Annotated in this window: 47 protein-coding genes and 1 riboswitch (2 of these 48 running past the window's edge); of the genes, 17 read left to right on the forward strand and 30 right to left on the reverse strand. The window is 61.4% G+C overall.

The annotated features are described in order from the left end of the window. Together ccoN and PH603_RS16060 are read right to left on the reverse strand one after the other, a co-directional pair. Positions 1 to 824, reverse strand: the 5' portion of a protein-coding gene (gene ccoN, locus PH603_RS16055) for a cytochrome-c oxidase, cbb3-type subunit I (RefSeq protein WP_289503773.1). It extends 817 nt beyond the left edge of the window; the window shows 824 of its 1,641 coding nt (coding positions 1–824); it begins with the start codon at positions 822 to 824; its stop codon lies off the left edge, out of view. Positions 825 to 1,046: 222 nt separating this feature from the next. Continuing rightward, complete coding sequence (locus PH603_RS16060) at positions 1,047 to 2,441, reverse strand: pyridoxal phosphate-dependent decarboxylase family protein (protein ID WP_289505657.1); 1,395 nt, start codon at positions 2,439 to 2,441, stop codon at positions 1,047 to 1,049. Positions 2,442 to 2,548: 107 nt separating this feature from the next. Here PH603_RS16060 and rimO point away from each other — a divergent pair, with 107 nt between their 5' ends. The 3 genes from rimO to PH603_RS16075 all read left to right on the forward strand — a co-directional run bounded on the left by rimO (position 2,549) and on the right by PH603_RS16075 (position 5,728). Next, on the forward strand, positions 2,549 to 3,892 hold the full coding sequence (gene rimO / locus PH603_RS16065; protein WP_289503774.1) for a 30S ribosomal protein S12 methylthiotransferase RimO: 1,344 nt from the start codon (positions 2,549 to 2,551) through the stop codon (positions 3,890 to 3,892). 114 nt (positions 3,893 to 4,006) lie between these two features. Next, positions 4,007 to 4,807, forward strand: coding sequence for a hypothetical protein (locus PH603_RS16070; protein WP_289503775.1), 801 nt, complete (start codon positions 4,007 to 4,009; stop codon positions 4,805 to 4,807). A 138-nt stretch (positions 4,808 to 4,945) separates the two neighbouring features. Continuing rightward, a complete protein-coding gene (locus PH603_RS16075; RefSeq protein ID WP_289503776.1) occupies positions 4,946 to 5,728 on the forward strand; it encodes a type 2 periplasmic-binding domain-containing protein in 783 nt (260 codons plus the stop codon). Positions 5,729 to 5,731: 3 nt separating this feature from the next. On the opposite strand, the gene PH603_RS16080 is transcribed toward PH603_RS16075, so the two are convergent. The 8 genes from PH603_RS16080 to gor form a co-directional block, all read right to left on the reverse strand. Further along, a complete protein-coding gene (locus PH603_RS16080) occupies positions 5,732 to 7,222 on the reverse strand; it encodes a PQQ-dependent sugar dehydrogenase (protein ID WP_289503777.1) in 1,491 nt (496 codons plus the stop codon). A 49-nt stretch (positions 7,223 to 7,271) separates the two neighbouring features. Then, positions 7,272 to 8,174, reverse strand: a complete 903-nt coding sequence (locus PH603_RS16085; RefSeq protein WP_289503778.1) for an ABC transporter substrate-binding protein — start codon at positions 8,172 to 8,174, stop codon at positions 7,272 to 7,274. Positions 8,175 to 8,184: 10 nt separating this feature from the next. Further along, positions 8,185 to 8,691, reverse strand: coding sequence for a DUF6580 family putative transport protein (locus tag PH603_RS16090; RefSeq protein WP_289503779.1), 507 nt, complete (start codon positions 8,689 to 8,691; stop codon positions 8,185 to 8,187). A 17-nt stretch (positions 8,692 to 8,708) separates the two neighbouring features. After that, positions 8,709 to 10,613: a TonB-dependent receptor plug domain-containing protein gene (locus tag PH603_RS16095; protein ID WP_289503780.1), complete on the reverse strand. Its 1,905-nt coding sequence runs from the start codon at positions 10,611 to 10,613 to the stop codon at positions 8,709 to 8,711. A gap of 169 nt (positions 10,614 to 10,782) precedes the next feature. After that, a riboswitch (cobalamin riboswitch) is annotated at positions 10,783 to 10,968 on the reverse strand. A gap of 115 nt (positions 10,969 to 11,083) precedes the next feature. After that, complete coding sequence (locus tag PH603_RS16100) at positions 11,084 to 11,767, reverse strand: hypothetical protein (protein WP_289503781.1); 684 nt, start codon at positions 11,765 to 11,767, stop codon at positions 11,084 to 11,086. A gap of 144 nt (positions 11,768 to 11,911) precedes the next feature. Further along, a complete protein-coding gene (locus PH603_RS16105; RefSeq protein WP_289503782.1) occupies positions 11,912 to 12,940 on the reverse strand; it encodes a 2-oxoacid:ferredoxin oxidoreductase subunit beta in 1,029 nt (342 codons plus the stop codon). Positions 12,941 to 12,956: 16 nt separating this feature from the next. Then, positions 12,957 to 14,804, reverse strand: a complete 1,848-nt coding sequence (locus PH603_RS16110) for a 2-oxoacid:acceptor oxidoreductase subunit alpha (RefSeq protein WP_289503783.1) — start codon at positions 14,802 to 14,804, stop codon at positions 12,957 to 12,959. A gap of 165 nt (positions 14,805 to 14,969) precedes the next feature. After that, positions 14,970 to 16,328 carry a glutathione-disulfide reductase gene (gor, locus tag PH603_RS16115; protein ID WP_289503784.1) on the reverse strand — a complete coding sequence of 453 codons (1,359 nt, stop codon included), beginning with the start codon at positions 16,326 to 16,328 and terminating at the stop codon, positions 14,970 to 14,972. Between the two features lie 192 nt (positions 16,329 to 16,520). Here gor and PH603_RS16120 point away from each other — a divergent pair, with 192 nt between their 5' ends. Next, the gene (locus tag PH603_RS16120; RefSeq protein WP_289503785.1) at positions 16,521 to 17,990 is read left to right on the forward strand and encodes a M20/M25/M40 family metallo-hydrolase; all 1,470 of its coding nucleotides are present in this window, start codon (positions 16,521 to 16,523) and stop codon (positions 17,988 to 17,990) included. Here PH603_RS16120 and PH603_RS16125 read toward each other — a convergent pair. From PH603_RS16125 to zwf, 6 genes are all read right to left on the reverse strand, one after another. Continuing rightward, the gene (locus tag PH603_RS16125) at positions 17,987 to 19,483 is read right to left on the reverse strand and encodes a sodium:solute symporter family transporter (protein WP_289503786.1); all 1,497 of its coding nucleotides are present in this window, start codon (positions 19,481 to 19,483) and stop codon (positions 17,987 to 17,989) included. The genes PH603_RS16120 and PH603_RS16125 overlap by 4 nt on opposite strands. Further along, positions 19,483 to 20,016, reverse strand: coding sequence for a hypothetical protein (locus PH603_RS16130; protein WP_289503787.1), 534 nt, complete (start codon positions 20,014 to 20,016; stop codon positions 19,483 to 19,485). The genes PH603_RS16125 and PH603_RS16130 overlap by 1 nt, the downstream gene beginning before the upstream one ends. 100 nt (positions 20,017 to 20,116) lie before the next feature. Next, complete coding sequence (gene eda, locus PH603_RS16135) at positions 20,117 to 20,746, reverse strand: bifunctional 4-hydroxy-2-oxoglutarate aldolase/2-dehydro-3-deoxy-phosphogluconate aldolase (RefSeq protein WP_289503788.1); 630 nt, start codon at positions 20,744 to 20,746, stop codon at positions 20,117 to 20,119. 12 nt (positions 20,747 to 20,758) lie between these two features. After that, positions 20,759 to 22,573 (reverse strand): phosphogluconate dehydratase, encoded by a 1,815-nt coding sequence (edd, locus tag PH603_RS16140; RefSeq protein WP_289503789.1) that lies wholly within the window; start codon positions 22,571 to 22,573, stop codon positions 20,759 to 20,761. A 29-nt stretch (positions 22,574 to 22,602) separates the two neighbouring features. Next, entirely contained in the window at positions 22,603 to 23,304 is a 702-nt protein-coding gene (pgl, locus tag PH603_RS16145) for a 6-phosphogluconolactonase (protein WP_289503790.1), read from the reverse strand. A 5-nt stretch (positions 23,305 to 23,309) separates the two neighbouring features. Next, positions 23,310 to 24,779: a glucose-6-phosphate dehydrogenase gene (gene zwf / locus PH603_RS16150; protein ID WP_289503791.1), complete on the reverse strand. Its 1,470-nt coding sequence runs from the start codon at positions 24,777 to 24,779 to the stop codon at positions 23,310 to 23,312. A gap of 177 nt (positions 24,780 to 24,956) precedes the next feature. Here zwf and PH603_RS16155 point away from each other — a divergent pair, with 177 nt between their 5' ends. The 4 genes from PH603_RS16155 (at position 24,957) to PH603_RS16170 (ending at position 29,207) form a co-directional block, all read left to right on the forward strand. Beyond that, positions 24,957 to 25,691 (forward strand): GntR family transcriptional regulator, encoded by a 735-nt coding sequence (locus tag PH603_RS16155; protein ID WP_289503792.1) that lies wholly within the window; start codon positions 24,957 to 24,959, stop codon positions 25,689 to 25,691. 59 nt (positions 25,692 to 25,750) lie between these two features. Next, on the forward strand, positions 25,751 to 26,803 hold the full coding sequence (locus PH603_RS16160; RefSeq protein ID WP_434783313.1) for an SIS domain-containing protein: 1,053 nt from the start codon (positions 25,751 to 25,753) through the stop codon (positions 26,801 to 26,803). Further along, the gene (gene nagA, locus PH603_RS16165; protein WP_289503794.1) at positions 26,803 to 27,966 is read left to right on the forward strand and encodes an N-acetylglucosamine-6-phosphate deacetylase; all 1,164 of its coding nucleotides are present in this window, start codon (positions 26,803 to 26,805) and stop codon (positions 27,964 to 27,966) included. The genes PH603_RS16160 and nagA overlap by 1 nt, the downstream gene beginning before the upstream one ends. Positions 27,967 to 28,127: 161 nt before the next feature. Then, positions 28,128 to 29,207, forward strand: a complete 1,080-nt coding sequence (locus PH603_RS16170; protein WP_289503795.1) for a methyl-accepting chemotaxis protein — start codon at positions 28,128 to 28,130, stop codon at positions 29,205 to 29,207. Positions 29,208 to 29,298: 91 nt separating this feature from the next. Here PH603_RS16170 and PH603_RS16175 read toward each other — a convergent pair whose 3' ends face one another. Next, positions 29,299 to 31,155, reverse strand: a complete 1,857-nt coding sequence (locus PH603_RS16175) for an ABC transporter ATP-binding protein (RefSeq protein WP_289503796.1) — start codon at positions 31,153 to 31,155, stop codon at positions 29,299 to 29,301. A 118-nt stretch (positions 31,156 to 31,273) separates the two neighbouring features. After that, positions 31,274 to 32,083, reverse strand: coding sequence for a PEPxxWA-CTERM sorting domain-containing protein (locus tag PH603_RS16180; RefSeq protein ID WP_289503797.1), 810 nt, complete (start codon positions 32,081 to 32,083; stop codon positions 31,274 to 31,276). Positions 32,084 to 32,300: 217 nt separating this feature from the next. On the opposite strand from PH603_RS16180, the gene PH603_RS16185 reads away from it, so the two are divergent. After that, positions 32,301 to 34,031 carry a sodium:solute symporter family protein gene (locus PH603_RS16185; protein ID WP_289503798.1) on the forward strand — a complete coding sequence of 577 codons (1,731 nt, stop codon included), beginning with the start codon at positions 32,301 to 32,303 and terminating at the stop codon, positions 34,029 to 34,031. Between the two features lie 124 nt (positions 34,032 to 34,155). Here the strand turns inward: PH603_RS16185 and PH603_RS16190 are convergent, their stop codons facing one another. From PH603_RS16190 to glk, 9 genes are all read right to left on the reverse strand, one after another. Then, positions 34,156 to 34,626, reverse strand: a complete 471-nt coding sequence (locus PH603_RS16190; protein ID WP_289503799.1) for a hypothetical protein — start codon at positions 34,624 to 34,626, stop codon at positions 34,156 to 34,158. A 27-nt stretch (positions 34,627 to 34,653) separates the two neighbouring features. After that, a complete protein-coding gene (locus tag PH603_RS16195) occupies positions 34,654 to 35,106 on the reverse strand; it encodes a PH domain-containing protein (RefSeq protein ID WP_289503800.1) in 453 nt (150 codons plus the stop codon). A 114-nt stretch (positions 35,107 to 35,220) separates the two neighbouring features. Next, positions 35,221 to 35,832, reverse strand: a complete 612-nt coding sequence (locus tag PH603_RS16200; RefSeq protein ID WP_289503801.1) for a DUF3916 domain-containing protein — start codon at positions 35,830 to 35,832, stop codon at positions 35,221 to 35,223. 94 nt (positions 35,833 to 35,926) lie between these two features. Then, entirely contained in the window at positions 35,927 to 38,251 is a 2,325-nt protein-coding gene (locus PH603_RS16205) for a beta-N-acetylhexosaminidase (RefSeq protein WP_289503802.1), read from the reverse strand. Between the two features lie 125 nt (positions 38,252 to 38,376). After that, positions 38,377 to 39,888 carry a tryptophan halogenase family protein gene (locus tag PH603_RS16210; protein WP_289503803.1) on the reverse strand — a complete coding sequence of 504 codons (1,512 nt, stop codon included), beginning with the start codon at positions 39,886 to 39,888 and terminating at the stop codon, positions 38,377 to 38,379. A gap of 9 nt (positions 39,889 to 39,897) precedes the next feature. Beyond that, positions 39,898 to 41,469 (reverse strand): tryptophan halogenase family protein, encoded by a 1,572-nt coding sequence (locus PH603_RS16215; RefSeq protein WP_289503804.1) that lies wholly within the window; start codon positions 41,467 to 41,469, stop codon positions 39,898 to 39,900. Beyond that, positions 41,459 to 42,163 carry a SapC family protein gene (locus PH603_RS16220; protein ID WP_289503805.1) on the reverse strand — a complete coding sequence of 235 codons (705 nt, stop codon included), beginning with the start codon at positions 42,161 to 42,163 and terminating at the stop codon, positions 41,459 to 41,461. Before PH603_RS16220 ends, PH603_RS16215 begins: the two co-directional genes overlap by 11 nt. A 103-nt stretch (positions 42,164 to 42,266) precedes the next feature. Then, positions 42,267 to 44,801, reverse strand: coding sequence for a TonB-dependent receptor (locus PH603_RS16225; RefSeq protein WP_289503806.1), 2,535 nt, complete (start codon positions 44,799 to 44,801; stop codon positions 42,267 to 42,269). 151 nt (positions 44,802 to 44,952) lie between these two features. Further along, positions 44,953 to 45,990: a glucokinase gene (glk, locus tag PH603_RS16230; RefSeq protein ID WP_289503807.1), complete on the reverse strand. Its 1,038-nt coding sequence runs from the start codon at positions 45,988 to 45,990 to the stop codon at positions 44,953 to 44,955. 358 nt (positions 45,991 to 46,348) lie between these two features. Between glk and PH603_RS16235 the strand changes: the two genes are divergently transcribed. Continuing rightward, positions 46,349 to 47,389 (forward strand): LacI family DNA-binding transcriptional regulator, encoded by a 1,041-nt coding sequence (locus PH603_RS16235; RefSeq protein ID WP_289503808.1) that lies wholly within the window; start codon positions 46,349 to 46,351, stop codon positions 47,387 to 47,389. Between the two features lie 85 nt (positions 47,390 to 47,474). Here the strand turns inward: PH603_RS16235 and PH603_RS16240 are convergent, their stop codons facing one another. Then, positions 47,475 to 48,509: a PEP-CTERM sorting domain-containing protein gene (locus PH603_RS16240; protein ID WP_289503809.1), complete on the reverse strand. Its 1,035-nt coding sequence runs from the start codon at positions 48,507 to 48,509 to the stop codon at positions 47,475 to 47,477. Positions 48,510 to 48,955: 446 nt separating this feature from the next. Between PH603_RS16240 and PH603_RS16245 the strand changes: the two genes are divergently transcribed. From PH603_RS16245 to PH603_RS16260, 4 genes are all read left to right on the forward strand, one after another. Continuing rightward, positions 48,956 to 49,096 carry a hypothetical protein gene (locus PH603_RS16245; protein WP_289503810.1) on the forward strand — a complete coding sequence of 47 codons (141 nt, stop codon included), beginning with the start codon at positions 48,956 to 48,958 and terminating at the stop codon, positions 49,094 to 49,096. Further along, positions 49,093 to 49,686 carry a 2OG-Fe(II) oxygenase family protein gene (locus tag PH603_RS16250; protein ID WP_289503811.1) on the forward strand — a complete coding sequence of 198 codons (594 nt, stop codon included), beginning with the start codon at positions 49,093 to 49,095 and terminating at the stop codon, positions 49,684 to 49,686. The genes PH603_RS16245 and PH603_RS16250 overlap by 4 nt, the downstream gene beginning before the upstream one ends. A 127-nt stretch (positions 49,687 to 49,813) precedes the next feature. Then, the gene (locus PH603_RS16255; protein ID WP_289503812.1) at positions 49,814 to 51,274 is read left to right on the forward strand and encodes an NAD-dependent succinate-semialdehyde dehydrogenase; all 1,461 of its coding nucleotides are present in this window, start codon (positions 49,814 to 49,816) and stop codon (positions 51,272 to 51,274) included. A gap of 68 nt (positions 51,275 to 51,342) precedes the next feature. Beyond that, positions 51,343 to 51,900, forward strand: a complete 558-nt coding sequence (locus tag PH603_RS16260; protein ID WP_289503813.1) for a hypothetical protein — start codon at positions 51,343 to 51,345, stop codon at positions 51,898 to 51,900. On the opposite strand, the gene PH603_RS16265 is transcribed toward PH603_RS16260, so the two are convergent. Next, positions 51,897 to 53,273: an aminotransferase family protein gene (locus tag PH603_RS16265; RefSeq protein ID WP_289503814.1), complete on the reverse strand. Its 1,377-nt coding sequence runs from the start codon at positions 53,271 to 53,273 to the stop codon at positions 51,897 to 51,899. The two genes, PH603_RS16260 and PH603_RS16265, sit on opposite strands and share 4 nt — an antisense overlap. Positions 53,274 to 53,418: 145 nt before the next feature. Then, complete coding sequence (locus tag PH603_RS16270; protein WP_289503815.1) at positions 53,419 to 54,273, reverse strand: D-amino-acid transaminase; 855 nt, start codon at positions 54,271 to 54,273, stop codon at positions 53,419 to 53,421. A gap of 178 nt (positions 54,274 to 54,451) precedes the next feature. Here PH603_RS16270 and PH603_RS16275 point away from each other — a divergent pair, with 178 nt between their 5' ends. The 3 genes from PH603_RS16275 to PH603_RS16285 all read left to right on the forward strand — a co-directional run. Beyond that, the gene (locus tag PH603_RS16275) at positions 54,452 to 54,967 is read left to right on the forward strand and encodes a hypothetical protein (protein WP_289503816.1); all 516 of its coding nucleotides are present in this window, start codon (positions 54,452 to 54,454) and stop codon (positions 54,965 to 54,967) included. A gap of 118 nt (positions 54,968 to 55,085) precedes the next feature. Further along, the gene (locus tag PH603_RS16280; RefSeq protein ID WP_289503817.1) at positions 55,086 to 56,882 is read left to right on the forward strand and encodes an acyl-CoA dehydrogenase; all 1,797 of its coding nucleotides are present in this window, start codon (positions 55,086 to 55,088) and stop codon (positions 56,880 to 56,882) included. Between the two features lie 9 nt (positions 56,883 to 56,891). Further along, positions 56,892 to 57,671, forward strand: partial view of a glycosyltransferase family 2 protein gene (locus tag PH603_RS16285; protein WP_289503818.1) — the 5' portion only. It continues 201 nt past the right edge of the window; only the first 780 of its 981 coding nucleotides appear in the window; its start codon is at positions 56,892 to 56,894; the stop codon falls past the right edge of the window.

The following is a 57,671-nucleotide window of genomic DNA, read 5'->3' on the forward strand; positions in this document are numbered from 1 at the left end:
TGGCCGTACCACCACTGAATGAGCGCATCCTGCACGCCCGAGAAAACAGCAACCGAACGGCTCGAGAAGGGGCTGATCGGCACCGCCAGGTTGTTGCCGATATGCAGCATGGCGATGGTGACGATGAAGCCGAGATAGAACCAGTTGGCCACATAGATATGCGGCTCCTTGCGCTTCATCAGCGTGCCGAGGAAGACAACGAGATAGCAGACCCAGACGACGGTCAGCCACAGGTCCACGTGCCATTCGGGTTCGGCATATTCACGGCCCTGTGTCGCACCCATCAGGTACGAGGTCGCGGCCAGCACGATGAACAGCTGGTAGCCCCAGAAGACAAACCACGAAAGGCCGTTGCCGAAAAGGCTGGCACGGCTTGTTTTCTGGACGACATAGAAGCTTGTCGCGATCAGCACGTTACCGCCGAAGGCAAAGATCACGGCACTGGTGTGCAGTGGCCGCAGGCGCCCGAAGTTCGTGAAGGACGTATCCAGATTGAGGGCCGGGAAGGCCAGCTGCAGGGCGATCACAAGCCCCACAACGAAGCCGACCACGCCCCAGAAGGTGGACGCAATCACGCCCGCGCGGACAACCCGCTCGCGGTAGGCGCCTTCCGGCGTGTTAAGCGTATCGCTGCCGAGAAAGACCACGGCGCCCACGCAGAAGGCGGCAAAAAGAAGCGCATGCAGCTGCATTACGCTGTCCCAGGCCCCCGCCGAGACAACCACGCCGCCAAGCGCCAAGGCTGAAAAAAGAATGGTGAAAATCAGGGCCGAGGCTGTCTTGCCCCGCCCGGTTCCCACCTCGGTTGCTCCATCGCATCCCATTGTTTGTCCCCTAGCTCAAGTGTGAAGGGCAGGCCGCACCCAACGGGGAGCAGCCTGTTGATGCTCCCTTGTCGCCTTATTTGCGCGACAGTCTATTGATCAGGATCAAACTTTCTCTGCGGCAGGCTGTCGCAGAGACGGAACGTCGCACCACATGTCGCACTTGGGAAAAAGTACAACGGATTGAAGAGGATGGAAATTGAAGGTTGTATGAAGGGGCGGTCAGCCGAGGCCAGCCGCCAGTTCCTTAACCCGCGCCCAAGCGGCCAGCACATCGTCCCGCGTGGTGCGGACGGCCCCGACCGAGATACGGATCACCGGGCGCCCCTTCACTTTGGTGCGGGTCAGATAGGTGAATCCGTCGTTATTCACGGCATCAAGCAGCGCTTCGGTGCGCGCGTCAGCGTCCTTGCCGGCAAGGCGGAAGGTGAGAAGCGCAAGGCTCGGGCCGGTCACCAGCTCAAAATCCTTGTCAGCCCTGATGAGCCCGGCAAGCTCCGCCGCCCAGGCCACATGGTTCCGCACCATCTGCGCGATGGCTTCGGTGCCGTAGCTGCGAAGCACGAACCACAGTTTGAGCGCCCGGTTGCGGCGCCCGAGCTGGATACCCCAGTCGCGGTAATCGGTGACGCCCTCGGTGGATTTCAGATACTCCGGCAAGATCGTCAGCGTGCGGATCAGGGTTTCCTTGTCGCGCACGAAATGGGCCGAACAATCGAAGCCGACCCCCATCCATTTGTGCGGGTTGAAGGCATAGCTGTCTGCGGCCTCGAGCCCGTCCATCAGATACCGGAATTCGGGCGCGATCATCGCCGTGCCCGCCCATGCGGCATCAACGTGATAATAGCAGCCATGCGCCCGCGCGATGATGCCGATGGCCTTTAAGGGGTCACACGCGCCAACGCCCGTGGTGCCCACACTTGCCACCACCATCGCCGGCTGGATACCCGCCGCCTTGTCTTCATCAATCATCCGCGACAGGGCCGCCGGATGCATGGCGAAATTGTCGTCTGTCGGCACGATCCGAAGGCTCGCCTTGCCAAGGCCCGCCATCTTCACTGCCTTTTCAAGGCTCGAATGGGTTTCGGCAGAGGTATAGATGCCAAGCTTTGGCCCCTCATAGAGGCCCTCGGCATTGACCTTCCAGCCCGTCGCCCGCTCACGCGCGGCAAGCACTGCACAGAAAACGGCTGAGGAGGCGGTATCCTGAATGACGCCCTGCCAGCTCGCCGGCAGGTCCATCGCCTGTTTCAGCCAGTCCATCATCCGTTCTTCCAGCTCGGTCGCCGCCGGGCTCGTTTCCCAGATCATGGCATTCACGCTCATGGCTGCCGTCAGCATGTCAGCGAGGATCGAGGGCGGCGTCACGTTCGACGGGAAATAGGCCAGGAAGCGCGGATGCTGCCAGTGGGTCGAACCCGGCACAATGATATCCTTGAAATCCTCGAAGATGGCGCTGAAAGCCTCGCCTTCAGCCGGCACCTGCTTGCCGAGCTTCGCCGCAATTTCGCCGGGGGCAACCTGCGCCCGCACCGGATAATCGCGCACACCTTCAAAATAGTCGGCGATCCAGTCAACAAGGGCATGGCCCTGACGTTTGAACTCTTCGGCGTCCATCACGCCCTCCCCCTTAACCGCTTTCTCACACATTTCTGCTAGCACTGGCGCGGCCCGGCGCTTTCGGTTATAAGCCGCGCGCCTGACCGTAGAATAGAAAGCACACGATGAACAAGCCTTCCAAAGTGGGTTTCGTTTCCCTTGGCTGTCCCAAAGCCCTTGTCGACAGCGAGCGCATCCTGACGCAGCTTCGCTCCGAGGGCTATGAGATTGCCGCCGACTATGACGGGGCCGATGTGGTGGTCGTCAACACCTGCGGCTTTATCGACAGCGCCAAGGAAGAAAGCCTTTCAGCGATCCGCGAGGCGATGGAAGAAAACGGCCGGGTGATCGTCACCGGTTGCCTCGGCCCCGAGGAAGAGAAAATCCGCGAAGTGGCGCCGGGTGTGCTCGCCGTTACCGGCCCGCACCAGTATGAGGCCGTGGTCAACGAGGTGCACAAGGCCGCCCCGCAGCCGCACGACCCCTTCACCCATCTGGTGCCGCCGCAAGGCCTGCGCCTGACGCCGCGCCACTATGCCTATCTGAAGATTTCGGAAGGCTGCAATCACCGCTGCAAATTCTGCATCATCCCGTCTTTCCGCGGTGACCTTGTATCGCGCCCGGTGCGCGCGGTGCTGCGCGAAGCCGAAAAGCTGGTGGAAGCGGGCGTGCAGGAAATCCTCGTCATCAGCCAGGACACCTCGGCTTACGGCGTCGACAAGAAGCACGCTGCCGAAAAGTGGAAAGACAAGGACGTCCGCGCCCACATGACCGACCTTTGCGCCGCGCTTGGCGAAATGGATGTCTGGGTGCGCCTCCATTATGTGTATCCTTATCCGCATGTGGATGACGTGATCCCGCTGATGGCGGAGGGCAAGATCCTGCCGTATCTGGATATCCCCTTCCAACACGCCTCCCCGAAGGTGCTGAAGGCCATGAAGCGCCCGGCGAACGAGCAGAAGGTGCTGGAGCGTATCCACAAGTGGCGCGATATCTGCCCCGAGATCGTCATCCGCTCCACCTTCATCGTCGGCTTCCCCGGCGAAACCGAAGAAGACTTCCAGTATCTTCTGGACTGGCTGAAAGAAGCCCGGCTCGACCGCGTGGGTTGCTTCAAATATGAGCCCGTTGAAGGGGCAGCCGCCAACGAGCTGCCGGATCAGGTGCCCGAGGAAGTGAAACAGGACCGCTGGAACCGCTTCATGGAAGTGGCGCAGGCGATTTCCGCTGAAAAGCTGCAGGAACGCGTCGGCCTTGAAATGGCTGTACTGATCGATGATGTGGACGAGGACGGCGCCGTTGGCCGCACCTATGCGGACGCGCCGGAAATCGACGGCAAGGTCTATCTGCCGAGCGCGACCGACCTCATTCCTGGGACCATGGTGATGGCCTATATCACCGAAGCAACCGACTATGACCTGATCGGTGAAGTTGTATTCGACGACGAAGATGAAGATGACGACTGGTAAACTTTAAGCCATTGATTCTTCGAACGGTTGACAGTCGCATGCCCGGCGCGTTCTAGTATGGTCGGGGTAGGTAATCAGGCAGGCAGTATTGTGGCACGCAAGCGTCGCCCTATCTTGGCAGCATCCGGGCTCGGCCTTGTGGCCCTGCTCGCCGCACCGGTGATTGCGGATGACAGCGCCTGCACGCCCATGACCATAGCCGTGCCCGAAGCACTGGCCGCGTCCCCCCTCAATTCGGTGATCGAACGCGCCTACGGGACTGCGGGAATCGCTGCCGAATTCCGCATATTGCCCAACCGGCGCACCGCCGCGAGCCAATCGGTCGCGGAAGTTGACGCGATCCTCGTTTCCGCCGAGCCACGCATCGAGGACGCAGCCAATTTCCTGCCCGTGCCGGTGCCTGTGGCGCGGGTCACCTATTATCTCGCGAGCTATTCGCTTGGGCCTGATGATGTGAAAACGCTTGGTGACATCACCCGCTACCGGCTGGTGCTACCCTCTGGCTTCACCCATCTCGCCAACCTTCTGGGGCACCGACGCTGGGTCGAAATGGGCAATTATGACGCCATCCTGAAACTGCTGACGCACGAGCGCGCCAACCTTGCCCTCGGCACCCTCAGCTTCGCGCGATATGCGGAAGCCCGGAATATGGGGCTCAATATCTTCCCCGCCCCCATCACGCCGCGCCTCGGCTATCACATGGTTCGCCCGGCATGCGGCGATGCCTTTGCAAAGCTCCGTACCGTCCTTCGCGCCCTTGTCGAAAGCGGCGAGATGGCCGCGATGTATGACGCACAGAAGGCGCCTGAATCCGCCATCACGCCTGACATGCTGGACGCGCTTGGCCCCACCGGAGGGCTGGAGCCCGGCCTTGCAGCCGAGACCGAAAAAATACAGCTCTCGCCAACACCCTAAAAACCGCAATCGCGCCCATCCTACAAGCTCTTGATTTTCATACGAATCTCATGAGAGGATCGCGGTGAGATATTCGCTGTTCGTCAATAACGACAGAAAAGACACTCAAGCATGCGCTTTTGCGGGATTGCAGTTTCCTTGGCGTTTGCAATCTTCTCGACCGGGGCAACCTTGCCCGTCGTCGCGGAGCAGCCTGTCATTCGCCTGGCCGTATCCCAACTGACAAATGATGCACCTGTCATCCGCGTCCTTGACCGCGCTTACGAGAAACTCGGGATCAAGCTGGAAATTACCAGCCTGCCCCGGAAGCGCGGGCCCGTACTGGCAAACGAAGGCCTATACGACGGGCTGCCGGTTGCCCTGGGCATGGGGGCGGTGGCCTTTGAAAACCTGATGCCGGTGCCCACCCCCTTATGCAAAATCGGCTTCACTCTATATTCGAAGCAGCCTTTGCCGATAACGCAGCCGACCCTTGCAGACCTGAGGGGATTTGACATCGGCACCATCCGGGGTGTCCGGCTTCTTGAACTGCGGTTGGAAGGCCTGAACCTGATCGAAGCCCCGACTTTTGACCATCTGTTCGGACTGTTGAAGCGGGACCGGGTTGACGTTGTGGTGTCGCCGTCCGACTTGCAGATTCTGGAACAGCATGTCCCCGGTAGCTTCACGAGCCAGCCGGCACCACTGAAGCCCGCCTTCTGCTATCATGTCCTGCACAAGGCTCATGAAGCCTTGTTACCCAAAGTGGCGGAAAGCCTGCGCGAGATGATCCGGTCCGGCGAACTGGCGGCAATCTACACGGCAGTCGATGCTCCGAATGCGGCGATCACCATGGATGATCTTGACATGCTCGGGCCGTCCGGCGGCCTTGACCAGATCAGGGAAGACTGGCGCACCGAAAACGATACGCCAGACGATTGATGATCAGCCCGCGTCCTTGAGCAGATAGATCGCCAGCGCCTCGCGCTCGGCATCCGTCAGCTCAAAAGTCGGCATGGGGCCCGGCGGGTTGGCGAGAAGCGCCTTGAGGCCGGCGATATCGAACCGCGCTTTCAGATCCTTCAGTTCCTTCACGGCAACACCTTCAGGCGCTGCTTCTGGCACATGGCAGGAGGCGCAATCATTACCGATGAACAGGAGCCTGCCAAGGCCGGCGCGTTCCTCAAGCCGGGCGGGATCGATACCGGCCAGCGGGTCGGCTGCATCCGCCGCCGCGCGGTCCATGCTGCCGGCCTTCATGCCGCCCCAGGTGACGCGGTAAATGGTGCCGGAATAATCGTCCGACACATAGATGGCGCCGTCTGGCCCCTGCACCACATCGACCGGGCGACCGATGACGTCTTCGTTCTTTTCAAAGCCGGTCAGGAAATCGCGTTCGGTGACCTTGCCGTCTACGCCCCAATGCAGGCTGACGACCTTGTAGCCAACGAGGACCGAGCTGTTCCACGAACCATGCTCGGCGACAAGGGCGGCGCCTTCATAGCCCGCAGGCTCCTGCCCCGGCGTCAGGAAACGCATGCCAAGCGGCGCGCGGTGGCCGCCGAAGCCATGAACCGGTGCGATCGAGCGGGCAACATCCGCCTCATGCCCCTTGCCCATGTCGGGGTCGATTTCCTTGTTGTTGTTGGCAAACGGCCAGCCATAGAAACCGCCATCGACAACCTCGTTCAGCTCGCAGTCCGGATAAGTGTCGCCGAGCAGGTCGCGGCCATTGTCGGTTGCGAACAGCTTGCCGGTTTCCGGCTGCCAGTCGAACCCGACCGAATTCCGGAGCCCCGTTGCATAGGTGCGCGCCTCCGAACCATCGCGGTTCATGACGATCATCTCGGCGCGGTAAAGCTCGGTCTCGATACACACATTGCAGGTGGACCCCACCGTCACATAGATGCGCCCGTCGGGGCCGATGCCCAGCGTGCGGGTGCGGTGATTGCCGTCCTCGGGCATGCCGGTGAAGATGGTTTCCATCTCGCCCATCGTGCGGGTTGCGGCGTCAAACGGCGCGCGGCTCACCTGCGTTTCTTCGGCGATATAAAGATACTGGTCATCCAGATCGATGCCCGATGGCAGATCGAGCCCGCCCGCCAGCTGCGTGCGGCCATCGGCGCGGCCATCGCCGTCCTTGTCGGCATGCAGCAGCACGACCTTGCCGTCGCGGTGCGTGGCAACGATCATGTCGCCCGCTGCGGTGAAGCGCATCATGCGCGCTTTTTCAACGCCGTCCGCATAGATGCCGATCTCGAACCCTTCGGGCACCTGCAGGCGGTTGCTGGCGGTATTCGCATCAACCGCCTTGGCTTCCTTGCCCGTCAGGAAATCAAGGAAAGGCCCGTTGATCGTCGGCGCCATCCACCAGACACCGGCAACAGCCGCACCAACAACGGCACCAAGGCCGATAATCCATTTCTTTTTCGACATATCTTTTCCCCCGGCGAATCGTGGGGGCGAGACTATCGCCGTGGGGCCCTTATCGCAAGAAAAGGCGGCGTGAGGGCGGCGATTCATCAGGTAGCGGATGTATGATCGATGCCAGCAGTTCAAGGCTGTCGACCAGCCGCGGCCCCGGCCGGTTAAAGAGGCCGTTACCATCCACGATCCGGACCCTCGTGCCCGCACGCTCAAGCGCCGCGAGCGCTGTGGCCGTTTCACCAAGTTCTGCGTCAGCGCGGGTACGGGCGGGTTCGAACCCGCACATGGCAAGGATCAGATAGTCGGGCTTCAGAGCCGCCACCTCGTCCCAATCCGTGCGGCGGGACGGCGCGCCTGAAAGGCCGGACACATCCAGTCCGCCCGCCAGCGTGACAAGGTCGGCAATCCAGTGGCCACCCATGAAGGGCGGGTCCAGCCAATCAAGCAGCAGCACGCGCGGCCTGAGCGGATGGCGAACAACGCGGGAGACAACCTTGTCGATCCGGGCATTCAGCCTGAGGACAAGCTGTTCGCCGCGCTCGCGCACCCCGGCGGCGACCGCCACGCCGTGGATGGTTTTCAGCACATCGGCAAGGGTGACGGGTTCAAGATTCACAAGGCGGGGCTGTGAGCTGATGGCGCCAAGGGCTGCCTCCACATCCTCGCCAGACACAGCACACACATCGCACAGCGCCTGCGTGACGATCAGGTCCGGCTGCAGCTTTTCCAGAAGGTCGGTATCAAGTGCATAAAGGGCGGCGTTGCCCGCCAGATGCTCGCGCACGATCCGGTCGATCTCGGCCTGCGGGGCCACCTTGTCGACAATGCTTGAGGTCAGCACCGGCAGGTCTTCAACGCCTGCCGGATAGTCGCAGCAGTGCGACACGCCAACCAGATTATCCTTCAGCCCGAGGGCCGCGATGATTTCGGTGGCGCTGGCAAGGAGCGAGGCGATCCGCATGGCGCTCTCCTCAAACCGCGTGGCCGCCTTCGTCCCGTCGGTTTTCCTTCATCTGCGCCACCATGGCCTCCCCGCCAAACAGCAGGGTCGCATAGACCGCATCCCCGGCGATTGACGCCAGCAGCATCGGCAAGCCGGCCACATAGCAGGCCATCAGGTCCGTGAAAGTCGGCGGATAGAAAGCGATCCAGTTGCCGATGTTGGAAATGAGATAGAAGGCGATGGCATTGACGAGCACGGCAGAGGCCACCGGCACCATGCCCCGCCGGGCGCGCAGCATCGCCCGCCCAATCAGGGGCCCGGCCAGAAAGCCGATGTAAACGGCCATCAGCACACGGGCGTCATAGAAGCCCGTGATGATATTGCCGACAAGAAGCGCGATGACCGGCAGTGCCAGCGCCTGCAGGAGCGGCATCCGTGCCCCGGCAAAAAGCCCGAAAGCACCGATCGGTGTGAAGTTCATCGGGTGCGGCAACAGCCGCGCCACCACTGCAAACAGGATCAGGAACCGGGTCATCGCGCTTCTCCCTTCGCTTAAAGGGCGATGCGGAGGCCAGCGTAAGCCGCAGCCCCCGGCGTCGCGAAGCCAACGATATTCTCGTACTGCTCGTCGAACGCATTCTCGACCCGCGCCGTGATGCTGACATGGTCGTTGATGCGGTAGGCGCCGGTTACCCGGGCCAGCACATAGGACTTCAGCGTCAGAGTTTCAGAGGCGAGCGGCCACGGCGGGAAGAAGGTATCAAGCGCTTCGCCCGTGTAGGCCGCACTCGCCGTCAGGGTCAGGGCGCTGGTTGCTTCCCAGGTCGCGACGATGCTGCCGCTATGCTTCGGGCGGCGCAGTTCGCGCTTGTAACCATCCGCACCATCGGGCTCTTTCGCATTCACAAAGGCATAGCTCGCCGACAGGCTGAAGCCATCCACCGGGCGCGCGTCGGCGGTCAACTCAAAGCCATCCCGCTTTGATTTGCCGTCCACATTGCCGGCGGTATAAAGCCCGCTTGCGGGGTCGAACACGAAGCCGTTGATTTCGTCCTTCAGGCGGGTGCGATAGACGGCGGCACCAAGCGTCAGTTTCTCGGGCAGCACATCATAGGAACCGCCAACCTCGACCGAAACACTGCGTTCTGGCGTCAGGTCCGGGTTGCCGACAAACTGGTCGGAATAGAAGCCGAAACGTTCCACAAAGGTCGGAGCCTTCTGGGCGCGGGCCGCACTCGCATAAACCTTGCCGCGACCGTCCATCAGGTCCTGCGACAGGGCGAAGCGCCAGCTGGTGAAATTCTTGAAGTCGCTGTTGTCATCATGGCGGACGCTGGCATTGAGCGTCAGGCCCTCCAGAACATCACCCTGATAGGCGGCCACAAAGCCCGTTACATCCATCGACCGTTTCTGGTTCGGATCACCCCACGGCTGGGCGATGCCTTCCTGCGTGAAATCGGTGTTTTCATGATCAACGGCGAGCGTCAGCGTGTGGCCTTCGCTGAGCGTGAAGGCGGCATCGGCATAAAGGCCGAGGCGCTGGGCGCTCGTGGCGCCGTCTGCCGCTTCACCCACATAATTGTCGATGGATGTATCAAGGAAAGTGACCCGCAGGCCCTGCTGCCAGCGGCCATCCAGAAGGCTCATGCGCGCGGCAGCACCCAGCGTGGTGGAGTGATTTTCCGTGCGGTTGTCGCTATCCGCCGGCAGGCCGGTCGCGAAATCGGTGCCGTCGAACTCGCTTTCAGCGTCGGTGTGGCGCATCGTCAGGTCCAGCCGGAAATCCTCGCTTGGGGTCACGCCGATAGCGCCCGAAACGGTGAGGTTTTCGTAACCGTCATCCTCGTCACCCGTGCGGGAAACATTGGTGCCGTCCGATTTGCCGTAGCCGACAGCAAGGCGGCTCGTGAAGGTTTCGCTGCCGGTGCCCACGGCGCCGTACAGGCGTTTCGTATCAAACGCGCCATATTCGCCGCCCACGTGGCCTTGCACGCCTTCCTCGGCGCGTTTGGTGATGATGTTGATCACCCCGGCAACGGCATCCGAACCCCAGACGGCAGAGAGGGGCGCGCGCGCCACTTCGATCCGTTCGATATCAAGGCCGGTCAGGTGTTCGAACTGGACTTCATCGCCAGCAGCGGGATCGTTGAGTTCCACGCCGTCCACCAGCACCAGAAGCTGGTTGGCTTCGGCGCCGCGCAGACGAAGCTGCGTCTGCCCGCCGACAGAACCGGCGGTGGCGGCTGCCATGCCCGGCACTTCGGCCAGCACATCGGCAAGGCGGTAGACCTGCCGGTTTTCAAGCGCGGTGCCTTCGATCACACTGAGGCTGACACCGGCGCGGGCGAGATCACCCGTGCGGGCGGCGGTCACTTCGATGGTTTCCACCTCGCCGGACGCGATGGCGGCGGGGGTGAGAAGGGTGGAAAGAAGCAGGAAAGAGGTCAGTTTCGTCATCGTCAAATAGCCTTGTTCCCGGCGAATGCAGCCGGATGGACCCAAAGCCGTGGCGGAAAAGACTGGCGCTGATGACGAAGCAAAGGTCGTCTCGGCGGGCCCGACGCACACGGCAACACACAAAGTGTCGCCGGTACGGATACCCGCTCCCTTGGACTGACCCGGTCCCGGGATCGACGACGTGACGGCAGGCTTCCTGACTATGCGGGTCTCGGCTTCGGTCCGCCTTCCCGGTTTGCACCAGTGGCATTTCGGACCATCGCTCGCCGCTTACAGTTGCGGGTACAGTCGGGGATTTCCACCCCGTTTCCTTTTATCCCCTCTCCCGAGGGGCACCGTCACGCATTGGTATAGGGGGGAATATGGGCGGGGGCAAGTGATAGGTTCTTCCATCCTGCGAGAAACAAATCTCACCAAGACTAAATATTTTAGAATTATAAAAATAATATTATGTATTGAAATTTTTTAATTTATGACGCCATCACCAATACTCCAGAAATAATTACAGAAACAATACCCACTAAATTTGGAATCCAATAATCGATTGCTGCACTAATTTTATTTCCAAAAGTTTTTTCCAAAGACGCCTTAGTTCCATCAACTCCAAAAATATCCTGTAACTGTCCAGTAACATGATTATGAGTTACAGAAAGCCAGAATGACGATAAAGAGAAACCAAAATAAAAAAACGTTGCCGGTAGAGCATAGGCGCCAAACTGCATTACAAGTTGACCCTCTTGCTTCTGTGTAGAAAAATTTGCAGCTAAAACGGTGATAAATATTATAAGAATGTTTCTTTTGTTAACATTCAATCTCGCCCTTAGCTCTCCAGAAAAATGTGTCGCCAAATCTACGTTTTTAATTTTTGGAACAGCAGATCGTTTCCTAACTTCTGTAGGAATAAAAAGAGCTAACGTGCAAAAAACAAAAATCACAAATGCTATATAGACCTTCTCCGTACCCGATGAACTACCCGAACTAATCCTCTCTACGGGGTCGAATACATCACCAATGGATAAGGATATAGTACGCACGCATAAAACTATGAAAGAAATAGTAAACATCAAAATCATGGACAACAGGCGTCCTCTAGCCCTATCCATGTCTATTTTAGAAACATTATTGTCAGGGTGTGATTTCCCAATCTCTGGCATCAATCGTTCTTCTTTGTAAACAGAGGCCCATCTACAGAATTTCTGCAGGGTGGTATCCGAATGACGATACACAAATCACCAACGTGCTGACCGGAAGGCGGCCAGAGATAGGCTCAATTGCTTATGCAATGAAGCCGTGTTGTCCTACTCCACCACCCAGGTCTCGCCCGCTTTCATGATGTCCTGCAAGGACCGGCGGCCTTTGGCGCTCGCGACGCGGCCGAGGACGGCTTCGGTGTAGGTTTCACCGCGCGGGGCAGCGTAAAGCACACCCATGGCGACCGGCTCGCCGTCCTTGTGGCCAAGGCGGGCGACCATCTGGGCGAGTGGCAGGCTGGTTTCGTCATGCACCTGGATATGCTCAAGGTCGACACCGTTTCCAAGCGTGACAACCTCAAGGCTGAAGGTCGCCGGGTTGAAGCGGATGCCCTTCTCGTTGTCCTTGCCAAAGAGCATCGGCTTGCCGTGCTCCAGATGCAGCTGATTGTCGGCTGCCGAGGCCTTGTCGGTCACCTTCGCCCAGACATCATCGTTATAAACGATGCAGTTCTGCAGGATTTCGACGAACGCCGTGCCCTTGAACTGGTGGGCGCGGGTGAAGACGATGGGCATATGCTTCTGTGCGGTGTCCACCGTGCGGGCCACGAAGGGCGCGTTGGCGCCGAGCGCGAAACTGATCGGGTCAAGCGACGGGTCGATCGAGCCATCGGGGGTAGAGGGCGACCGGGTGCCGATATCCGAGGTCGGGCTATATTGCCCCTTGGTGAGGCCGTAAATCTTGTTGTTAAAGAGCAGTATCTTCAGGTCAACGTTGCGGCGCAGGGCATGCATCAGATGGTTGCCGCCGATCGAAAGCCCGTCGCCGTCCCCCGTGACGACCCAGACATCGAGGTCGTTATTGGCGAGCTTCAGCCCCGTCGCAATCGCCGGCGCGCGACCGTGGATCGTGTGGAAGCCGTAGGTATTCATATAATAGGGGAAGCGGCTGGAGCAGCCGATCCCTGAGACAAACACGGTGTTTTCGCGCGTCACGCCGAGGTCCGGCAGGGTGCGCTGCATGCATTTCAGGATCGCATAGTCCCCGCAGCCGGGGCACCAGCGCACTTCCTGATCGGTTGCGAAATCGGCAGGCTTCAGCGGTTCATTCATCTTGGCGGCGCTCATGTCGTTCATGGCTTCGCTCCTTCGATTATGCGCCGAGCATGGCGCGAATGCCATCCAGGATTTCGGCAATCTTGAACGGCTGGCCGGATACCTTGGTGAAGGGCTTTGCGTCGACGAGATAGGTGTCGCGCAGCACCGTCTTCAGCTGGCCATGGTTCATTTCCGGCACCATGATCTGTTTGAACCCCTTCATCAGGTCTCCGAGGTTCGCCGGGAAGGGATTGAGATAGCGGATATGGGCGTGGGAAACCTTCAACCCCTCGGCCCGCGCACACCGCACGGCTTCCGAAATCGGACCATAGGTGGAGCCCCAGCCGACAATCAGCAGGTCACCCGTTTCCTCGCCCTGATCCACAGTCTGCGCCGGAATGTCATTGGCGATCCCGGCGATCTTGTTGGCGCGGGTGTCGGTCATCTTCTGATGGTTGGCGGGATCATAGGAGATATGCCCCGTCGCGAAGCTTTTCTCGATGCCGCCGATCCGGTGTTCGCAGCCCGGCGTGCCGGGGATCGCCCAGTTGCGGGCAAGGGTCGTCTCGTCCCGCTTGAAGGGATTGAAGCCCGCCTCGCCCGGCTCGGTCACGAATTGCACCTTGAAGGGCGCATAAGTGGAAAGATCGGGAATTTTCCAAGGCTCGGCGGCGTTTGCGATGAAGCCGTCCGTCAGCAGCATCACGGGGGTCATATATTTCACCGCCAGCCGGCAGGCCTCGATGGCGGCATCGAAACAGTCACCGGGCGACGAAGTGGCAATCACCGGCACGGGTGCGTCCCCGTTGCGGCCATAGACGGCCTGATACAGGTCGGACTGTTCGGTTTTGGTCGGCAGGCCTGTCGAGGGCCCGCCCCGCTGGCTGTTGATGATGAGAAGCGGCAGCTCGGTCGAGATGGCAAGCCCGATGGCTTCCCCTTTGAGCGCGATGCCGGGGCCGGACGATGACGTGACGCCGAGCGCCCCGCCATAGGAGGCGCCGAGGGCCGCGCACACCGCCGCGATCTCGTCTTCCGCCTGGAAGGTGACAACCCCCAGTTCCTTGAGCCCCGAAAGCGTGTGCAACACCGGCGAGGCCGGGGTGATGGGGTAGGAGCCGAACATGACATTCAGCCCGGCAAGTTCCGCCCCCGCGACAATGCCCCACGAAATCGCCTGGCTGCCGGTGACGGTGCGATAAAGGCCGGGTTCGGACTTGACCGCATCGATCTGGTAACGCTTCAGGGTGGCCGAAAGCTCGGCCGTTTCTCCAAAAGCGTGGCCGGCGTTGAGCGCGGCAATGTTGGCGTCGGCGAGCGTCGGCGCCTTCGAGAATTTCTTCTGCAGCCAGTTTGTCACCGGCTCGCGCTTGCGGCTGAACATCCAGAGCATCAGGCCGAGCGTCCACATATTCTTGCAGCGCAGGGCTTCCTTGTTGCCAAGGCCGAAATCCTTCACGGCTTCAAGGGTGAGCTTCGAGATATCGATCTCGATCAGCTGGTAATCTTTCAGGGAGCCCGCCTCGATCGGGTCGGCCTCGTAGCCGGCCTTTTGCAGGTTGCGCGGATTGAAGGTGCCGGTATCCACCACCAGCACGCCGCCCGAGCGCAAGTCGCCAAGATTGGTCTTCAGGGCTGCGGGGTTCATGGCCACCAGCACATCGGGGCGGTCGCCCACCGTCATGATCGCCTTGGCACCGAAATTGATCTGGAAAGCAGACACGCCGAAAGTGGTGCCAACGGGCGCCCTGATCTCGGCGGGGAAGTCGGGGAAGGTCGCAAGGTCGTTCCCCGAGAGGGCAGTCGTGGCGGTGAAACGGCCGCCCGTCAACTGCATGCCGTCACCACTATCACCTGCGAAGCGAACCACGGCGGATTCTAGATGCTGGGTCTCTGCACTCATATGGATCGTCCTTGTTTTTTACTACGGCACAAATACTAAAGCCGGGCCCCTCCCTTCCGTCGTACCTTGAATATGGTTAAAAGGCGACGGAGAAAAACTAATACCATTCGCCATATGCGCTTGTCGCGGGCGATATTGCCGCACCCCCATGCTGCGGCAACCGGCTTAATTGCTGCGCGGCGTACGCATCAGGACAAATTCTTCCGCTGCCGACGGATGCACCGCCACGGTGCGGTCGAAATCGGCCTTGGTGAGGCCGGCCTTCACCGCAATCCCGATGCCCTGAATGATTTCTGCCGCGTCCGCGCCGATCATATGGGCGCCCAGCACCTTGTCGGTTTTTTTGTCCACAACAAGCTTCATGAAAGCGCGTTCGCTGCCGCCGGCGAGCGTCTGTTTCATCGGGCGGAAGTCGGAAACATAGACTGCAACATCATGGCCCTTTGCTGCCGCGTCTTCTTCCGACAGGCCGACGGTGCCGATGGGCGGCTGCGAGAAGACGGCGGTCGGCACCGCGTCATGCTCGGGCGCCGTCGGCGCATTCCCATAAAGCGTCAGCGCGAAGGCATGACCTTCCTTGATCGCAACGGGCGTCAGCGCAATCCGGTTCGTCACATCCCCCACCGCATAAATAGCGGGGTTGGTGGTGCGACCATATTTGTCGACAATCACACCGCCTGCATCGTCAAGCGCTACACCCGCTTTCCTGAGGCCCAGATTATCCGTGTGCGGCTTGCGGCCGGTTGCGAACATCACAGCGCCCGCATCAAGGGTGGAGCCATCCGTCAGCGTCAGGCGCACGCCGGTGGCGGTTTTCTCGATGGCGGTGACATTGGTATTCAGGCGGAGGTCGATCCCCTTGCCGGTCATTTCAGTGGCAAGGCGGCTGCGGATGTCGCCGTCGAACCCGCGCAGGATCTGGTCGCCGCGATAGAGCTGCGTGACCTTGGCGCCCATGCCATTGAAGATGCCGGCGAACTCGACCGCGATATAGCCGCCGCCCACGACCACTACATGGTCCGGCAGGTCCGGCAGGTGGAAAGCCTCGTTCGAGGTGATGGCATGCTCGGCGCCCGGGATATCCGGCTTGGTCGGGGTGCCGCCGGTGGCAATGAGGATCGTCTTGGCGGTGACCACCTTGTCACCCAGCGTCACTTCATGCGGGCCGGTGATGACCGCGCGGCCCATCATGATCTCCACCTTCGCATTGTTCAGCGTGTTGATATAGGCGCCGTTCAGCCGGTCGATCTCTTTGTCCTTGGCCTTGATGAAAGCCGGCCAGTCGAAGCTTGTTTCACCGACCGTCCAGCCGAAGCCCTTGGCCATTTCGAACTCTTCCGCGAAGTGCGAGGCATAGACCATCAGCTTCTTCGGCACGCAGCCGCGGATGACGCAGGTGCCGCCAACGCGATATTCCTCGGCCACCGCCACGCGGGCGCCAAAGCCCGAAGCGATCCGTGCAGCCCGCACGCCGCCCGAGCCCGCACCGATGACGAAAAGGTCGTAATCAAAACTGTCGGCCATGTCTCATATCCTTCTCAAATCCGGCTTCAGCCTATACGGCAGCACGCCCCTTTTGCAAACGCACGGGCGTTCACGAACCGGCGAGGCACCCGGATATACCCGATACGTTATGGCAGCTGCGGCATTTGCGCCTTGTTAGCATGGCTAACTGTTCCTAATGTGACGCCAGTTCAGGAATTTGGAGATACGGGAATGGTACGTCGGCTGATTCTGTCTGTTGTGGCACTTATCGCGGTTCTCGCCGCTGTCATGGTCGGTCGTACGCTGATGGCGCCAGGCATGCCCGCGCCAGTCGCTGCGCCCGAAGCCTTCCCGGTGAACGAGGAAGAAGCCGTCGCCAAGCTCGCCAAGGCGCTGACGTTTGAAACCATCTCCCGCGCCCCCGGTGCGCCCTATGACACCGAAGCCTTCGATGCTTTCCATGCCTGGCTTGGCGAGGCTTTCCCGAACGTTTTCTCGCAGCTCAAGGTCACCCGCATCGCGGGCCATAGCCTCCTCGTCGAATGGCCGGGCAAGGACGCCAGCCTGCAGCCCGCCATGTTCCTCGCGCACATGGATGTGGTGCCGGTGGACCCCGCGACGCTCGGTGAATGGACCCACCCGCCTTTCGCCGGCATTGTGGCCGACGGCATGGTCTGGGGCCGCGGCGCGCTTGATATGAAAGGCCCGATGATCACGCTTCTGGAGGCCACCGAGACGCTGCTTGCCCGTGGCTATATCCCTGCCCGCACTATCCTTCTGGGCCTTGGCCATGACGAGGAAGTCGGTGGCTCGGGCGCTGTCGCCATCGCCGCGCACCTGAAGGAGACCGGCGTGCGCCCGGCCTTCGTCCTTGATGAAGGCGGTGCCGTTGCGACCGACGGGCTTTTTGGCGGCACCAGCGAACCTGTTGCCCTGATCGGCGTTGCCGAAAAAGGCTATATGAGCGTGAAACTGACATCGCGCGGTCAGGGCGGTCACTCGTCGCGCCCCGGCAAGGATACGGCGATCAGCCGCCTCGCGAAGGCGATCCAGCGGCTCGAAGCCTACGAGTTCCCGAACGATGCGCGCTTCCTGCGCTCGACCCTTGAGCCCGCGATGCCGCTGTTGCCGTTCGGGCAGCGGCTGGCGGTCGCCAACCTGTGGCTGACCGAACCGCTTGTGGTGGCGCTGATGAAGGAAGCGCCCGACATGGCGGCGAGCCTGCATACCACCAAGGTGCCGACGATCCTTTCGGCCGGCATCAAGGATAACGTGATCCCGACCGTGGCCGAGGCCACCGTCAACCTGCGCCTTTTCCCCGGCGACGCGCCCGAGGCTGTCCTTGCCACCCTGCGCGAGGTGATCGCGGATGACATGATCAGCGTGGAGCCTGCAAGCAGCGTGATGACGCCGGCCTCACCCGTCAGCCCTACCGATAGCGACGCCTACCGGCTGATCAGCGACACGATCAAGGGCATGACCCCCGATGCGCCGCCGCCGGTTGCCACCATGCTCGTGCTGATGGCCACCGATGTGCGCCATTATGCGGGTGTCAGCGATGCGCAGTACCGCTTCAACTATGTGCCGATGACCCCGGCGCTGATCAGAACGCTGCATGCCGAAGACGAGCGTGTGCCGGTTTCGGCGATCCCCGACATGGTCCGCTTCTTTGGCCGGATGATGCTGGGCGCCGGGGGTTAAAGGTCCAGCACCCGGTCAATATCCTTCGGCAGGCTTTTCGGCTTGTCGAGCAGCGACACGATGATGAAAAGCGTGAGGGACACAAGAAGGGCCACAAAACCCGGATCCATCCCGTGGGGCGGACGCACACCGGCGAGATAGAAACCGATATTGATGGCGAGTGCGGCAACGATGGCCGCCACCGCCGCCCTCGCCGACGCCCGCTTCCAGTTCAGCCCGAACATCACGACAGGCAGCAGCGCCGAGGCAAACGTGCCCCAGCCGAACACGCCAAGGAAGCCGATCAGCGCGCCGTTTTCATAGAAGCTATAGAGCGCGAAAAGCGTCGCGAAGATGCTGAGCCCGATGGTCGCCACCCGCGCCCAGAAAAGCTCGGCCCCGAGCGACCGTCCCCGGATCGCCTTCGGGATATCATGGATGATCGCCGCCGCCCCTATATTGAGGAAGCTGTCTGCCGTCGACATGATCGCCGCGAAGAGCCCGGCAAACACGATGCCCGCGAGGATCGGGTTGGCAAACTCGCGCAGGAACACCGGGGCCGCCTCATCGGGCGCGCCGAGCGGGGCATGCATGTCGCCGATCACCAACGCGCGCATCACCATGCCGATTGAAACCCACAGAAGCGCCGCGAGCACATAGCCGATCACCGTGATGGGCACGACGATGCGATTGTCCGAAAGCCGGCGGTTCATCATCATCTTGGTCGTCACATGCGGCTGGCCGGACAGCCCGAAGCCAAAGAGGAAGAACCATGAAAGCGCCGCCATCGGTCCCATAGTGCCGAAGGGCAGCGCCGATTCCGGGTCCGTGTCCATCAGCATCTGGCTCGCCTCACCCAGCCCGCCATCGAACACGCCGATGGCCGCCACAACGACAAGCACCCCCGCCACCATCATCACGAAGCCCTGGATGAGATCAGTGTAAACGGAGGCGATGATGCCACCCGTGACGCAATAGAAGATCAAGACGGCGGACGAGATGGCCGCACAGGCCGCCAGGCTGATACCGGCGAACATGGCGGTATCGGCGAGCAGCGACTGCAGCACCATCGCCATCGCCAGAATTTGCGTCGCCAGATAGCCGATGACGCCCAGAAGGATCGTTAGCGCCGATAGGCCCCGCGCCCAGTTGCTTTCGTAGCGCGCCATCACAAGATCCGGCAGGCTGACGGTATCGCGCAGCTCCGCGATCATGCGGATACGCTTGGCGATCAGATAATAGCCGATCCCGAAGCCAAGGGCCGACACGGTCGCCATCCACATCGAGGAAAGGCCGGTGGCATAGACAAGCCCCGGCCCGCCGACGAAACCGAAGCCCGACAGGGTGGAGGAGAATACGGCAAGCGACACAACCCAAGGCCCAAGGCCGCGACCGGCGACGAAAAAGTCCCCCGCCGTATGGGTGCGTTTCATGGCCCAAAGACCAACCCCGATGCAGAAGACCATGTAAAGGGCGACGAAGCCGAGGATGATCTCGTGTGCATAAGCGTCCATCACACGCCCTCCCCGCGGTCGGCCTTCATCTCGGCCACAAGGGCGGCGAAGGCGGCTTCATCGTCCGCATGCAGGATGAAGCGACGGAACCCCCACACATAGAAAAGATCGAAGGCAAGCATTGATCCCCAGACGCCCCAGATGGCGACGGTGGAAGGCCACGGGAACCCGAGCACAATCGCCGGCTCGTCACCGCCAACTGCGGCCCGGTAGCCGAACCAGATGGCTGTCCATACGACAGCCGCGGCGAGTGCCAGCAGGGTGAAGCCGATACGCGCGGCGCGGATGCGGCGGTGGGCGGGCAGCGAGAAATCATAAAGGATCGCGACAAGCGCGATGACGATCAGCTGCATGAAATAGGGGGCGTTTCCAAGTGCATCGAGGCGCGCGGCGGCGTCTCCGCCCACCTTCATGCCGTCGATTGTGGCGTGCGGCAGGCCGGTCGCCCCGGCGGTCAGCGGCGCTTCCCACACGAAGGCGACGATGCCCAGAAGGGCAATCAGCAACCCTAGGATCAGATAGATATGCCGCACCGCTTGCCCTCCCCCTGACTGAATACGCGGGGCGAGAGTGGCACGACGGGCTACCGGAGCGCAAGACGCTCCGGTGTCTTAATTCAACAATCGTTGAAAATCAGCGACCGAGTTTGGCGACAGCCGATTTGGCGAGCGCGCCAACTGCCGCCGGATCGATCTTGCCATCCTGCCCGCGCGGGGTCAGCCACGAGCCGCCGACAACGGCCACGTTATCAAGCGCCAGATAGGTCGGGGCCGAAGCTTCGGTCACACCGCCTGTGGGACAGAAGGTGAGGTCCGGCAGCACGGAGCCGACAGCCTTCAGGAACGGCACACCGCCTGCGACTTCGGCGGGGAAGAATTTCAGCTCGCTGAAGCCCCACTCGCGCGCCTGCATGGCTTCGGAAAGGGTGGCCACACCGGGCAGGAAATCGAAGCCGAGGGCTTTGACTGCATCGGCAAGCGTCTCGGTGAGGCCCGGGCTCACACCGAACACGGCGCCGGCGTCTTTCGCCTGCTTGGCAAGTTCGGGGGTCAGTACGGTGCCCGCACCCACCACGGCATCCGGCAGCGCCTTGGCAACCGCCGAAATGCTTTCAAGCGCCGACGGGTGACGCAGGGTAATTTCCAGGACCTTCAAGCCATTGTCGTAAAGCGCCTTCGAGACGGCAACCGCCTCCTCGGCACTTTTATAGTTCAGCACCGGGATCACGGGTGCGAGCGTCATGATGGTCTTGATATCGGTCATGGGTCGAAGTCCTCAGAAAGCCTGATGGGTGAATACGCTGGCGCCTTCGCCCGCGGGGGAAACAAGCGCGCGGAAGCCGGTGAACAGGTCGCGGCCGTAGGTCAGCGGTTGCTCGGGGCCTTTGGATGGCGTGCGGGCGGCAAACTCGTCCGCATCCACCAGAAGCTCCAGCGTGCCTTTCACGGCGTCGAGCCGGATCATATCGCCATCCTGCACACGTGCAATAGGCCCGCCCATCGCCGCCTCGGGGCTGACGTGAATTGCCGCCGGCACCTTGCCCGATGCGCCGGACATGCGGCCATCGGTCACAAGCGCCACCTTGAAGCCCTTGTCCTGCAGCACGCCAAGGGACGGCGTCAGTTTATGCAGTTCCGGCATGCCGATGGCTTTCGGCCCCTGATAGCGGACGACCGCCACAAAGTCGCGCTCCAGCTTGCCGGCCTTGAAAGCCGTCAGCAGGTCATCCTGATGCTCGAACACGATGGCAGGTGCCTCGATCACCCGGTGTTCGGGCTTCACGGCGGAAACCTTGATCACGCAGTCGCCAAGCGGCCCTTCAAGGATTTCAAGTCCACCTTCGGCCTGGAAGGGGTTGGTGGCAGGGCGCAGCACGGTATCGTCACCGGGCGTCGCGGGAAGCGGCTTCCAGCTCGCGCGCTCACCTTCAAGCTCGGGGAAAGTGCCCCATGCTTCAAGGCCCTTGCCGAGGATCGTTTCGCCGTCGTTATGAAGTAGGCCCGCCGACAGCAGTTCCTTTGTGACCCACGGCGTACCGCCCGAGGCATGGAAGGCGTTCACATCGGCGAGCCCGTTCGGGTAAACGCGGGCAAGAAGCGGCACGATCTTCGAAAGATCAGCGAAATCACCCCACGTGACCTTGATGCCAGCCGCTGCCGCAATCGCCACGATATGGAGCGTATGGTTGGTAGAGCCACCGGTCGCCAGAAGCCCGCAGATAGCATTCACGATGGCGCGTTCGTCCACCATATCGGCCAGCCCTTTCGGCTTGTCGGCAGCAGCCAAAGCCACAGCGCGGGCGGAAGCGGCATCATTGAGCGCGGCGCGCAGGTCGGTATTCGGCGCCACGAAGCTCGAGCCCGGCAGTTGCAGCCCCATCATTTCGAGCATCATCTGGTTGGTGTTGGCGGTGCCATAGAAGGTGCAGGTGCCGGGGCTGTGGTAGGCGCGGCTTTCCGATTCCAGAAGCTCGGCACGGCCAACCTTGCCGAGGGCATATTCCTGACGGACCTTGGCCTTCTCGCTGTTCGAGATGCCGGTCGGCATCGGGCCAGAGGGCACAAACACGAACGGCAGATGGCCAAAGGAAAGCGCACCCATCAGAAGGCCCGGCACGATCTTGTCACAGATGCCCAGAAGCAACCCGCCATCGAAGACATTGTGGCTCATGGCAATTGCCGTCGCCATCGCGATCACATCGCGCGAGAAAAGCGACATTTCCATGCCCGGCTCGCCCTGCGTGACGCCGTCACACATGGCGGGTACGCCACCGGCCATCTGCGCCACACCGCCTGCATCGATGATCGCGCGTTTCAGTTCGGGCAGCATCGTGTGATAGGGCTGGTGGGCCGAAAGCATGTCGTTATAGGATGAAACAATGCCGATGTTCGGCACCTTGCCGTCTGCAATCTGGTGCTTTTCCGCCTCGCCGCAGGCAGCAATCGCGTGGGCGATATTGCCGCAGGACATGCGGCCACGCTGCGGGCCGGCATCGCGCATCGCCTGGATGCGCGCCATATAGGCCGCACGGCTGGCGGTCGAGCGTTCACGGATACGGTCGGTTATCTTGAGAAGGCGGGGGTCGGTCATCTCTTCAGTCCTTGGGTGTTCAGGGCGGATCAGGCCGCCCAATAGACGCTGAGCCTGTCGCCCAGCGCCCGTGCAACGCGCCCGATGGGCAGGTTGCTTGCGGGGTCCGTTGCGGCATCATACACCGCTTTCTTGTCGTCCCCCGTGATCATCAGCTGCACCGCACCGGCGCGGGTGAGCGCACCAAGCGTGAGGGTGAGGCGCAATACCTCGTCCCCCGTCACATCGCTACGGTTGGCGCGGATGGCCCGCACGGTCGCCGCATCATCCGGCTGCATCGCGGCTTCAAGGCCTTCAGCCGACGGGAAGAGCGAGGCTGTGTGTCCGTCCGGCCCCATACCGAGGAGCACGACATCAAACGGATCAAGCGCCTTGTAGGTAGCGTCCACTTGCGAAGCAGCAGCAAACGGATCGTCACCCGGCACTTTCATCGGTGTGAAGGCAGCATCCACTGCTTTGCCCGTCAGAAGCGTGCGGCGAAGGAACGCGGTGTTCGAGCGCGCATGATCGGCCTCCACCCAGCGTTCGTCAACGAGCGCGACCTTCACATTTTGCCATGCCATGTCGGCATCCGCCATCGCGGCAAAAAGCGGCGCGGGGGTCGAGCCGCCCGAAACAGCCCAGCGGGCCTCACCGCTTTTTCCGAGGGCGGCTTCAAGCCGGGTGCGTGTGTCGGCCGTGATCGCCGCCACCATTGCCTCGCGGCTGTCGAACGACAGGAAGTTTGCCACCCGCCTTACTCCGCGCTGCCGTCGTGATACCAGGTGCGGCCATCGCGCGACATAAGGTCATGCGCCTCATACGGCCCCCATGTGCCGGCCGAATAGGTCTTGAGCGTTGCGGGCTTGGCCTGCCAGTGCGCGATGATCCGGTCGACCCAGCGCCAGGCGTGGGCCACTTCGGCACGGTGCACAAAGAGGCTCTGGTCGCCGCGGGCGGCATCGAGGATCAGGCGCAGATACGGCCCCATCCGCATCGGCCCCTTGGCGCCGACGTCATCAAGCCGCAGCTCCACTTCCTTCAGCTCGTCCGACGACGAATCGTGGTTTTTCATCATCACGCGCAGGGCCAGATGATCCTCGGGCTGCAGGCGGATGATGAAACGGTTCGGGTTGATGCTGGCGCCCCACGCGGCGTTCGGCGAGTGCGGCACATCCTTGAACTGGATGACGATCTCGGCGAAGCGCGCCGGCAGGCGCTTGCCGGTCCGCAGATAGAAGGGCACACCGGCCCAGCGCCAGTTCTGGATATGGGTCCTCAGCGCGATGAAGGTTTCGGTCTGACTTTTGTCCTTCAGGCCAAGGTCAGCGGCATAGCCCGGCACGGCCTTGCCGTTCACGGCACCCTCGCCGTACTGCGCACGCACCACGTTGCGGTCGATGGCGTCGCCTTCAAGCGGTTCCAGCGACTTCAGCACTTTCAGCTTTTCGTCACGGATGCTGTCAGCGTCCAAGCGCGCCGGCGGCTCCATCGCCACAAGGCAAAGGAGCTGCAGAAGGTGGTTCTGCACCATGTCGCGGATCGCACCGGTGCCTTCATAGAAGCCGGCGCGGCCTTCAACGCCGATATTCTCGGCCGCCGTGATCTGGATATGGTCGATTGTGCGGTTGGACCAAAGACGCTCGAAAAGAATATTCGAGAAGCGCAGGGCCAACAGATTCTGCACGGCTTCCTTGCCGAGATAATGGTCGATCCGGAAGGTCTGGCCTTCCGCGAAATGACGCGCCACATCGGCATTGATCGCCTCGGCGCTATCATAGTCATGCCCCAGCGGCTTTTCGAGCACAACGCGGGCACGCTCGCCGTTCAGGCCGTTGGCGCCAAGCTGGTCGCAGACGCTGGTAAAGAGGGACGGCGGCACAGCGAGGAAATGAACAAGCGGACGGTCATCCTGCTTGTTGATATCGGCAGCGAGCGCCTTCCAGTCATCCCCGCCCTCGCCGAGATTGAGCTGCACAAAGCGCACCATCGACGCGAAGGTGGCGAAATTATCGTCCGATACATGGCACGCTGGCGCGGTTTCAGCGAAAACCTTGGTCAGCCAGCCGGCGACCGTTTCATCCGCCGCCGAGCGCGAGGTGAGATAAATCCGGCTGTCCGGGCTGACCCGGCCCGCCACCACACCGGCAATGAGCGCGGGCAGCAGCTTTTTGCGCGACAGGTCCCCCGTGCCGCCGAAAATCACCAGATCGAATGTCTTCACCATAACGTGCCTCTTGAAGCCTTGCTGCGCCTGAAGTTTAATGACAGCGCAGGACAAAAACGAGCTTATCAACGATACCACTAAACCACAATATAGAACCAATGTCAAAATTGGTATTTCATTGGTTATCAAAATATGCTAATCAGTGAGGACAGGAAACCTATGGGGAGCTTTAAGCCCATGTCGCTCAAGGAGATCGCCGGACCGCTCGATGAAACGAGCCGCCTGCCGCTGTATCAGCAGCTGCAGCGCGCCATCCGCAAGGCGATTGAAGAGAGCGCGCTTTCCCCGTCGGACGCCCTGCCGCCTGAACGTGACATAGCCACAGAATATGACGTTTCGCGGATCACCGTGAGGAAAGCGCTGGACGGCCTTGTGCAGGACGGGCTTCTGGCCCGCCGCCAGGGCGCCGGCACCTTCGTAACAGCCCACCTTGAAAAGCGCCTGACCCGGATTTCGAGCTTCTCGGAAGACCTTGCCGCACGCGGCTGGGTGGCGCGCTCCAAGGTGCTTGAACGCATCAAGGGCACGGTCACCCCGGAAGAATCGCTGAGCCTCAGCCTTGCGCCCGGCGAAGGCGTGTTCCGCTTCCGCCGTATCCGCTACGCTGACGATGCGCCGATGGCCATCGAGACGGCGGTTGTTCCCGCCTTCTGCCTCAATTCGATCGAGGATGTGCAGGGCTCGCTTTATGACGCGCTGGAGCGCACCGGCAACCGTCCGGTCCGCGCCCTGCAACGGATCAAGGCTGTGGCCTTTTCCGAAACCAATGCCCGACTTCTGGGGATCACCCCCGGTGCGCCCGGCCTGCTTCTTGAGCGGCGCGGCTTCAATGCCGAAGGCCGCGCGGTGGAAATCACCCAGTCCTATTACCGCGGCGACGCGTACGACTTTGTCGTCGAACTGACCGCCTAAAGACAAAACCCCGGCACGATTGCACCAAGGAATGAAGCAAGAATGCCGTCCAGATGAGGATGACAACGATGTCAAAAAAACTTCAGGATAGCGACACCAAGATGTTCGCCGAGGCCGGCACCGCCGGCGCCGTGGTCGCCCGGCAGATTGCGGCGACCGTCGGCATCCTTGCCGACCTTGGCGCGAAGCTCCGCGAGATGAAGCCCCGCGCCGTTGTCACCTGCGCGCGCGGCAGTTCGGACCATGCCGCGACCTACGCCAAATATCTGATCGAGACGAAGCTCGGCCTTCTTGTTTCCTCCGCCGCCCCCTCCATCGCGTCTGTCTATGCGGCGCGCCAGATGCTGGAAGGCACGCTTTTCATCGCTGTGTCGCAGTCCGGCAAAAGCCCTGACCTCTTGCTCACCGCCGAAGCCGCCAAGGCATCGGGCGCGTTTGTCGTGGCGCTTGTGAATGTGGCTGACAGCCCGCTTGCCAAGCTTGCCGATGTGGTGGTGCCGCTGTCGGCAGGGCCGGAACTTAGTGTGGCCGCCACCAAAAGCTATATCGCGACCCTCGCCGCCATCCTTGGCCTTGTGGCACACTGGAGCGAGGACAAGGAGCTGATGGCAGCGCTTGAAGCCCTGCCCCGCAATCTCGAAGCCGCCTGGGGCCTTGACTGGTCGGGTGCCGCCGAGCGGCTGATTTCGGCCCGCAATATGTTCGTCATCGGGCGTGGACTCGGTTTCGCCGTCACACAGGAAGCCGCGCTCAAATTCAAGGAAACCTCGGGCATCCATGCCGAGGGTTTCTCGGCAGCCGAAGTGAAGCACGGCCCGATGGCCATCGTCGGCCATGGTTTCCCGGTGCTGGTGATGAGCCAGAAGGACGAAAGCCGCGCAGGCATCCCGGAACTCGTGCATGATTTCGAAGCGCGCGGCGCAGCGGTGATGACAGCAGGTGTCGGCCTCAAGGGCGGGCTCGAGCTGCCCGTTGTTGAAGGCGCGCACCCGGCCATCGAACCTATTCTGTTCATCCAGAGCTTCTATCGTATGGTCAATCGACTGTCGGTGCTGCGCGGGTATAATCCCGATACCCCCCCGCATCTGAACAAGGTTACGGAGACCGTCTGATGCCTGAAGAATCGACCCTGATCACCGGCGCCCGCATCCTGCATGCCGGCCATTTCCGCGACGGGCTGGCCGTGCGCCTCAGCGGTGGCCGCATCAGCGATATTGGCCCGGCTGACATGCTGGACACCCACGACGACACCAATGTGATCGAGGCCGAAGGCTTGACCCTTGTGCCCGGCTATATCGACGTGCAGGTGAACGGTGGCGGCGGTGTGCTTTTCAACGACGCACCGACGCGGGCAGGCGTCGAGGCCATCATGGCGGCCCACCGCACCTATGGCACCACGGGCATGCTGCCGACCCTGATCAGCGACGATTTCGCCGTGATGCGGCAGGCCATCAAGGCAGTGGACGAAGCCATCGAGGCAGGCGTGCCGGGCATCCTTGGCATCCACCTTGAAGGACCGTTCCTTTCCGAGCCCAAGAAGGGCGCGCATGACGCCAAACATTTCCGCCCGATTGATGCCGAGGCCTTTGAAATACTGACGAGCCTGAAGCGCGGCGTGACCCATGTGACCCTGGCGCCCGAGGAAACGAGCCCTGAGACCATCGCGGCACTCACCAAGGCCGGTGTCATCATCTCCTTCGGCCACACCAACGCCACCTACGAGCAGGCGGTCGCCGGTATCAAGGCGGGCGCCACCGGCGTGACGCACCTTTATAACGCGATGACCGCGACAACGAGCCGCGCGCCCGGCGTGGTCGGCGCCGTGTTCGAAGACAATGACGTGTTCGCCGGCATCATCGTTGATGGTTTCCACCTGCATCCGGCGAGCATCCGGGTCGCCATGAAAGCCATGGGCGCCGACCGGCTGATGCTGGTGACGGACGCGATGCCGTCGGTTGGCATGCCGGAAGTGGATGGCCGCAAGGAGTTTACCCTTACCGGACGCACCGTGCATGTGGTGAACGGCCGCTGCACCTATGCTGATGGCACGCTGGCGGGATCGGACCTCGACATGGCCGCCGCTGTACGCAACGCCATCCGCGACGTGGGCGTAAGCCCCGAAGTCGCGGTCGCGATGGCGACACATAATCCGGCGAAATTCCTGCGGCTGGACCGCACCCACGGCCAGATCGCACCGGGCTATGTTGCCGATTTCGTGCTGGTGGACGATCAGTGGCGCACCGTTAAAACCATCATTGGCGGCGAGGTTTACTGACCTGCCGCCGGTGCAGTTTCGAATGTAACAAATCTTCCTTTTGCGCTGCAGCATCGATGTGCTAGCAAAGCAGCAACAAAGATAAACTCTGCCGTCCAGAAAAACCGGTTGCCCGAAGGGCTGCCGGCGCCCTGTTTTCAAGAGCAATGAGTACGGCAACCATGATAAATGTACGTCCCGGGGACGCCGCCAATGCGGCAGAGGACACCGCCATCGACGAGATGGACCCCGCCCAGATCATCGCGCTGACCGCCGATGTGCGCGGCACCACCGACAGCAAGATCGCCGAGATTCAGGCCGTTACCGGCAGGACCAAGATACTGGCCCTCAATGCGCTGATCGAAAGCGCGCGCGCGGGCGAGGCCGGTCGTGGCTTTGCCGTTGTCGCGAACGAGGTGAAAGGCGTTTCCGAGGAAATTGCCGAGATTGCCGTCACGCTGCGCAACGAGCTTTCCTCGAAGGTCGCCCTTCTCGATCTGATCGGCCGCAATATTGTCGATCACCTGCGCGGCCAGCGCATGGTCGATCTCGCCCTCAATGCCGTCGAGCTGATTGACCGTAACCTTTATGAACGCACCTGCGACGTGCGCTGGTGGGCCACCGACAGTGCCGTTGTCGACTGCCTCGCCGCGCCCTCGCCCGAGGCTTCGGCGCATGCCGCAAAGCGCCTTGGCGTGATCCTGTCGGCCTACACGGTTTACCTTGATCTCTGGATTGCCGACACGAAGGGCCGTGTGATCGCCAACGGGCGGCCCGGCCAGTATAAGGTGGAAGGCGCTTCGGTTGCCGATGAAAACTGGTTCCGCGAAGCCATGGCCACGAAATCGGGGGACGATTATTCGGTCGCCGATATCGCCCGCAACCGGCATCTCGATAACGCGCCCGTTGCCACCTATGCCGCCGCCATCCGCGCGGGCGGCGAAGCGGACGGTGCCATCCTTGGTGTCCTCGGCATTCATTTCGACTGGGGCCCGCAGGCCCGCGCCATCACCGAAGGCGTGCGCTTCTCAAGCCAAGAGGCCGGCCGTTCCCGCGCCCTCCTCCTTGATGCCTCGATGCGCGTGATTGCCGCGTCAGACGGCAAGGGGCTGCTGACCGAGAAGATCGAGCTCGACACCAAGGGTGAAACCGCAGGCCATTACAGCCTGCCCGATGGCACCATCATCGGCTTCAACCGCACGCCGGGCTACGAGACCTACGAAGGCCTTGGCTGGTACGGCTGCATCATTCAGGCGCCGTGAACTCTCGCCCGTCACCCCGAACCTGATCCGGGGTCCATGCCTGATGCAAACACCGCTGGATGCCGGGTCAAGCCCGGCATGACGGCGTGGGTTATTCCGCCGCTTCCGTCTCGGTTTCTTCATCAAGCCCGAGGAAACCGCCTGACTGGCGGGACCAGAGACGGGCATAGATGCCATCCTGCGCGATCAGGTCGGCATGGCTGCCTTCCTCGACGATCCGGCCCTTATCGAGCACGATCAGCCGGTCCATCGCCGCGATGGTGGAAAGCCGGTGTGCGATGGCGATCACCGTTTTGCCTTCCATCAGTTTCGAAAGCTGGCTCTGGATCGCGGCCTCAACCTCGCTATCAAGCGCCGATGTCGCTTCATCGAGCACAAGGATCGGGGCGTTTTTGAGGAGCACGCGGGCAATGGCGATGCGCTGGCGCTGCCCGCCCGAAAGCTTCACGCCGCGCTCGCCCACATGGGCGTCATACCCCGTGCGCCCCTTGGCGTCTTTCAGTTCCATGATGAAATCGGCGGCTTCGGCCTGCTCGGCGGCGGCGCGCAACTCTTCCTCCGTCGCGTGCGGGCGACCGTAGGTGACGTTCTCGCGCACCGACCGGTGCAGGAGCGACGTATCCTGCGTCACGACGCCGATCTGGGCCCTGAGCGAATCCTGCGTCACATCGCGCAGGTCGGTGCCATCGATGGTGATACGTCCGCCATCAAGGTCATAGAAGCGCAGCAACAGGTTCACGAGGGTCGATTTGCCTGCCCCCGACTGGCCGACAAGGCCGATCTTCTCGCCCGGCTTGATGGCGAGATCGAGCCCGCAGATCACGGCCTTCGTCGGGTCGTAATTGAAGACCACATCCTCGAACCGGATTTCGCCCTTCACCGGCGGCAGCAACTTGGCGTCCGGCGCATCATTGATGACGCGCGGCAGCGAGATCGAGCCGATGCCGTCCTTGACGGTGCCGATATTCTCGAACAGGGCCGAGACTTCCCACATCAGCCACTGGGACATGCCCATGATCCTGAGCGCGAGTGCCATGGCGATGGCAATGGCGCCCGTGGAGACCGCCCCCAATTGCCACAGCCAGATGCCGAGTACCGCCAGCGAGAAAACGGTGCCATAGTTGAGGCAGTCCCGCGCCGTATTGAACCAGGTGACAAGGCGCATCTGGCGGTGAACCGTATCCAGAAACTCCCCCATGCCTTCGCGGGCATAGGCTTCCTCGCGTTCGGAATGCGAGAAGAGTTTCACGGTGGCGATGTTCGTGTAGCTGTCGACGATGCGACCGGTCATCATCGAGCGGGCGTCGGCCTGCTCCTGCGCCACCTTGCCGAGGCGCGGCACGAAATAGACCATCAGGAGCCCGAAGATCACGACCCACGCGGCAAACGGCATCATCAGGCGCCAGTCGGCGGTGGCAACCACGAACAGGGTGCCGGCCATATAGACGATCACATAGTTCGCCACATCCAGCACCTTGATCACGGTTTCCCGCACAGCAAGGGCCGTCTGCATCAGTTTGGTGACGATACGCCCGGCGAACTCGTCCTGGAAATAGCTCATCGACTGATGCACCAGATAGCGGTGCACGTTCCAGCGGATGCGCATCGGGAAATTGCCGAGAAGCGTCTGGTGAATGACCGCCGACGACAGGAAGCTCATGATCGGCATGGCAACGATCAGCACAAAGGCCATCAGCGCCAGCTTGCCACCTTCTTCCGCAAAAAAGTCCTCGGGACTGTGCGCTTCCAGAAGATCAACAATGGAGCCGAGGAAGCTGTAAAGCGACACTTCGGCAATCGCGATCAGCGTGGTCAGCACCGCCATGAAGGCGAGCCACGGCTCGGTGCCGCGCATATAATGGCGGCAGAAAGCATAAAGCGTTTTGGGCGGCTGCGTTGGCAGTTCGCGCGGGAACGGATCAAGGCGGTTTTCAAACCAGCGGAGCATGTCGTGAGTTCTTTTCTTATGTCATGATTTGGGCCGGATACTTTAGTCCCGAATGCCCGGAAGTCATGACATTTTTGCGAGCCCGCGCCGCCGACGTGATCACAATCTCGCTACATCGTCACCCGATGCTGAGTTGCCGACCCCGACGCCGCACCGCCAAGCCCGCGAGCCCGAAGCCCATGATCATCATCAGCCATGTGGCCGGCTCGGGGATCCCCGCAATTGGCGGCTTGATGGAAACTGTGCTGAAATCGAAGTAAAGATCGGCGTCGCGATATTCACCGTCATAGAAAATCATGTAGCCCATATTGTTGGATGGCGTATTCGGAAAATTCGCTGTCTTTGCCAAGTTGTAAAACTCAGCGTTGGTAAAAAGGCTATTGTCCGAATTACGAAGAATTATGTCGACAAACGACATGATAGTGCCATTGGGTGTTGCAAACTCGTACATTGAGAGGGAGAAGCGATCCGCCCCCGCATGGCCCGGAAAGCCATTCTGAACGGTTAGTTCCTGCGCATAATCCGAGCTGGTATAGCGCCAACTTTCGGTCCCCAGTTCCCAGTCAACATATTCATATGCAAACGTCTTGGCTTCATAGTTCGAGTGCACTTCATACACACCGTTGTCCGCCACATCGTCAGCAAACGTGATCGCCATCTTGAACCGGCCCGTCGTACCGGCAATCCCGAAAGCGGTCAGATCCCCACCGACGCTGTAAACTTCAATATCCCCTTCGATACTATAGGTAATGCTTGCCTCGGCAGCACTACTGAAGCCCGCGACTATAGCCACTGCTGCGAGAAACGCTTTCATCTCGACCCCCGTTCCCATGGCGATGTTAAAGCGTCTGAAGCCCAGACCGTCTGAACGCAAGGCGACGACAAATCCTGCGGCAAAATGGCGGAACCCCGCCAGACGCGACATCATTGGTTAATGAAAGATTAAGCCCTAGATACCATAGCGGGGGCAATCTCACAACCGGCGATAGAGAAAGGGCATATTATCTCCCGAAACTCCGCCACTTTTCCCTTGCCTCCCCCGCCCAAAGACTTCATATTTGTGACAACGTTGTCAAACATCAGCGATCCCGAACGCCGTGGGGGCATGGCGGGATGGCTGTCCATACTTCTCGGGGAGGGGTGCCTTGCATCTGACGGCTCTCGACTGGGCGATTGTTGCCCTTGTGCTTTTCGGCAACCTTGCGGTTGGCCTTTATGTCACCAAGCGGGCGAGTGCGAGTAGCGCCTCCTTCTTCCTCGGTGGGCGTCACATGCCCTGGTGGCTTCTTGGCACCTCGATGGTCGCCACCACCTTCGCGGCCGATACACCGAACCTCGTGACCGGGCTTGTCCGCACCGGGGGTGTGGCCGCCAACTGGGCCTGGTGGTGCTTCCTCCTGACCGGCATGCTGACCGCCTTCGTTTACGCCAAGCTGTGGCGGCGGCTCGGCGTCACCACCGATAACGAATTTTACGAGCGCCGCTATTCCGGCAAGCCTGCCGCTTTCCTGCGTGGCTTCCGGGCGGTTTATCTCGGCATCTTCTTCAATGTGCTGATCATGGGGAACGTGACGCTCGCCGCTATCAAATACGGCGCCGTGCTATTCAATGTGAGCCCCGTGATGGTGGTGGTGATCGCCGGCGGCGTAACGGTTGCCTTCTCGGCGGCGGGCGGCCTCCTTGGCGTGCTTGTCACCGACATGGTGCTTTTCGTGATCGCCATGGCGGGTGCCATCATCGCTGCGCTTTATGCGCTTGATCATCCCTCGGTCGGCGGGCTTGACGCATTGCTTGCCCATGCCAATGTGGCCGACAAGCTGCCGATGGTTCCGGACATGAGCGACCCGGCTGTTTATGTGCCGCTCCTTGTCATCCCCTTGGCCGTTCAGTGGTGGGCGAGCTGGTATCCGGGGTCGGAGCCCGGCGGCGGCGGCTATGTGGCGCAGCGTATGCTGGCGGCGAAGAACGAGCGTCACGCCGTGGCTGCGACCGTCTTCTTCAACCTCGCGCACTATGCCCTGCGCCCGTGGCCGTGGATCATCGTGGCCCTGGCCTCGCTTGTCGTCTTCCCCGATATCGCGAGCCTGAAGGCAGCCCTGCCGCAGGTTCCCGAAAACATCCTGACGGACGATCTGGCCTACCCCGCGATGCTCACGTTCCTGCCTGCCGGCCTTCTGGGGCTTGTGATGGCATCGATTGTGGCGGCCTATGTGTCGACGATCTCGACGAGCCTCAACTGGGGGGCGTCCTATGTGGTGAACGACGTTTATGTGCGCTTCATGAAGCCGGACGCCACCGACAAACAGCAGGTGATGGCAGGCCGTGTGGTCACCGTGCTGCTGATGGTGCTTGCCGGGCTTTTCGCGCTGACGCTTGAAAGCGCCAACCAGGGCTTCAACCTGCTTCTGTCAGTCGGCGCCGGCACCGGGCTTCTGTTCATCCTGCGCTGGTTCTGGAGCCGCATCAATGCCTGGTCGGAAGTGGCCGCGATGGTCATTTCCTTCGCCGTTTCGATCCTGCTGGATCGCATCGACTTCGGCCTAGCCTCGCACGAGAAATTCGTGGCCGCGGTTGCCATCACCACGGCAGGCTGGGTGATTGTCACGCTCCTTACCCCGAAAACCGACGCAGCCAAGCTTTCGGCCTTCAAGGCGGAAACCGCCGCCTTCACCGAGCCCGGCGTGGTGGGTAGCGGCGTGCGTGCTGCCGCATGGGGTGTCGCGGGTGTTTATGCCCTTCTCTTCGGTCTCGGCCAGCTTCTCTATGGCAACCTGACGGCGGCCGCACTTCTGCTGTTCGTGTTCACACTTGCGACGGCGCGAGTGCTGGGCGCGATCAAGCGAGTGCCGGTGACGGAGGAGCCCTCCGCCCCCTGACGTATCAGAAGCATAGAGACCGTCTCGCGGGGCTGACCCTCCCCTCCCCTTCCAGCCCCGAGACGATAAAGGCCGCGACACTCCCCTCCTTGTCGCGGCCTTTTCATTTGAGGGTTGGGTTCGGTCAGACGAGCAGCTCGAAGCCGAAAACGCGGCTGGCCTCGGCAAGCTTCAGCCGGATGTCATCCGGCGCCTCGCTCAGGTCCTGCATCAGGATATCAATGCCACCACCCGGCTTGCGGTTGATACGGATGCGGCCCATGCCTTCGTTATAAAGGATGACCTTTTCAACTTCGTCCCAGCCCAGTTTGCGGCGCGTGGGCAGGCGCAGCTCGGCACCCGCCTCCGTCAGCACCAGATAATCGGTCCGCACCAGGAAGGCGTCCCGGGCACTCCTGAAAAGGAAGACAAGCAGCAGCGCAAAAAGCACGGCAAACAGATAGCTCGCGCCATTCGGCGGGTCGGCCGGATCGCCGAACCCGGCGAGCGAAAGGAACAGGTCAGCCGCGAACGCAAGGGCTGCAAGCGTGAGAAGCGCTGCAATCACCAGCCGGCGTTTCAGATAGCTGACTTTGGCATGGAGGGTGACGGTCATGGGCAGAGACTATCGCTAGCAATGGCCTTAAGGGGCGAGGCCGAGCGCACCCGCAAACTCGCGGGGGCTTTCCACGCTCAGGATATAGCGCTTGCCGTCGCGGAGCTCAAAGAAAACGGCGGCGGCGGGATCGGTGACCAGCACAAAGGCGGCCTTGCCGTCCTTCAGCCGGTAGGTGCCGACCTTCAGGTTCGGGAGCCCGGTGCCATTCAGCCGGAGCGACAGGCCAAGCGCTTCATCGTTTTCAAGATCAACCGGCCGGAAGGATTCGGGCAGGATTTCGGCCCGCGGCACGATCTGCTCATAGGGGAAAAGGCGGATATTCAACACCTTCTCGTCAACGAGATAGGCATGGCGCGTGCCATACTGGGCGAACAGCACCAGCGCAGCATAGAGAAGGGCCAAAGGCACCAGCACATAAAGCGACCACATCAGACTCGGCACAAGATCGACGGCCGGGGCGGAAAAGGCGATTTTCATTCTTAACCTCCATCCGAAAGGGTCCCGTGGGGGGTGACAGGACCCTTGTTGGTGAAGATTACGGCATTTTTTGGCCAGAACAACCCTTGGGTGTTTTTTAGTCTATTTTAACGTTCATTTGCGCGCAGGACGAACCCATGGATGGTCGCTTTCAACATACAGCCAGCGCTGATGTTCGTCACATCCTTCAAAGGCCGGCAACCCCCAGGGACGATCATCGGCGGGCGGCACATAATCTTCGTCCGCTTCATTCTCGGCGCGGTAAGCACTGAGGTGGCCAAGCACCGCGCCACGTTCAGCGAAGGACCGAGGCACGTCAAAACCGAGCCGCGCCGAAAGCACCGGCCCAGTCGGAGCACCGAGCGCAGGGCCACATTCTATTTCGAAAAGATCTTTCGAATAATAGACCGCCACGCGGCTCGCCCAGAAATCGGGCCAGAACAGCATGACGGTGACAAGCGCGTGGTCTTCATCCCCATCATCGCGGGCTGACACCATATTCTGTCCGGCCTGCAACAGGTACCCGGCACACAGCGCCAGCGTTTCATTGGTCACATCCGGCCCTTCAACGAGCCAGTCGCTGCAGGAAATACGAAACGGCATGACCAGATCGTCGGGCTCGGGAAAATCGTCCTTGAACCCGTCGGCCCACCGGGCAAGGTGCCTCAGTTGCTGTGCTTGCGCACGCGCCTGCCGAAATCGCTTCAGCCGTTCAATGATCGCCATAAGCCCCCACAAATGAAGCCGCGCCCACCTGCCGGCAGCAGGGGACGCGGCTTCGATAGTTTTAGCGCCACCAGACCAGTGCTGACAAGCGGGCCTAGTTCAAGAGTTCAACCTTGTGGATCGCCCAAAGCGGGTCAAAGCCCGGCCGGGTGAAGCGGAAGCACAGGGTGGCTTCCTCGCCCAGCGGCGCGATTTCGCCTTCGATGGTGGCAACACCGGTCTCGCCCGTGATGGGAGCGAGCGGCAGGGTAGCGACACGGTCGCCGCCACAGCCGGGCGCCATGACGATCAGCTCACCGCCCGGCGTTTCCTCCGGCTGCACTTCCACCGCTGCAATCCCCGAGGCGAGCTCGAAATTGAACGGCAGTTCCGAAACGCTGACGCGGATTTTGGTCACGCCTTCCAGATCGGCGTCTTCATAAAGCCAGCAGGGCTTCATGATATCGATATTGAGGGGCACCCGCGTGCCACCAAGCGGACCATCGTCCTCGAGCCGCAGGCGCAACGCATTGTCGCAGTGCTTCAGGTCACCCCCCATGCGGGTACGCAAGGAGGCAATGTCGAGCCCGAAGTCGCGCGGGGCGGCAATCGGCACACTGCCCGCAAAGGTCGCAGCCCGGAGCTTGCCTTCAAGCGGCAGGTCGAGCGGTGCGGTCACGGCCGGCGACGCCAGCGTCGGTGCGCTGCCGTCAAGCGTGTAGCGGATGTCGCCATACCCCAGCTGGTTTGCCACCGTCACACTCACCCGATCGCCGTCGCGGTCCGCCGTGAAGGCAGGCGCAAAGCCGGTATCGGATACCCGGATACCCATGGCCTGCCAGCGGCCAAGCTGATCGACAAGGCGCGGCAGGAAGGCCGAGAAATCACGCTTGCCTTCGTCGCTCCATGTCATTTCGGCGAGCGCTGCGATACGCGGGAAGACCGCGGTCTCCACGCGGTCATCGGTGCGCATATGCTCGCTCCATGTATTCGCCTGTGCGCCGAGGATATGATGGCGCTTGTCCGCCGCCAGTTCGGCCGGCACGGGCTCGAACTCATAGACTGTTTTCAGTGACTGGGCGATCGGGCGGCCCGGCTGTTCGTCGGCGCGCTCGGTGGCGAGGAAATCGAAATACAGGGTCGGTGACGGGCTCATCACCACATCATGGCCGTGGCTGGCGGCCTCCAGCCCGCCTTCGGTGCCGCGCCACGACATGACGGTCGCGTTTTCCGAAAGCCCGCCTTCAAGGATTTCATCCCAGCCGATCAGGATACGACCGTGCGAGGACAGCCATTTATCCAGCCGTTCAACGAAGTAGCCCTGCAGGGCTTCCTCATCCGTCAGGCCTTTTTCCTTGATGAAGGCCTGCACGCCGGGGCTCGCCTTCCACTGGTCCTTCACGGCCTCGTCGCCGCCGATATGGACATAGCGGCCGGGGAACAGATCAACAATTTCAGTGAGCACGCCTTCAAGGAAAGTGAAGGTCGGCTCATAGGGATTGAAAAGCGTTGTATAGACGCCCCATTCGGAGCCCGCATGGGTCGGCGCCGTTACGCCCGGAATGTCGTTCACCGCCAGTTCGGGATAGGCCGCAATCGGGGTTGTGGCATGGCCGGGTACTTCGATCTCGGGTACAATGGTGATCGCGCGTTCGGCGGCATAGGCCACGACTTCGCGGATTTCATCCTGCGTATAGAAACCACCATAGAGGCGCGGCTTGCCGGTTGCGGGGTCGATATCTTCCGCCGCTGCCCGGCCCGCCGGCACCCGCCACGCGCCAACCTCGGTCAGTTTCGGATAGCCCTTGATCTCGATCCGCCAGCCCTGATCATCGACCAGATGCCAGTGGAAGGTGTTGAGCTTCAGGAGCGCCATCTGGTCGAGCAGCTTTTTGACAAAATCCTTGCCGCGGAAATGACGGGCTTCATCGAGCATCAGGCCGCGCCAGCCAAAGCGCGGGGCATCTTCGATGGTCAGGGCTTTCAGCCGCACCCCGGCCGGGGCGGGCTCATGGCCCAGCAGTTCAAGGAAGCTGACGCCACCATAAAGAAGCCCGGCATCGGTCGAAGCCTCGATGGTGACACCATCGCCCGAGACAATCAGGCGGTAGGCTTCCGCCGCCATGCCGTCTCGGCGCACGAAGCGCACCGCGCCTTCAGTGCCGGCGGTGAGGGAGATACCAGCCAGCTTCTCAGCATAGGTGGCGACGAAGGCCGCAGCCTTTGCCGCCACCTCGTCGCCCGCTGCCACAGCGATCCCTGCCTTCGGGGGCAGGACGAAAAAGCCCTCTTCCGCGAACTGCAGCAGGCCCGGCGTCGGCAACACCGAAACCGGCACATCAAGGGGCGCTGCCCCCTTCGCTGCCTCGTCAGTCTGATTGCCACAGCCCCACAGCATCAGTGCCGCCACCGCGCCGCCGATCCATTTGCCTGCCTTCATCGTCGCTCCCCCTTCTTGTTCAATCTTTGCCGGGAAAAATCGGCGGAGCTTCATCCGAAGCTCCGCCCAGTTCCCCAATATCAGCCGGAGAAATCGAACCGGCCGATCCCTGATGGCGCCAGGCATCACATATGCAGCTGGCGCAGATAATCTCCGTGTGGTGCCGTGTTTTTCACCGCCATGTCGCCCATGCGGGCGAGATCGGCAAAAATGGCTTCGGTCTCGGCCGGATCGGCGCGGGTCCAGAGGTCCGGCCGGTGGTCCATGCCATAAAGGATGTATCGGTAATTCTCGTCCGTGAAGATGGTCGAGAAGCTGCCCGAAAGATCGGAAAATTCGCAGATTTTGCGCCGCCATGCCTCAAGCTGTGCTTTCAGCCACGGGGTATGGTCAACCGTGGCAGGGGCGGCGCGCCAGAAGTCGCTGTCATCGCGGTCGGTGAGGCAATAATGCAGCACGATGAACTGCTTCAGGTCCTGATAATAGCCGCGCATCAGGCGGTTGAAGCTGTCGCGCACCGACTGGTCCGGCGCCCCGGAAAGGTGGGTTCCCATCAGCCCTGCGGCCAGATTGATGAGGTGCAGGCCGGTCGATTCCAGCGGTTCGATAAAGCCGCCGGCAAGCCCGGTGGCGATGCAGTTGCCGACCCAGAATTCGCGGCGGCAGCCCACCTTCATGTCAAGGTGGGTGCATTTCAGCACCTTGGCCTCAGGCCCGAGGAAGGCGCGAAGCTCGGCCTCCGCTTCCTCGGGGGTCAGGCGGTTGCCGTCATAGACATAGCCCGTGCCCTGCCGGTTCACGAGATCGATCTGCCAAGCCCAGCCGTTCGTCAGCGCGGTTGCCGTTGTATAGGGTTTCGGCGCCTCGCCGGGGGCCAGTTCCCGCTGCAGCGCGACGGCGCGGTTGCACGGGAGGGCGTCTTCGAAACTTTCCCAATTGTCGGCCTTCAGCCGGTCGATCAGCAGGCCGCGGAAGCCGGTGCAGTCGACAAAGATATCGCCTTCGAACCGGTCGCCGTCGTTTGTCACCACCGCCTTGATCGTCGCCCCGTCGCAGTCAACATCGGCGACGGTGGCTTCCACATGGCGCACGCCGGCCTCGATCGCCTTGCGGCGCAGGAAGCGCGCCATCAGGGTCGCGTCGATATGATAGCCATAGGGCACCACGCCCTGATAGGCACGGGATGTCATGGTCTTCGGCCCGTGGCGCGCTTTCATGAGGGGGGCGGAAAGGCTCACCCCCTCGTCATAGCGCTCCGCCCCTGCCCGCTCGCTCGTCAGCCACTGGCTCGAGATATCGAGCGTGCGACCGAGCGGCTGGTGCTCGAACGGGTGAAAATATTCGTGGGGTCGGCCGTCCACCGGCTTCATCCAGTTGCGGAACAGGATGCCAAGCTTGAAGGCGCCGTTTGTTTCCTTCAGAAGCTCGGCTTCATCAAGCCCCATCTGGGCGAAGAAGAATCGCACGCTGTGCACGGTCGCCTCGCCCACGCCGATGATGCCGATATCCGGGCTTTCGATCACCGTGATATCCATGTGGCGACCGGCGAGATTGAAACGGCGGTTGAGGTAGATGGCAGTCATCCAGCCGGCCGAGCCGCCGCCCACAATCACCATCGATTTGCGTGCTTCTGCCATCCCTATCCCTTAAATCGTTTGCAGGCCGTAGCGCTTGATGCGGGCGATAAGCTCGCGGTGCGGCAGCAGCTCCCCGCAAAGTTCCCGCGCCTCGCGGCCGATGTCATCGAACAGACGGCGGGCAGCATCCGGCTCGCCGTAGCGCCCGGCCAGCGGCGCCATGTCGGTCCCGAACTCCATGCCGTAAAGGACATAGAGATAATTCTCGAGATTGAAGATCTCGTACCGGGTTGCGAAGTCGTATGCCGTCGGCGGCTGGTGGCGCCAGACGGCCAGTTGCTCAGCCAAACGCTCGGGGATGCCATCCGCCCGCCGGTTATCCTGCCAGAAGTCGCTGTCCGTGCGCTTCGTGAGGCAATAATGCAGCTTGATGAAATCGATCACCCGGTCCCAGCCATAGCGGACCCGCTCGTTGAAGCGATTGGCGACCGCATCCATCGCCGCGCGGGTGGCCGGCATCTGCTCGGCCAGCATGCGGGCGGTGACGTCATAGACAAGAATGCCGGTGGCTTCGAGCGGCTCCACAAAGCCTTGCGACAGGCCGATGGCCACGCAGTTGCGCTGCCAGAACCGTTCCCGCATGCCGATCCGCATGGGGATACGGCGCGGGGTCGCCTCATCCGCGAGCTTGCCGATCGTCGGGCGCAAATATTCGCGGAACGCTGCTTCGGCCGTTTCATGGCTCGTGTGCGCTGAGGAATAAACGTAACCAGTGCCGCGCCGGTCCGGCAGGCCGATGTCCCACACCCAGCCCGCGTCCAGTGCGGTCGCATGGGTACAGGACGGCAGCGGCGCATCGGGGCTGGTGTAGGGCACCTGCACGGCGAGCGCATGGTCGCAGAAAAGCACATCGCTTTTGGGCACGAAGCCGACGCCCATTGCCCCTTCGATAAGCTTTGCGGAAAAGCCGGTGCAATCGACGAAAAGATCAGCCTCAACCCGCCCGGCCCGGTCCGTTTCCACCGCCGCGATATCGCCGCCCTCGGCCATTTCAACGCCGGTGACGTTGGCAAGGATATGCTTCACACCGAGCTTCCCGGTCGCATGCCGCATCAGGAAAGCAGCAAGCTTCGGTGCGTCCAGATGATAGGCATAATTGGTGATGCCTTCATATTCGGGCTGGGTCATCAGCTTGGGGCCAAGGTGCCGGTCGATGACCTGCCCCTGGACCGAAACGGCATCCACATAGCTTTTGTCGCCCGCCGCCCCCATCAGCCAGTAAGGCGTGGGGTCAAGGCCGTCCATTGCCGGAAAGTCGAACACATGATGGTAGGCGCGCGCCGGGTGGCTGCCGGGACTGTGGACCCAGTCCACAAAGCGGATCGACTGTTTGAAGGTGGCATCGCATTCGCGGATGAAATCGGCTTCGCGGATACCAAGATGCTTCAATGTCTGGCGGAAGGCGGGCACGGTGCCTTCGCCAACGCCGATGATCGGGATATCGGGGGATTCGAGAAGCGTAACGGCGACACCCTCGGGGTCTGTCGCCCGAAGGCGGCGGGCAAGGTGACTGGCTGCAAGCCAGCCGGCAGTCCCGCCGCCGACGATCAGGATATGGCGGATATGGCCATCAGGCCGCATTACGCCCCGCCTTGAGGGAAGCCAGTCGGCGCACCTGCTGCAGCGAGAAGAGATGCGCATAGATGACCGGCAGGATGCCGCGCTGGCGAAGATCGAGGAACTTGTCTTCCGCCAGTGCGTTCACTTTGGATTCGTCGATCAGATAGATGCCATCCAGCTGGATGCGCTGGCCTTTCACATCAACGCCGAGGCTTTTTTGCACGAAGAGATCAAGGTCGACAAAAAGCTTGATGATGCTGTTGGTGATCATGTCCTGCTCGACATAGCTTTGCAGGCCCTGCTTGCGCATCTGGAGATAGTCGGTTTCCTGACCATTCTCGAACAGTGCGTCGCCGTCTTCGCTGATCAGCGGGCTCGCGTCATCGATGCCATAGACCAGACGGCCCGTACCATCTTCAAGATTCACAAGCTTGAAGGGCATGTTCATGACGATTCGCGGCACATAGACATCGGCCCAGCCATCGGGACCGGCGAAAAGGTTTTCCTTGCTCTCGAGCCCGAGCAGGGCAACGGCCTGAAACTGTCCGGTTTCGCCGTTCTTCACAAAAACGACAGGCATATCAGCGGCTGCGGCCGGAATTTCCTGGATCACAAGCGGCAGAATCTGGCTGTCCAAAATCACTGCGGAACGCGGGTCCTTGACCTTGATCTTGTCGTGGACGGTGGCCTGCAGGGGCACAATATTGATAGTCATGGTGTCTCCTTTACCTCGAATGCCGTATTGGTAAAGCTTTGCCCGCTACAGTCCAGAAAAAGGGGAACGTATTCCCCTTTTTCTTTGCTTACATGGTTAACAATCAGAACTTCACAGCTGCGCCAAGCGTGATACGGCGCGGCATCTCGTACTCATAGAGCGGGAAGCCATTGGTGAAGCCGCTGTTCGGTGTACGCGATGCGTTGTTGCCGAACTGCTTGGAGCTTTCCTCGAGGATGTTGTTCACATCGAGCTTCAGCGAGATGTTGCTGGTGATGAACCAGGACGCGCTGAAATCGAGGCTACCATAGTCGTCATGCAGGCGGTTGCCGTAGGAACCCGACTCACGCAGCATGTAGGCACTGCGCCAGTTGTAGGCGAGACGCGCCTGGAAGTCCTCGTTCTCGTAGTAACCGGTGAGGTTCAGCGAGTGCTTGGAGCTGTCCGACAGGATGCGGTTGCGGTCCGTGAAGGTGTCGCGGTCCGTTTTGGCATCGGTGAAGGTATAGTTGGCGATCGCGCCGAAGCCGTTGCCGAATTCCTGCTGATACTGGAATTCGAAGCCCTTGGCGGTGGCGGCCTTGCCGTTCACCTTCTCCTGCACCGTCCAGCCTGCAGCAATCTCGTCCGGACGCAGCACGCCCGGGAACGGTACGTCAGCATCGTCTGCATGATATTCGGTGAAGTTCACGAAGTTCTTCACGTCTTTCATGAAGACAGCAGCCGACAGCAGCGAACCTTCAGCGAAGTACCATTCCACACCGACATCAAACTGGTTTGCCACGAACGGCTTCAGGCCGACGTTGCCGATGATCCAGTACTGGTTGTTCGGCAGGTCGTCGTTGGAGCCCACAACGTTCGGGTTCACATACATATCGACATATTGCGGACGCGCCATCACGCGGGCGGCCGAGGTGCGGACGATCACGTTTTCCGCCACATCGAAGGCCACGTTCAGGCTCGGCAGGAACTGGTTGTAGCTGCCGTCCGTATCGGTTTCGGTGCCGCCGACGAAATAGGTCGAGGTGGCATCGGTATGGATGAAGCGAACACCGAAGTTACCACGGAAGCCGTCACCTTCGAAGGAGCTCATGCCGTAGGCGGCAAAGTTCTTCTCGGTCACTTCCGAATAGGCACCAAGGTCTTCGACTTCGCCGGTGATGCTGGCTTTAGCCCAATCCTTGAGTGCTTCGGAATCGAAGCGGATCATCTTGTAGTCGCCTGCGCCCACGTCGTAGGTGCCGGTGGAGAGGCCCGAGGTCGAGATGATATTGTCGAAGCCCGCAGCCTGCGTGAACTCGAAGCGGCGGCTCGTGGTATTGTGGTCGGCATATTTCACACCGGCCTTGAAGGTCTTCAGCACGCCAAGGTCAAGTTCCCACTCGGCATCGGCCTGAACATACCATTCCTTGTCGGTCTTCGGCGTCTTGTTGAAGGCCGAGCCAACGCCCATGGCAAGCGAACCCGGATCATAGGTTTCGAGGTCGAAGCCGTTCAGGTCCCACGTCTGGTTGCCGTTGCGGAAATCATAGGTGCCGCCCGGGATCGGGGTGCCACCGGTGCCATCATCCACAACCATCTCGAAATCTGTACCGCCGGTCGAGCTGGTGCGACCAACCTGGAACCAGGCCTTGTAGCCTTCGCCCGTGTAGGTGGTCGACAGGTCGATGACGTCCGAATTCATGGTCGCTTCACGCGGACGCGCCTGATAATAGGCCACGTTCAGCGGGCCGGCGACCGGGGTGCCGTAAAGCTGCTCGTCGGGGGCAACATCAACACCGCACCAGGTGCAGTTGCCCTGCGTCAGCCACAGCGCATAGTTGGTGTTGTCCGCCTTCATCTGCATGTCGGTGGCATTGAGGACGATGTCGAGCTCTTCGGTCGGACGCCACTGGATGGTGGCGTTGAGCGCGCGACGCTTGCGGTTCTGTTCGAAACCGACCGGGCCTGCACCCCATTCCCAGAATGCTTCGTTACCCTGACGCTGCAGGTGACGCTGCTGATACACGCCCGAAACGAGGATACCGAGGGTTTCCTCGGCGTTTTTCCAGCTGTACAGAGCCGATGCCTGCGGATCGACGTCGCCCGAATCTTCCTGATACTGGCCTTCAACCGAAGCGTAGAAGGAACCCGAATCCATTTCGAGCGGCTTGCGGGTGTTGATCACAACCGTACCACCGACGCCGCCTTCAGCGAGGTCAGCCTGGCTCGACTTGTAAACCTGGATGTTGCCAACGAGTTCCGACGGCAGCAGTTCATAGTTGAACGAACGCTTGGCAGGCTCAAGCACGAACCAGCCGGTCGAGGCCACGTTCTGGCCGTTGAGCGTGGTCAGCGTCAGATCCTGGCCCGCACCACGGATCGACACGCCGGCGCCTTCGCCAAACTGCCGCTGGATGGTAACGCCCGGTACGCGCTGCAGCGATTCCGCCACGTTGCGATCCGGAAACTTGCCGATATCTTCGGCCGAGATAGCATCGACAATGCCATCGTTGTTGCGCTTGACGTCAAGCGCAGCCCTGAGGCCGCCGCGGATACCGGTGACGGTGATTTCCTCGAAATCGCCATCGCCCGCTTCCTGGGCATGGACCGCACCAGCGGCCGCCCCGATGAGCGCAAGTGCGCTCACACTTTTCATGAATGACTTCCGTGTAACCCTCATGTCTTCCTCCTGGTTCCCTCGGTAAAGTTTCGCCGCCCCGGCCTTGCCTGGGTCAGCTTCGCCCTTGGTAGTCTCGAGGCCGCAACTTCGGCCCTTCTTCAAACTCCCGGCTTTGATGCCGGGTAACTCAAACTCGCAACTCGGTGTTCACGTACCATCCGGCTGCCCCGACCACGCCCAACTGGCCGTGGTCGATAAGCCGCACCGGGATGTCCTCCAGAAAAGGGCGCATGGCCCCCTTGTCCGCGAACCGCGCCATAAAGCGGCTCGCCAGAAGATAGTCGCGGATCGAAGGCAGGATGCCGCCGGCGAGGTAGAAGCCCCCGCGGGCGCCGAACGCGAGCGCGAAATCGCCCGCAGCGCTGCCCATCAGTTCGCAGAATTGTTCAAGTGTCTCGGCGGCAAGCTGGTCGCTGCCTTCAAGGCCGGCGGCGGAGACCGCTTCGGGCGTTTCAAGCACTGCCGCCCGCCCTGTCACATCGGCCATGGCATGGTAAAGGCGCAGGAGCCCCGGCCCCGACAGCGCGGTTTCGAGCGAGACGAAGCTGTGACGCTTCTTCAGCGCTTTCAGAAGTTCGATCTCACGTTCTGTTACCGGGGCAAGCGAGGCTTGGCCGGCTTCGGTATTGAGCGCGAGGACCGTATCGCCGCTGTGCGCCAGCACCGCCGCGCCAAGGCCAGTACCCGGCCCCATCACGCCGATCGTGTCGCGTGGGCTGGTCTTGGCGCCCTTGTTGAGGATCACCGTCTCTTCGGCCTTCAGATGCCGGGTGCCATAGGCCACCGCGACGAAATCGTTGATGGTGCAGATGTCGGCGAGCCCGAGCTTGTCGCGAATATCGGAAAGCTTCACCGACCACGGCAGGTTGGTGGCGATAAGGTCGTCCCCCACCACATAGCCGGCACTGGCAAGCGTTGCGGCCTTGATGCCGGTCGGGCCGGTCGTCGCCACAAAATCCTCGACGATGGCGGCGAGGTTCGGGAAATCCAGATTGCGGTATTTCTTATAATGATGGATCGACAGGGCATTGCCATTGACGTCGGCATCGATGACGGCGAGGCGGGCATGCGTCCCCCCGACGTCGGCGGCAAACAGGCGATAGGCGGACACGGCCTGTGCGTTCGGCCGTTTGCCAGAAATGTCCAGTCCCGTCATGGCCTGCATATGCAAGTCGCCCCTTCACTTCCCGTCGGGCACATCGCTGCACCCTGTCCCGTTCGCATGGCGGATACCGCCATGCCCGAAGCCACGCCCCCGCGTGTCATCTGATTGTCATGCTTATTGATTATGACAACGTTGTCTAGTCTATTTTTTCATGTATGCTTACGATGTCATTAAGAATGACCACGTTATCATTGATTTATCGTGACGAGTCATGGGGATAGGCCGTACACTGCAACCAGCCCGGTAGCATTGACGCATTCAAAGCAGCCAGCCATAAGGGTGATCGGGGACAGGCAGCCTGCAGAAAAAGGCAGGCGAGTCTCGGCGCCGCACCCGGCGACTGGAGAGGGGAACAAGCTTGAGCAAGGCAACGATCAAGGATGTGGCGCGACAGGCCGGAGTGTCGCTCAAGACCGTTTCCAGGGTGATCAACAATGAACCGACCGTTCGCGCCGAGACGCGCGAAAAGGTACAGGAAGCCATCAATAATCTGGGCTATCAGCCGGATATGGCGGCCCGCAACCTGCGCGGTGCCACCTCCTATGCCGTCGGTCTCGTTTACGACAACCCGAACCCCTATTATGTGGTCGATATCCAGCAGGGCGTGCTGAAATGCTGCCGCGAGCTTGGCTACGGCCTGCAGATTCACCCCTGCGACGCGTCCTCGCCGCAGCTGATCGACGAACTGGCCGAGCTGGTGCTGCATTCGCGCCTAGCCGGCCTCGTGCTCGCCCCGCCGATTTCAGAGAATGACGATATCGTGCAGGCGCTGGCTGACCGCAGCATCCATGTGGTGCGGATCGTATCGGGCGCCGATGCACCGGGCGGCCCTGCCCCCGCCGTGCATGTGAATGACCGCGCCGCCGCCTATGCGCTGACCGATCATCTGGTACAGCTTGGCCACCGGCGCATCGCCTTCCTTTCGGGGGAAGAGGAGCACCGCTCCACGCCCGAACGCCGCGCCGGTTATGAAGAAGCCCTCCAGGCGCACGGCCTGCCGGTCGACCCGGCCCTTGTGTTGCCCGGCCGCTATACTTTCGATTCGGGCTTCAACCGCACGCAGGCACTGCTGGCCGGGCCTGACCGCCCGACAGCGATTTTCGGCTGCAACGACGAGATCGCGGCAGGCGCCCTGGCGGCCACCCGCGCGAACGGCATGAAAGTGCCCGGAGACCTGTCGATTGTCGGCTTCGAGGACAGCCCCTTCTCACGGCAATCCAGTCCGCCTTTGACGACCGCCGCCCAGAAAACCGAGGCCATCGCCCGGCAAGCCATGCTGCGGCTCATTGGCGCCATGCGGCCGCATACGACAGAAGAAATGAACTCCGGCCCCGAGGCCGATGTGTTTGTGCCGAACCTGATCGTGCGCCCGTCGACCGGCCCGGTCACCAGTCGCTAGGTGCTCGCTCTCATTCGCATCTGAATAGAAAAAGGCGGCCCATCTGGAGCCGCCTTTTCAAATTCATTGGCTGTATCGCTGCGCGTCAGGCGCGGCGGGTTTCGGCCTCGATCGACTTGCGCCGACGGCGCACCATCGATGCAACACCGGCAAAGCCCAGAAGCATGGTCAGCCAAGTTGCGGGCTCGGGGATCGCGGGCACGCTGCCATCCGGATTGCCGCCACCACCGGGAGTACCGCCACCACCACCCGGGGTGCCGCCGCCACCGCCGGTCGGATCTTCGGGGTCAAACGGACCATCCGGGCCATCGTCGTCGTCACAGCCGTCGAGAAGGCAGGAATCATCCGGGATTTCGATGGTGTTGTCGTCATCGTCGTCATCATCGCCACCGCCGCCGGGGCCACCGCCACCGCCGCCGTTGTCACCATCATCACCATCATCGTCGCCGTCGTCACCGTCGTCGCCGCCACCACCAGTGTCGCCGCCACCGCCGCCGTTATCGCCGTCGTCGCCATCATCTTCATCTTCGGGGTCTTCGGGCGAGCCGCCTTCACCAGCGCCGCCACCGCCGCCACCGGGGCCGCCAGCACCGCCGCCACCACCGGAACCGCCACCGGAGCCACCGCCCGAGCCGCCCTCTTCACCAGAGCCGTCACCCGAACCGCTGCCGCCTTCGCCAGCACCCGAACCATCGCCGTCGCCGCTACCGCCGCCGTTGTCGTCGCCTTCACCGTCAGCGCCGGCCAGCCGGTCGAGGCCTTCCTCGCCGGACACAGCATTGAAGAGATAGCTTTCGCCGTCTTCTTCACCCGCGCCAACGGGGCGTCGCTCAGCATAGAAGAAAATGTCTTCCCACGGTTCGCCCGCAGGATTGGTACGACCGAAGCCGGCTGCCGGCAGAAGATCGTTCGCAAGGCGTGCAGCCAGAGCTGCGAGATCGAAACCGCCAGCCGAGCCACCCGGGCGCAACGCGCCGGCATTGCTGCCGTCAGGCGCTTTGAGGAGGCCTGCGCCGCCGCCGCCAAGGCTGATGTAGCTCGATGTAGCCAGGAGAACGACCAGCAGGGCTGCTGCCTTCTTGCTTACACGGCTTTTCGGTTTCACGCTCATTTCACTCATGGTCTGTACCCTTGTACATCCAGCCGGTCACCCGGCGCATCATGCACTCCGCACTACGGGCGCACTCTATTAAACTTCAGTTAACCTCGGACTCGGGACAGTGTCCATACATTGCCACCATATCGCCGATATTCAGTTAACGATTGTCTAAAATTGAATCAAATCGGAACAAAAGCAAAAGAAAACAGTTTCTTCCGCCACTTTGGCCAAAAGCTGTGACACGAAACCAACACAAGGCCTTGGCGGAGTCGCAAGCAGAAAACCGCTCGCTCGAAAGGCGAAATCCTATTTGCTTTTATGACAGTTTCATTATCATGAAAGGAGCGGGCGGCCCTGTGGTGCCGTAATCCGGGTTGTTTCCGGTCCGCATGGAGCATGGAATGCCTTTAGCGACGAGTCTGGCCGACCTGAATCAATCGGCCAATCATTTCACCGGCAAGTGGCCCGTGAGCGAAGTTGTTCTCCTTAACGCACTGAACACCGGTCATTCGGCCGACGACATTGCCAACCGGTTTGGCGTGACGGTCGAGGACGTGGTGCGTCTGTGCGACGAGTATGATCTGCAGAGCTGCCTCGGCGAATCGTGACCCAGCTGGTTCCGCCAACCCTGCGGTTGGCGCCGTTCGTGGCCCCTTTCGGGGTCGACGAAGGCCTGCTTGACGATCTGATTGCCAGGCTGGATGCGGCGGAAGAAGCGACGGAAGCCCGGCTTGCCGGCGGCGTCGCAGACCCCAATGTGCGGGCGTCCACCAGCCTCTGGCTCGATCTCGACACAATCCCCGATCTCACATCTGCCCTCATCCGGTTCGCTTCGGCGACCGTTGATGAAGCGTTTCCTTTTGCCATCGACGGCTTCGAGGAAGGCGTGCTGTTGCAGCGATACCGGGCACTCGGCAGCGCTGCGCCTTTGGGCGACCATTATGACTGGCACGTCGATATCGGCGCAGCCGGCACCACGCGCAGCCGCAAGCTTGCCCTCGTGGTGCAACTGTCGGACCCGGCGGATTATATGGGCGGCCTGCTGGAAGTGAATCTGGATGGCATACCGGTCGCGGCCCCCGCAGAGCGCGGCACCGCCATCGCTTTCCCGGCCTTCGCGCCACACCGGGTGACGCCGGTGACCGTCGGCACCCGCTATTCGCTTGTGGCCTGGATGCACGGGCCGGCCTTCCGCTAAAAGCAAATTCCACATATCGGAATTTATGACATAAATAATTTCAAAAGTGATCAAGCGCCCTCTTGCCAGCCGCATGGCGGGCGCTTAGGTTATGGCCAACTTCGTTTTTCCCTTTCAGGAGACAATCATGGCGCTCACGCTCAAGGACCCGAGCCTTCTGGCCACCAAGGCCTATATCAATGGCGAATGGGTCGATTCCGACGACGGCAGCACGTTCGATGTGCTGAACCCCGCGACCGGCGAACTGATCGCCAAGGTCGCCAGCTGCGGCGGCGCCGAGGCCCGCCGCGCCATCGAGGCCGCCAACGCTGCCCAGCCCGCGTGGGCCAAGCGAACGGCCAAAGAGCGCGCCGACATCCTGCATCGCTGGGCTGACCTGATCGTAGAAAACGCAGATGACCTCGCCGTTATCATGACGGTCGAGCAAGGCAAGATCCTCGCCGAAGCGAAAGGCGAAGTGGTCTATTCCGCGAGCTTCATCACCTGGTTCGCCGAAGAGGGCCGCCGCGTTTACGGCGATGTGATCCCGACGAACGCCAACGACCGCCGCCTGATCGCCATCAAGCAGCCGGTGGGTGTTGTCGCCGCCATCACGCCCTGGAACTTCCCGGCCGCGATGCTGACAAGGAAGGCCGGCCCCGCGCTCGCGGTTGGCTGTACCTTCATCATGAAGCCCGCCAAGGAAACCCCGCTTTCGGCCAACGCCCTGTGCGTGCTGGCTGAACGCGCCGGCATCCCCAAAGGTGTTGTGAACCTCGTGTGCGGCAGCTCGGCCAGCGCCATCGGCAACGAACTGACCGGCAACCCGCTGGTGCGCAAGGTCACCTTCACGGGCTCGACTCCGGTCGGCAAGCTGCTGCTCGCCCAGTCGGCCCAGACAGTGAAGAAGGTTTCGATGGAACTGGGCGGCAATGCGCCTGTCATCGTGTTCGATGATGCCGATCTTGACCGCGCCGTTGCCGGTGCCGCCGCCGCAAAATACCGGAACGCCGGCCAGACCTGCATCTGCGCCAACCGCATCCTCGTGCAGGACACGATCTATGACGCCTTCGTCGAGAAATTCTCGAAAGTTGTGGCGGGCTACAAGGTCGGCAACGGCCTTGAGAAGGGTATCCATATCGGGCCGCTGATCCATGAAAAAGCCGCCGCCGATGTGATCGGCATGGTGGATGACGCCGTGAAGGACGGCGCCAAGGTTGCAGTGGGCGGCAAGCGCCACGCGCTTGGCGGTGCGTTCCTCGAGCCCACGGTCCTGACCGACGTGAACCCCTCCATGCGCGTCTTCCGGGAGGAGATTTTCGGGCCCGTCGCACCGGTCTTCAAATTCAGCTCGGAAGAAGAAGCCATCCGCATGGCTAACGATACCGAGTTCGGCCTTGCCGCCTATCTTTACACCGGCAACATGGGCCGCGCCTTCCGGGTATCGGAAGGGATCGAATATGGTATGGTCGGCATCAACGAGACCGCCATCAGCTCGGAAGTCATTCCGTTCGGCGGCGTGAAGGAATCCGGCCTCGGGCGCGAAGGCTCCAAATACGGGGTCGACGACTATCTCGAGATCAAGCTTCTCTGCCTCGGCGGCCTTTGAGGCCCAGCGGCATAGCCAAGCGTTCGGATGGGGCCCCAGCGGCCCCATCTTTTTTGGGGAGATGACCATTGAAGCTCGCCTATCTCGGTGAAGCCAAAACGGGCGGAGAGCCCTGGGCCGTGGCGGTGCTTGTCATCGCCGACCCCGACCGGCATTGGCCTGCGGTGGATAAGGCCTTCGTGCAAATCCGCAAGGCGCACCTCATGCCCAAGGACCGCGCCACCTGTACCTTCAACCCGAAGGAAATCTTCCACGGCTCCGGCACTTTCGCGCGGGACCGCTACGAGTTTGAAACGCGCCTCGCTCTCCTTGAGGCCCTGACCAGCCTGCCCACCGCCCTCGGCCTGAAGCTTTTTGTGGCAGCGGTCCCGGCGGAGAATTGCACGCAGGAAGACGCCCGCACGCTCGTCCTTGAAGCGTACGAGACAGAAGAAGCCGTTGCCCTTGTCACCGACACCGAAAGCAGCCTCAAAGCCAGCCCCATCGGCCCGCCCCTGATGGCCGACCGCGCCACCAGCCCCCTCCTCCAGCTCGCCGACATCGTGGCCTTCATCGCCAAGCGCGCGGCCGCCGAGAAAGAGGATACGATGGAACTGTATGAGCGGTTGCTGCCTGCCTTCGCCTAAAGCGTCGCCAGAAAGGCCTTCAGTGTGGCTTCAAGCCGCGCGACCAGGTCATCGCATTCGGCTTCCGTGATGCACATAGGCGGGGAGACCATGATCCAGTCGCCGTTCTTGCCGCCGGCGGTGCGGCGGGCATAGATCATGAGGCCGTGATCGAGCCCGAGCATGCGAACCTTGTCGATCACATCCGCCTCGGGCGGGAATGATGTTTTGGTGGCGGGGTCAGCCACGAATTCAAGCGCCATCAGCATGCCGCGCCCGCGGATATCACCGATCATCGGCAGGCGCTGCTGAAGGTCGGCGAGCCGCCCCTTGAGATACGCCCCCATGGTGGCCGCCTTTTCAACCAGTCCTTCGCGCTCGTAGATATCCAGCACCGCAAGGCCGACGGCACAGCAAACCGGGTTGGCCGAATAGGTGTGGCTGACGTTGAAACCGGTAAGCTCGGCAAGTTCATCCACCATCGCGGCGGGCATCAGCGTGGCGGCGAGCGGTGCATAGCCGGCACCCAGCCCTTTGGCGAGCACGACGATATCGGGAAGCGCATCAGGGTAATGGTGGCTCGCCAGGAACTTTCCGGTCCGGCCCGAGCCACAAAGAATCTCATCATGGACGATCCAGATGCCATATTTATGACAGACGGCATGCACGCCCCGGAAAAAGGCATCGGGCGCCACGTTGCAACCGGTCGACAAGCCCCCGACAGGCTCGAACACGAAGCAAAGGATATTCTCGGGCCCAGCCGCAACGATAGCGTCCTCGAGCGCCTGCACGCAGTCTCCGGCATATTCCTCGGCATTCCGGTTGCCCGGCACGCGGTAGGTGACGGGGGCGGGGATTTTCACGCTAGGCACCGAGAACCCATCCAGGAAATTCGCATAGGCGTCATCCCCGGTGATCGACAGCGTGCCGATGGTGCCGCCGTGGTAGGACGGGCGACAGCTGATGATGGTGCGTTTGGCTTTCATGCCCTTGGCGAGCGCATAGGTGCGCAGGAATTTGATGGCCGATTCCATCGCCTCGGACCCGCCGGACGACAGCGTCACGCGCTCATACCCCGGCCCGGCAAGCGCCGCGAGACGGGCCGTCAGTTCCATATTCGGGCGGTGGCGGCTGGTGCGACTGTAGGCGAAATCCATCGTGCGGGCTTGGCGCGCCATCCGGTCCGCGATCTCGGCCCGGCCATGCCCGACGTTTGAAACAACGGGGCCAGAGGAGACGTCGATATAGCGCTTGCCGTCCTCGCCGATCAGCCAGATGCCCTCGGCGCGTTCGATGATCGGCAAAGGCACCTTGTTCGAGGCCGAATAAAACAGGTCCTGTGGGCCGCCGGGCTCGGCACGGAATGCGCGGGTGATGGCGATGGCGTCGGTCATGATGTGGTCTCTACTACATTTACACCGTTCGTCCTGAGGAGCCCTTCCGGGCGTCTCGAAGGACGTTTCCGGGCTGCGGTCTTCGAGACAGCGCTTTCGCGCTTCCTCAGACCGAACGGCATATTTTCCCGAACTGGCAACACTCTCAAACCGCTGTCTTCAGGGCATGATTGATGTAAATCTCACGCAGGCGCCGGGCCACAGGGCCGGGTGTGCCTGCCCCCACCTTGGCGCCATCGATGCGGATGACCGGGGTGACGAATGTAGTGGCGGAGGTGACGAAGGCTTCGTCCGCGCCCTGCGCCTCGGCCACCGTGAAGGGGCGTTCCTCGATCGTCATGCCGGTCTCGGCGGCCAGCTTCACCACACTCGCACGCGTGATACCGGGCAACAGCGCGGTTGAAAGCGCACGGGTGATGATGCGGCCATCCTTGACGATATAAGCGTTGTTAGAGCTGCCTTCGGTGACATCGCCGCCCGCATCCACAAACCAGGCATCATCAACGCCGGCGTCTGCCGCTGCCTGCTTGGCAAGCACCGCCCCCAGAAGCTGCACGGTTTTGATATCACAGCGCCCCCAGCGCAGGTCGGGCGTGGTGATGACGCGGATACCGGCTTCCGCCGCCTTCGAGGCCACCAGCGTTTTCACCTGCGTGAACATCACAAGGCTGGGTGTAGCCACTTTCGGGAAAGGGAAATCACGGTCGGCAGCACCGCGGGTGACCTGCAGGTAAACCACGCCCTCATCCAGATCGTTCCTCGTGATCAGCTCTTTCTGGATCGCGGTGATCTCGTCACCGCTCGCGGGCAGGTCGATGGACAGGGCCTTGCAGGAGCGCGCGAGCCGCGCCAGATGCGCTGCGTTATCGATCAGCTTGCCGCCGATCACCGAGGAGACCTCGTAAACGCCATCGGCAAAGATGAAGCCCCGGTCGAAGACCGAAATCTTCGCTGCTTCCTCGGCCACAAACTCGCCATTCACATAGACCGTCCGGCTCATCGCTTCACTCCCTCGGGCGTCAACACGGGGCGAACCTAGCAGTGCCCCAAGCCCCCTTCAAGCGCGACCCGCCCTTGTGCGAACAGTGGACAGTTGACAGCAATTTCTGGAATTAGGCAGGATCTTGCCGACTGGAGGCCATATGCAGCGATTTCGGTTTTCTAATATACGGACCATCGTGAAGCTGACGCTGAGTGTAATCGGTGTCATCGTCTTTTATGCGAAAGCTAATACTCTTTACTCAGCCGCCCTCAGCAGCGGAGAGTTGCGACCGCGTATTTCGCATTTCACAACGCCCCTCTTTTTCATCGTCTCTTTGGGATATGCGGTGAAATATCTGTATCAACTGATTTTCTATCGCACCGCCATTCATATCGACGAGAGTTTCATCGCCCTTGCAAAGGATATGAAGAGAGAGAAAATCTCGTGGCGCGACGTTGCGGGCGCTCAAGTTGTCGAAGAGGTTGAGACTTTCGGAGAGGACATATGCACTAGCTGGCATCTCCGACTGGTCGCACCAGATAACACTGAGATCATCAAGTATTGCATATCGGCCCATGACATCGATCCAAACGCTTTAAAGGCTTCAATTTCTCTCTTTGCCAAGACAGAACTTCTCCCAAACCCTGTCGAGCCCGCCCAAATTCAAGAACAAGCCACAAGACGCAAATCCTACGGACCGCCGCGCCGCTAAACCCCAGACAACTTCCTTACTCCTTCAAGCGCGACCCGCCCTTGTGCGAACAGTGGACAGTTGACAGACTGGCTTTGCCGTGGCCCCATGGCAACCGCATTAGTTAGGGAGGCTAATCATGCCGCATATTTTCAGCAGCCGCGATCTCGACTTCCAGCTGAAGGAAGTCCTGAATGTCGAGGAACTCACCGCCTGGCCCGCCTTTGAAGGCCATGACACGGAAACCTTCGACGCGATGATCGAAACGGCCGCGAAAATGGCGGAGGACCTGTTTCAGCCGCACGCCGCGAAAGCGGACGCCAACGAGCCGACCTTCGATGGCAAAACGGTTTCGATGATCCCGGAAACCAAGGAAGCGCTCGACGCCTATGTCGAGGCTGGCTTCATGGGCGCGGGCTTTGCCGAAGAACATGGCGGGCTTGGCCTGCCGACGACCATAACCCGCGCTGTGGGCTTCATCTTCAACGCGGCGAACGTCGGCACTTCGGCCTATCCCTTCCTCACGGTGGGTGCTGGCAACCTCCTTGCCGCGCACGCCACGGAAGACCAGAAAGAACGCTTCCTGAAGCCGATGGTCGAGGGCCGCTGGTTCGGCACCATGTGCCTTTCCGAGCCGCAGGCGGGCTCCTCGCTCGCTGACATTCGCACCCGCGCCGAACCGCAGGCTGACAGCACCTATCGCCTTTTCGGCAACAAGATGTGGATTTCAGGGGGCGAGCAGGAGCTTTCCGAGAATATCGTCCATCTCGTGCTCGCCAAAATCCCGGGCGGGCCGGCGGGAGTGAAGGGCATTTCGCTCTTCATCGTGCCGAAGCGGCTGGTGAATGACGATGGCAGCGTGGGCGAGCGCAACGACGTGAAGCTCGCAGGGCTCAATCACAAGATGGGCTACCGCGGCACCACCAACACGCTCCTCAACTTCGGGGAAGCGGGTGGTGCTGTCGGCTATCTCGTCGGCGAAGCGAACCGCGGCCTCGCCTATATGTTCCATATGATGAACGAGGCGCGGATCGGCGTGGGCATGGGCGCCGTGTCGCTCGGTTACACCGGCTATCTCCACGCGCTGGATTATGCCCGTGGTCGCCCGCAGGGTCGCCCCTTGGATGGCAAGGACCCGACTTCGCCGATGGTGCCGATTGTCGAGCATGCCGATGTGAAGCGGATGCTGCTGGCCTCCAAATCCTATGTCGAAGGCGGCCTCGCCCTCGGCCTTTACGCCAGCCGGCTGGTGGACGAGGAACATTTCCACCCGGACGCGGCGAAACGCGCGGAGGCGACCGACCTTCTCGATATCCTCACCCCCATCGTGAAAAGCTGGCCGTCGGACTATTGCCTGAAGGCCAACGATATCGCGATCCAGGTTCATGGCGGATACGGCTATACCCGCGACTATCCGGTGGAGCGCCTGTACCGCGACAACCGCCTCAATCCCATCCATGAAGGCACCAAGGGCATCCAGGGCCTTGATATCCTCGGCCGCAAGGTACCGATGAACGGCGGCCGCAGCCTGAAGGCGCTGGTCGCCCGGATGAGCGATACCATTTCGGAAGCGAAATCAGTTGCGTCCCTCAAGGGCTACGCCGCCACGCTTGAAGCCCTGATCGCCAAAATGGGGGCGACCACCGCCGCGCTGATGCAGGCGATGGGCACGCAAGGCCCCGGTCGCGCGCTCGCCAACGCCAGCCTCTATCTCGATGCCCTTGGCCATATCACCGTTGGCTGGATCTGGCTGAAACAGGCACTGGTGGCGGAAAAGGCCCTCGCCGCCGGCGCCAGCGACAAAGGCTTCTACGAAGGCAAGCTCGCCGCCTGCCGCTATTTCTTCACCTACGAACTGAACACCATCCCCGCCCAGTGCGACACGCTGGCGATGGTGGACGACACAAACGTGACGATGCAGGACGGGTGGTTCTGAGAAACTGTCATGTCCAATATCGAGATTTCCTTCATCATTCCCTATTTCAACGATCACCCTTTTCTGGAGGAATGCCTTTCGTCCATTCGTGCCCATTGCAGCGTTCCATATGAGATCATCGTCGTTGATGATGCGAGCCCCGACACATCAGCACTGCAAGCGATGGATGCGCCCGACCTGTGCGTCATCCTGAAACGCGAGCGCAGCGGACCCGCACAATCGCGAAACATGGGCATCGAGAAAGCCCAAGGGCGCTTCCTGATGTTCATCGACAGCGATGACATGCTGGAAGCAGACCCGGCCAAGATCCTGTCTGACGCACGCAAGCTCGGCGTGCTTGAGACGGCCGACATGCTCGCCGGCTTTGTCGCCAATCGGCCGGCGCGCCTAAGATTGCTTCGGAAAGCACCCTTTACGGGCACATTGGAAAGTGAGCCGGTGCTGATGCGGCTGCACTATTTCACCACAGCCTTGTATCGGCGCGAAATGATCCTCCAGAAACAACTGCGCTTCCCCGAAAGCCTGCGGAGCGGTGAGGATCTGTTATTCCTCACCCAGTCACTTGCTGCGGCCCGGCAGGTTCTGGTGACCCGGCATCAAATATATCATTATCGACAAAGGCCAGGCTCCCTTACCCAACAGGCGATAAAAGTAATCGACCCCGGGAAGCGGATGGAAATGCTCGAGGGGATAGCAACGACCCTGGCCCCCTTCCCCGCTGCGAAGGCCCTCCGGTGCCTCTCCGCACTGCGAAATAATCTCGAAGACATCGACAAGGTGACAGAGACA

This window comes from Gimibacter soli (genome assembly GCF_028463845.1).
Lineage (GTDB): Bacteria > Pseudomonadota > Alphaproteobacteria > Sphingomonadales > Kordiimonadaceae > Gimibacter > Gimibacter soli.

Excerpts from the sequence above, each read along its gene's own strand:
- PH603_RS16060 (WP_289505657.1), bottom strand. The coding sequence starts at position 2,441 with ATGGACGCCGAAGAGTTCAAACGTCAGGGCCATGCCCTTGTTGACTGG.
- rimO (WP_289503774.1), top strand. The coding sequence starts at position 2,549 with ATGAACAAGCCTTCCAAAGTGGGTTTCGTTTCCCTTGGCTGTCCCAAA.
- PH603_RS16080 (WP_289503777.1), bottom strand. The coding sequence starts at position 7,222 with ATGTCGAAAAAGAAATGGATTATCGGCCTTGGTGCCGTTGTTGGTGCG.
- PH603_RS16085 (WP_289503778.1), bottom strand. The coding sequence starts at position 8,174 with ATGCGGATCGCCTCGCTCCTTGCCAGCGCCACCGAAATCATCGCGGCC.
- PH603_RS16090 (WP_289503779.1), bottom strand. The coding sequence starts at position 8,691 with ATGACCCGGTTCCTGATCCTGTTTGCAGTGGTGGCGCGGCTGTTGCCG.
- PH603_RS16095 (WP_289503780.1), bottom strand. The coding sequence starts at position 10,613 with ATGACGAAACTGACCTCTTTCCTGCTTCTTTCCACCCTTCTCACCCCC.
- PH603_RS16100 (WP_289503781.1), bottom strand. The coding sequence starts at position 11,767 with ATGCCAGAGATTGGGAAATCACACCCTGACAATAATGTTTCTAAAATA.
- PH603_RS16105 (WP_289503782.1), bottom strand. The coding sequence starts at position 12,940 with ATGAACGACATGAGCGCCGCCAAGATGAATGAACCGCTGAAGCCTGCC.
- PH603_RS16110 (WP_289503783.1), bottom strand. The coding sequence starts at position 14,804 with ATGAGTGCAGAGACCCAGCATCTAGAATCCGCCGTGGTTCGCTTCGCA.
- gor (WP_289503784.1), bottom strand. The coding sequence starts at position 16,328 with ATGGCCGACAGTTTTGATTACGACCTTTTCGTCATCGGTGCGGGCTCG.
- PH603_RS16120 (WP_289503785.1), top strand. The coding sequence starts at position 16,521 with ATGGTACGTCGGCTGATTCTGTCTGTTGTGGCACTTATCGCGGTTCTC.
- PH603_RS16125 (WP_289503786.1), bottom strand. The coding sequence starts at position 19,483 with ATGGACGCTTATGCACACGAGATCATCCTCGGCTTCGTCGCCCTTTAC.
- eda (WP_289503788.1), bottom strand. The coding sequence starts at position 20,746 with ATGACCGATATCAAGACCATCATGACGCTCGCACCCGTGATCCCGGTG.
- edd (WP_289503789.1), bottom strand. The coding sequence starts at position 22,573 with ATGACCGACCCCCGCCTTCTCAAGATAACCGACCGTATCCGTGAACGC.
- zwf (WP_289503791.1), bottom strand. The coding sequence starts at position 24,779 with ATGGTGAAGACATTCGATCTGGTGATTTTCGGCGGCACGGGGGACCTG.
- PH603_RS16155 (WP_289503792.1), top strand. The coding sequence starts at position 24,957 with ATGTCGCTCAAGGAGATCGCCGGACCGCTCGATGAAACGAGCCGCCTG.
- PH603_RS16160 (WP_434783313.1), top strand. The coding sequence starts at position 25,751 with ATGACAACGATGTCAAAAAAACTTCAGGATAGCGACACCAAGATGTTC.
- nagA (WP_289503794.1), top strand. The coding sequence starts at position 26,803 with ATGCCTGAAGAATCGACCCTGATCACCGGCGCCCGCATCCTGCATGCC.
- PH603_RS16170 (WP_289503795.1), top strand. The coding sequence starts at position 28,128 with ATGATAAATGTACGTCCCGGGGACGCCGCCAATGCGGCAGAGGACACC.
- PH603_RS16175 (WP_289503796.1), bottom strand. The coding sequence starts at position 31,155 with ATGCTCCGCTGGTTTGAAAACCGCCTTGATCCGTTCCCGCGCGAACTG.
- PH603_RS16180 (WP_289503797.1), bottom strand. The coding sequence starts at position 32,083 with ATGATGTCGCGTCTGGCGGGGTTCCGCCATTTTGCCGCAGGATTTGTC.
- PH603_RS16190 (WP_289503799.1), bottom strand. The coding sequence starts at position 34,626 with ATGACCGTCACCCTCCATGCCAAAGTCAGCTATCTGAAACGCCGGCTG.
- PH603_RS16195 (WP_289503800.1), bottom strand. The coding sequence starts at position 35,106 with ATGAAAATCGCCTTTTCCGCCCCGGCCGTCGATCTTGTGCCGAGTCTG.
- PH603_RS16200 (WP_289503801.1), bottom strand. The coding sequence starts at position 35,832 with ATGGCGATCATTGAACGGCTGAAGCGATTTCGGCAGGCGCGTGCGCAA.
- PH603_RS16205 (WP_289503802.1), bottom strand. The coding sequence starts at position 38,251 with ATGAAGGCAGGCAAATGGATCGGCGGCGCGGTGGCGGCACTGATGCTG.
- PH603_RS16210 (WP_289503803.1), bottom strand. The coding sequence starts at position 39,888 with ATGGCAGAAGCACGCAAATCGATGGTGATTGTGGGCGGCGGCTCGGCC.
- PH603_RS16215 (WP_289503804.1), bottom strand. The coding sequence starts at position 41,469 with ATGCGGCCTGATGGCCATATCCGCCATATCCTGATCGTCGGCGGCGGG.
- PH603_RS16220 (WP_289503805.1), bottom strand. The coding sequence starts at position 42,163 with ATGACTATCAATATTGTGCCCCTGCAGGCCACCGTCCACGACAAGATC.
- PH603_RS16225 (WP_289503806.1), bottom strand. The coding sequence starts at position 44,801 with ATGAAAAGTGTGAGCGCACTTGCGCTCATCGGGGCGGCCGCTGGTGCG.
- glk (WP_289503807.1), bottom strand. The coding sequence starts at position 45,990 with ATGCAGGCCATGACGGGACTGGACATTTCTGGCAAACGGCCGAACGCA.
- PH603_RS16240 (WP_289503809.1), bottom strand. The coding sequence starts at position 48,509 with ATGAGTGAAATGAGCGTGAAACCGAAAAGCCGTGTAAGCAAGAAGGCA.
- PH603_RS16255 (WP_289503812.1), top strand. The coding sequence starts at position 49,814 with ATGGCGCTCACGCTCAAGGACCCGAGCCTTCTGGCCACCAAGGCCTAT.
- PH603_RS16265 (WP_289503814.1), bottom strand. The coding sequence starts at position 53,273 with ATGACCGACGCCATCGCCATCACCCGCGCATTCCGTGCCGAGCCCGGC.
- PH603_RS16270 (WP_289503815.1), bottom strand. The coding sequence starts at position 54,273 with ATGAGCCGGACGGTCTATGTGAATGGCGAGTTTGTGGCCGAGGAAGCA.
- PH603_RS16280 (WP_289503817.1), top strand. The coding sequence starts at position 55,086 with ATGCCGCATATTTTCAGCAGCCGCGATCTCGACTTCCAGCTGAAGGAA.